General features: G+C 42.7%; 36 protein-coding genes and 5 pseudogenes. 21 read left to right on the top strand and 20 right to left on the bottom strand.

The annotated features are described in order from the left end of the window. From ACE3MQ_RS26825 to ACE3MQ_RS26815, 3 genes and pseudogenes are all read left to right on the top strand, one after another. Window positions 1–222 (top strand): annotated as a pseudogene (locus ACE3MQ_RS26825) (MFS transporter); the annotation flags it as partial. A 32-nt stretch (window positions 223–254) separates the two neighbouring features. Next, on the top strand, window positions 255–905 hold the full coding sequence (locus ACE3MQ_RS26820; protein WP_379398593.1) for an NAD(P)-dependent oxidoreductase: 651 nt from the start codon (window positions 255–257) through the stop codon (window positions 903–905). A 202-nt stretch (window positions 906–1,107) separates the two neighbouring features. Then, window positions 1,108–2,571, top strand: coding sequence for an IS1182 family transposase (locus ACE3MQ_RS26815; RefSeq protein WP_379398591.1), 1,464 nt, complete (start codon window positions 1,108–1,110; stop codon window positions 2,569–2,571). A 136-nt stretch (window positions 2,572–2,707) separates the two neighbouring features. Here ACE3MQ_RS26815 and ACE3MQ_RS26810 read toward each other — a convergent pair whose 3' ends face one another. Continuing rightward, window positions 2,708–3,022 (bottom strand): aspartyl protease family protein, encoded by a 315-nt coding sequence (locus tag ACE3MQ_RS26810; protein WP_379398589.1) that lies wholly within the window; start codon window positions 3,020–3,022, stop codon window positions 2,708–2,710. 232 nt (window positions 3,023–3,254) lie between these two features. Continuing rightward, entirely contained in the window at window positions 3,255–4,511 is a 1,257-nt protein-coding gene (locus tag ACE3MQ_RS26805; protein ID WP_379398587.1) for a methyl-accepting chemotaxis protein, read from the bottom strand. Between the two features lie 755 nt (window positions 4,512–5,266). On the opposite strand from ACE3MQ_RS26805, the gene ACE3MQ_RS26800 reads away from it, so the two are divergent. The 3 genes from ACE3MQ_RS26800 (at window position 5,267) to ACE3MQ_RS26790 (ending at window position 7,707) form a co-directional block, all read left to right on the top strand. Then, complete coding sequence (locus ACE3MQ_RS26800) at window positions 5,267–5,602, top strand: ArsR/SmtB family transcription factor (protein WP_379398585.1); 336 nt, start codon at window positions 5,267–5,269, stop codon at window positions 5,600–5,602. 17 nt (window positions 5,603–5,619) lie between these two features. Further along, window positions 5,620–6,573 (top strand): cation diffusion facilitator family transporter, encoded by a 954-nt coding sequence (locus ACE3MQ_RS26795; protein WP_379398583.1) that lies wholly within the window; start codon window positions 5,620–5,622, stop codon window positions 6,571–6,573. 255 nt (window positions 6,574–6,828) lie between these two features. After that, window positions 6,829–7,707: a DMT family transporter gene (locus tag ACE3MQ_RS26790; RefSeq protein ID WP_379398581.1), complete on the top strand. Its 879-nt coding sequence runs from the start codon at window positions 6,829–6,831 to the stop codon at window positions 7,705–7,707. A 99-nt stretch (window positions 7,708–7,806) separates the two neighbouring features. Here ACE3MQ_RS26790 and ACE3MQ_RS26785 read toward each other — a convergent pair whose 3' ends face one another. Continuing rightward, window positions 7,807–8,487 carry a type 1 periplasmic-binding domain-containing protein gene (locus tag ACE3MQ_RS26785; protein WP_379398579.1) on the bottom strand — a complete coding sequence of 227 codons (681 nt, stop codon included), beginning with the start codon at window positions 8,485–8,487 and terminating at the stop codon, window positions 7,807–7,809. A gap of 187 nt (window positions 8,488–8,674) precedes the next feature. Then, window positions 8,675–10,153, bottom strand: a complete 1,479-nt coding sequence (locus ACE3MQ_RS26780; protein ID WP_379398602.1) for a DHA2 family efflux MFS transporter permease subunit — start codon at window positions 10,151–10,153, stop codon at window positions 8,675–8,677. A gap of 141 nt (window positions 10,154–10,294) precedes the next feature. Here ACE3MQ_RS26780 and ACE3MQ_RS26775 point away from each other — a divergent pair, with 141 nt between their 5' ends. Continuing rightward, window positions 10,295–10,855, top strand: coding sequence for a TetR/AcrR family transcriptional regulator (locus tag ACE3MQ_RS26775; RefSeq protein WP_379398577.1), 561 nt, complete (start codon window positions 10,295–10,297; stop codon window positions 10,853–10,855). A gap of 276 nt (window positions 10,856–11,131) precedes the next feature. Here the strand turns inward: ACE3MQ_RS26775 and ACE3MQ_RS26770 are convergent. The 3 genes and pseudogenes from ACE3MQ_RS26770 to ACE3MQ_RS26760 form a co-directional block, all read right to left on the bottom strand. Next, window positions 11,132–11,224, bottom strand: a pseudogene (locus tag ACE3MQ_RS26770) (3-hydroxyacyl-CoA dehydrogenase NAD-binding domain-containing protein); the annotation flags it as partial. Further along, entirely contained in the window at window positions 11,221–11,793 is a 573-nt protein-coding gene (locus tag ACE3MQ_RS26765) for an NAD(P)H-dependent oxidoreductase (RefSeq protein ID WP_379398575.1), read from the bottom strand. The pseudogene ACE3MQ_RS26770 and the gene ACE3MQ_RS26765, both read right to left, overlap by 4 nt. An 88-nt stretch (window positions 11,794–11,881) precedes the next feature. Next, window positions 11,882–12,208, bottom strand: a complete 327-nt coding sequence (locus ACE3MQ_RS26760; RefSeq protein WP_379398573.1) for an ArsR/SmtB family transcription factor — start codon at window positions 12,206–12,208, stop codon at window positions 11,882–11,884. Between the two features lie 1,375 nt (window positions 12,209–13,583). On the opposite strand from ACE3MQ_RS26760, the pseudogene ltrA reads away from it, so the two are divergent. Further along, window positions 13,584–14,380, top strand: a pseudogene (gene ltrA / locus ACE3MQ_RS26755) (group II intron reverse transcriptase/maturase); the annotation flags it as partial. A 75-nt stretch (window positions 14,381–14,455) separates the two neighbouring features. Continuing rightward, a complete protein-coding gene (locus tag ACE3MQ_RS26750; RefSeq protein WP_379398600.1) occupies window positions 14,456–14,839 on the top strand; it encodes a group II intron maturase-specific domain-containing protein in 384 nt (127 codons plus the stop codon). Between the two features lie 341 nt (window positions 14,840–15,180). On the opposite strand, the gene ACE3MQ_RS26745 is transcribed toward ACE3MQ_RS26750, so the two are convergent. From ACE3MQ_RS26745 to ACE3MQ_RS26700, 10 genes and pseudogenes are all read right to left on the bottom strand, one after another. Continuing rightward, a complete protein-coding gene (locus ACE3MQ_RS26745) occupies window positions 15,181–15,600 on the bottom strand; it encodes a sensor histidine kinase (protein WP_379398571.1) in 420 nt (139 codons plus the stop codon). Window positions 15,601–15,610: 10 nt separating this feature from the next. Further along, the gene (locus ACE3MQ_RS26740; RefSeq protein ID WP_379398569.1) at window positions 15,611–16,138 is read right to left on the bottom strand and encodes a histidine kinase dimerization/phospho-acceptor domain-containing protein; all 528 of its coding nucleotides are present in this window, start codon (window positions 16,136–16,138) and stop codon (window positions 15,611–15,613) included. 301 nt (window positions 16,139–16,439) lie between these two features. Continuing rightward, window positions 16,440–17,135: a response regulator transcription factor gene (locus tag ACE3MQ_RS26735; RefSeq protein ID WP_379398598.1), complete on the bottom strand. Its 696-nt coding sequence runs from the start codon at window positions 17,133–17,135 to the stop codon at window positions 16,440–16,442. 70 nt (window positions 17,136–17,205) lie between these two features. Further along, window positions 17,206–17,835 (bottom strand): S-layer homology domain-containing protein, encoded by a 630-nt coding sequence (locus tag ACE3MQ_RS26730; RefSeq protein WP_379398567.1) that lies wholly within the window; start codon window positions 17,833–17,835, stop codon window positions 17,206–17,208. Window positions 17,836–17,882: 47 nt separating this feature from the next. Further along, complete coding sequence (locus ACE3MQ_RS26725; protein ID WP_379398565.1) at window positions 17,883–18,650, bottom strand: serine hydrolase domain-containing protein; 768 nt, start codon at window positions 18,648–18,650, stop codon at window positions 17,883–17,885. Continuing rightward, the gene (locus ACE3MQ_RS26720; RefSeq protein WP_379398563.1) at window positions 18,644–19,084 is read right to left on the bottom strand and encodes a serine hydrolase domain-containing protein; all 441 of its coding nucleotides are present in this window, start codon (window positions 19,082–19,084) and stop codon (window positions 18,644–18,646) included. The genes ACE3MQ_RS26725 and ACE3MQ_RS26720 overlap by 7 nt, the downstream gene beginning before the upstream one ends. A 1,521-nt stretch (window positions 19,085–20,605) precedes the next feature. Beyond that, complete coding sequence (locus ACE3MQ_RS26715; protein WP_379398561.1) at window positions 20,606–21,181, bottom strand: TetR/AcrR family transcriptional regulator; 576 nt, start codon at window positions 21,179–21,181, stop codon at window positions 20,606–20,608. Window positions 21,182–21,420: 239 nt separating this feature from the next. Next, complete coding sequence (locus ACE3MQ_RS26710; protein ID WP_379398559.1) at window positions 21,421–22,290, bottom strand: NAD(P)-dependent oxidoreductase; 870 nt, start codon at window positions 22,288–22,290, stop codon at window positions 21,421–21,423. Window positions 22,291–22,634: 344 nt separating this feature from the next. Then, window positions 22,635–22,871: pseudogene (locus ACE3MQ_RS26705) on the bottom strand (DUF4111 domain-containing protein); the annotation flags it as partial. Window positions 22,872–22,954: 83 nt separating this feature from the next. Continuing rightward, on the bottom strand, window positions 22,955–23,344 hold the full coding sequence (locus ACE3MQ_RS26700; protein WP_379398557.1) for a GrpB family protein: 390 nt from the start codon (window positions 23,342–23,344) through the stop codon (window positions 22,955–22,957). Between the two features lie 47 nt (window positions 23,345–23,391). Between ACE3MQ_RS26700 and ACE3MQ_RS26695 the strand changes: the two genes are divergently transcribed. Continuing rightward, on the top strand, window positions 23,392–24,426 hold the full coding sequence (locus tag ACE3MQ_RS26695; protein WP_379398555.1) for an NAD-dependent epimerase/dehydratase family protein: 1,035 nt from the start codon (window positions 23,392–23,394) through the stop codon (window positions 24,424–24,426). Window positions 24,427–24,437: 11 nt separating this feature from the next. Here ACE3MQ_RS26695 and ACE3MQ_RS26690 read toward each other — a convergent pair whose 3' ends face one another. Further along, entirely contained in the window at window positions 24,438–24,599 is a 162-nt protein-coding gene (locus ACE3MQ_RS26690) for a hypothetical protein (protein ID WP_379398553.1), read from the bottom strand. Between the two features lie 214 nt (window positions 24,600–24,813). On the opposite strand from ACE3MQ_RS26690, the gene ACE3MQ_RS26685 reads away from it, so the two are divergent. Beyond that, window positions 24,814–25,257, top strand: a complete 444-nt coding sequence (locus tag ACE3MQ_RS26685; RefSeq protein ID WP_209976183.1) for a GNAT family N-acetyltransferase — start codon at window positions 24,814–24,816, stop codon at window positions 25,255–25,257. Window positions 25,258–25,579: 322 nt separating this feature from the next. Here the strand turns inward: ACE3MQ_RS26685 and ACE3MQ_RS26680 are convergent, their stop codons facing one another. Then, window positions 25,580–26,551 (bottom strand): LacI family DNA-binding transcriptional regulator, encoded by a 972-nt coding sequence (locus ACE3MQ_RS26680; RefSeq protein ID WP_379398550.1) that lies wholly within the window; start codon window positions 26,549–26,551, stop codon window positions 25,580–25,582. Window positions 26,552–26,705: 154 nt separating this feature from the next. Here ACE3MQ_RS26680 and ACE3MQ_RS26675 point away from each other — a divergent pair, with 154 nt between their 5' ends. The 10 genes from ACE3MQ_RS26675 to ACE3MQ_RS26630 all read left to right on the top strand — a co-directional run bounded on the left by ACE3MQ_RS26675 (window position 26,706) and on the right by ACE3MQ_RS26630 (window position 42,085). After that, window positions 26,706–27,896: an MFS transporter gene (locus tag ACE3MQ_RS26675; protein ID WP_379398548.1), complete on the top strand. Its 1,191-nt coding sequence runs from the start codon at window positions 26,706–26,708 to the stop codon at window positions 27,894–27,896. Window positions 27,897–27,918: 22 nt separating this feature from the next. After that, window positions 27,919–28,710, top strand: coding sequence for a Cof-type HAD-IIB family hydrolase (locus tag ACE3MQ_RS26670; RefSeq protein WP_379398546.1), 792 nt, complete (start codon window positions 27,919–27,921; stop codon window positions 28,708–28,710). A 48-nt stretch (window positions 28,711–28,758) separates the two neighbouring features. Continuing rightward, window positions 28,759–29,289 carry a GNAT family N-acetyltransferase gene (locus tag ACE3MQ_RS26665; RefSeq protein WP_379398595.1) on the top strand — a complete coding sequence of 177 codons (531 nt, stop codon included), beginning with the start codon at window positions 28,759–28,761 and terminating at the stop codon, window positions 29,287–29,289. A gap of 135 nt (window positions 29,290–29,424) precedes the next feature. Next, complete coding sequence (ant(9), locus tag ACE3MQ_RS26660; RefSeq protein ID WP_379398544.1) at window positions 29,425–30,210, top strand: aminoglycoside nucleotidyltransferase ANT(9); 786 nt, start codon at window positions 29,425–29,427, stop codon at window positions 30,208–30,210. Between the two features lie 72 nt (window positions 30,211–30,282). Next, window positions 30,283–31,062: a class I SAM-dependent methyltransferase gene (locus ACE3MQ_RS26655; protein WP_379398542.1), complete on the top strand. Its 780-nt coding sequence runs from the start codon at window positions 30,283–30,285 to the stop codon at window positions 31,060–31,062. Between the two features lie 171 nt (window positions 31,063–31,233). Further along, window positions 31,234–31,752 carry a GrpB family protein gene (locus tag ACE3MQ_RS26650; protein WP_379398540.1) on the top strand — a complete coding sequence of 173 codons (519 nt, stop codon included), beginning with the start codon at window positions 31,234–31,236 and terminating at the stop codon, window positions 31,750–31,752. A 1,027-nt stretch (window positions 31,753–32,779) separates the two neighbouring features. Beyond that, the gene (locus ACE3MQ_RS26645; protein ID WP_379398538.1) at window positions 32,780–39,094 is read left to right on the top strand and encodes a DUF7601 domain-containing protein; all 6,315 of its coding nucleotides are present in this window, start codon (window positions 32,780–32,782) and stop codon (window positions 39,092–39,094) included. 22 nt (window positions 39,095–39,116) lie between these two features. Beyond that, complete coding sequence (srtB, locus tag ACE3MQ_RS26640; RefSeq protein ID WP_379398536.1) at window positions 39,117–39,884, top strand: class B sortase; 768 nt, start codon at window positions 39,117–39,119, stop codon at window positions 39,882–39,884. A 255-nt stretch (window positions 39,885–40,139) separates the two neighbouring features. Continuing rightward, the gene (locus ACE3MQ_RS26635; RefSeq protein WP_379398534.1) at window positions 40,140–41,309 is read left to right on the top strand and encodes a DUF4317 domain-containing protein; all 1,170 of its coding nucleotides are present in this window, start codon (window positions 40,140–40,142) and stop codon (window positions 41,307–41,309) included. Window positions 41,310–41,377: 68 nt separating this feature from the next. Continuing rightward, the gene (locus tag ACE3MQ_RS26630) at window positions 41,378–42,085 is read left to right on the top strand and encodes a DNA alkylation repair protein (protein ID WP_379398532.1); all 708 of its coding nucleotides are present in this window, start codon (window positions 41,378–41,380) and stop codon (window positions 42,083–42,085) included. Window positions 42,086–42,172: 87 nt separating this feature from the next. Here the strand turns inward: ACE3MQ_RS26630 and ACE3MQ_RS26625 are convergent. Then, a pseudogene (locus ACE3MQ_RS26625) lies at window positions 42,173–42,292 on the bottom strand (purine-nucleoside phosphorylase); the annotation flags it as partial. Between the last annotated feature and the right edge of the window lie 107 nt (window positions 42,293–42,399).

Below are 42,399 nucleotides of genomic sequence, written 5' to 3'. Positions count from 1 at the left end.
GTGACCGTACCTACCCTGATTTCCTTAGTAGGTCAACTTGGCGGAAAAAATCATGGCGCAGCAGTCTCTTTATATACCTTTATCCTGTTTATTGGAACAAGTCTTGGCCCGATCATAGCCGTATCGTTATTAAATACAGGAAGTTATTTGATTGCTTTTGTGTCATTAACGATAATCCTTGGAATGGGGTTGGCTATTTCATTTTTTATAACAAAACGGTAGACGGTATAACAATTTTGAGGAGATGAATGTCGATGATTCGTTTATTACTTTTAGGAGCGACTGGACGCACAGGAAATTCGATTCTCATACAATTATCAGAGAACGAGCAAGTTCAGGTGACAGCAGCCATACGAGATGTAAGCGATTCTTCGAGGCTTCCAAAGATTAAACGACCTATCCACACTATGATTGTAGATATAGACAATATCTTGAGCCTTCGTAAGGCTACGTCTCAGGCTGATATTATTGTGAATGCGATTAGACTCCGGGAGAATATTTCTCGGTCGGCATTGATCACACTTGACAAGCGAATTCGAGAAGGCGTGGGAGATATGGAGGGGCGTTTAATAATCACGGTAGGTGGTGCCGGATCTTTACATACGCTTCATGGCCAGCGATTTTGGCAAGATCCTACTTTTCCTAAACGCACATTGCCTAGAGGCATAGCACACGCTGAGCTACGTGATTATCTAGAAAAATTACCTCCAGCTTCATGGGCTTACTTAATTCCACCACCAGCATACAATCCTACAGAACCTCGTACTGGTTATTATAATCGGTGGACACCTTCGAATGATGAAAGTGAGTTTTTGAATAGAAGTATCAGTTATGAGGATTTTGCGATAGCTGTTTGTAAAGCAGTAAGCGAACGATGGACAGGCGTACACCTTATTGCAAATTAGTTGCGGACCCCGATGGGAACATTCATGAAATATTTTGTTAAGAAAAAGAGGACTTTGTCAAATTAAAAGGTAAAGTCCTTTCTCATTAACAAGCCCGCATACAACACGTCAGACTGTCTAACAATTATTAAAAATTCTCCGTTTTTGGGCATGTAAATGGATGACCTTTGTCGAATCTCTGTATCTAAGGAGATGAGCGCACATGCCTTTTATCGAAGGTGAAGATAGAGATCAAATTCATTTATTGCCAAATACATTGGACGACTTTGTAGAAGAAGAAAATCCTGTCCGAGTCATCGATGCTTACGTCGACAGCTTGACCCTAGAAGAATTGGGGTTTCAGGTGCATTCGGGCTCGAAAGCGGGGCAAAAACCTTACCGCCGGGAAGATCTTCTCAAGCTCTATCTTTACTGTTATATGAACGGCATCCGTTCCTCTCGCAAGATGGAAACCGAAACGAAAAGAAATATTGAACTGATGTGGCTAATTGGTAAACTCCAGCCGGACCACGGCACTTTATCTGCTTTCATGAAGAGTAACCAAACAGCCATAAAAAAGCTGTTTAAAGAATTCACACTCATGTTAAAAGGTTTCGGGTTAATCGATGGTCAGCTTGTCGCGATTGACGGCACAAAATTAAAGGCGAACTGCTCTAAAAAGAAACATTTTAATGCCAACATTATCAGTAAGAAGCTAGAGCATATCGATGAAAAAATCGATGCCTATTTGCATGATTTTTTAAGGGAGGACAATCGCCAAAAAAAGCAGGAAATCACGGAAAAGTTAGAGGTCTATCAAAAGAGAATGCATGAGTTGCAGGTAATGAAACAAGAACTCAATGAAACAGGTGAAAACCAGCTTTGTGTTACCGATCCGGATGCCAAATCAATGAAAAACAACGGCAAGCATGAAGTTTGTTTCAATGTTCAAACTGCGGTGGACAGCAAGTATAAATTGATCGTGGACTGCGATACGGTCAATGATGTCAACGATCAAGGTCAGTTGTCCAATATGGCAAAGAAAACAAAGCAGGTTTTCCGTGATCAAAAAATCACAATTCTGGCCGATACGGGCTATTATAACTACCTTGAAATCATCGACGTTGTCGACGAAAGTACCGAGCTCTTAATTAAGCCGCAAAAGGGAAAGCAAAACAAAATAGCAAGCGGATTTGATAAAGAAAACTTTGAATATGATGCCTTAAACGATAGATATATTTGTCCGTTGGGTTATGAATTGCCTTTCAAATGGAATGGAAAACAAGATGGGAAAGATTATAAGCGTTACACTTGCGAAGCCTTCGATATCTGTGGACAAAAAAAGTGCTGCACGTCTGCCAAAGGCGGAAGGTCGATAACCAGGCTTAAAGACGAAGAAGTGATCGAACAGATTGCCGAAAATACGCGTAGTGAAAGTAATATTTATAAGCAAAGAGCGGCAATTGTTGAGCACCCTTTCGGAACGATAAAACGTCATTTGGGCTATACATACTTTTTAACACGAGGGTTGGAATCAGTAGGCACAGAGACCAATCTGATTTGTCTTGCCTATAATTTCAAGAGAATGATCAAAATAAAGGGCGTGAAGGAGCTCATACGTCTCTTCAGAGACCGAGCTTGTTCGAAATCTAATATGCACGACGTTTATTTGAGCAAAATTGCATAAACCCACATTTTAAAGCGTGCTCAGCAATCAATTGTTAGACAGTCTGACGTGAAGTGTTGTGCGTTGATTTATAAGGGTTTTGGGTGATTCGATAGGGAAGTTGGAGACGAAGTGGGGACGTGAGCTGTTCACGTCCCTATTTTAATTGTGATTTAGGCTTGCACATTTCCATCCGATGAAGGTCGATGGCCATGTTGCCATTCTTAAGGATGTCTAAACTAATGAGGCCATTTATATAATTAATATCATCAAGAAAAATACCAAAATCAATAGGGATGCCTTCCATGATAAAATCGCCTATTTGGATCTGATCAAGATGTTTCTCAAAAGTGTATTCGTCTCCACCGATCCTAAAGCTCCGAACGAGTTTATCGCCATTTTCAAATTTAATGCCTATTTCGGATACGATATCAGAGGATAAAAGGGAATGAGCAGCGCCAGTATCAACCACTAAATTGTTAGTTGTTAGCCGCCTGGATGGCAGAATACAAATAGTCGAGTTCGCCAAGCATTGATTGTAACAAATCAGAGGTTATCTAGGTTCCTTTGGGTATTTGGTGTCATTGAGCCGGTAGTTCCAATCGTACCACATTTCAATATTGGCGTCGGCATATATAATCTGGTGAACTGCAAACGCAAAATAACCCCTTTCGATAAATACAGTTTATGTATCTTTCAATTTGTTACGATTGTTGTCCATTAAATCTCTGTGTAAGCTTTTTTAAATTATCAGCTTGTGCACATAAGTCTTTTGACACTACCATGTTGATTGCTTGCATAGAGGCACTTTGCTCATCTACTGATTGTAAAACGACCTCTGTATAATTCGATAAGCTATCCATTCCGTTGGCTATGGTCGATACTAATTTTGTCACCTCATTGGCGCTGCCTGAAAGTTCCTCAGCCGTTACGGAAATCTCCTCTAGCTGGTTAGTCATCTTGCTAACATGCTGAGAGATTGTGCCAAATGACTTTGTAGCCTCATCAATGACGTAGACACCCTGTTGAACGTTTTTCAAATCCCCTGCGACAGAACTAACTACTTGTTTTGTACCTCTTTCAACGCCAACTACTAGCTCAACAATTTGAGTAGCCGAATGCTTAGATTGCTCTGCCAATTTTCGTACTTCCTCCGCTACTACTGCAAAGCCTTTACCATGCTCGCCAGCACGTGCTGCTTCAATTTCTGCATTTAATGCTAGCAAATTCGTTTGATCTGTAATAGCCGTAATGATTTCTGTCATAGATTTGATATCTATCATTTTGCTAGATAATTGTTGCATTAATTCGCTCGTTTTTTTAGTAGAAGTTGAAATAAATTGCATTTGATTTTTAGCTTCATGTAAAATTTCAGCACCGTTACCTGCAATTTCATTTGCTTCTTTTGCATGATCGAAAACATCTTGCGTTGCCACGGTAATACGTTCAATGCCATCAGCAGTTTCCTGCATAGAAATAGCACTTTCATTTGCAGACTGTGCTGCTCGTTTAAGACCTTCCGTTGTTTTCTCCATTTGTGAGTCAACCTCGTCAACTACAACCGTAATTTCATTTGTACTTGCTGATAACTCCTCTATGCTCGCAGATAAGTCTGTAGAACTACTCGCAATTTTTTGTGTTATCGTATGTAATTGCTCCTTCATCTCTATAAACGCTTGAGCTAACTCTGAAATTTCATCGTTTGAATTCAATTCAATAGGTGCAGTATGAAAATTCCCCTTAGTTATTGCTTTAGCAGATGCCGCTAATTGGTTAATCGGCTTAATAACTTTATATTTTACATAGAAGATATAGGACATTGATACAGTAATTCCTACTATCGTTAAAAAAGTAGATAGCCATTTTAAGGATGTTACATTTGCTAGGTCTATGATTAAAATAGCAATCATGTGAACATTTAAAATAGTAAAGCCAATGATATTTCTTTTCCGTAAACTCATACTAAATTCCCTCCAACTATAATCTTACTCCCATTTAATTGAGATGGTTTGTTTAGTCGCAATAACATTAACTGAAATGGATTCCTTTTCATGTTTTAAGTAAAAAGCCACCTTGTTGTAAGCAATACCCCATACTTAAACCAGATTGGCTAGCACCAATCACAGTAACATCTAGCATTTCTTATCTCACTTCCTATATTAAATATAATAATGATTTAAACTTAAACCTCTTTCGTATCTAATTTATAAAATAGAGTATCTACTTTCACTAAAGGATACCATTCTGGTAATTCTGATCATTTCGACAAAAGATTTAGTAGCAGCACAACGCTGCCGAATTCAATGCTTTGATTTATATATTTTGGTACAAAATCGTATATAGCCATTCCTTCACGCATTTTTTCGTAGCTCCTCTAAAGAAATACTTCCTTTTTTAAAGATAACACATGTATAATTAAACATGTGTTCATGTGTTGTTGATTATTATATCAATCTGTTCCCTCACGTCAAGTAGTTTTAATCAATAATTATGAAAGCATTTTTTATTTTAAGGGTTATATCTTCCAGTAATAACCTTTACTCAAAAAATACATGTTACGTGCAATCATTAAACATCCAAGAAAGCTAGTTAGAAATTGTCTGACTACTGAAAAAAATATTGTACTCTGATTGACATGTAAAGGAGAGTATAATATATTACATATTAACATGTGATCATATGTAATATTAAGGTTTGTTATTAAGGAGTGAAATAGATGAGTGAAGAGCAGAAACATGAAGAGACGTTTAATGAAGCAGCACAACCTTTAGATGAAGAGACGTTGTTTGTCGTTTCTCAAACGTTCAAAGCGCTGAGCGATCCAACTAGAATCCGGATTTTGAGTTTATTATGTACAGAGGAGCGTTCCGTTAATGATATTGCAGAGACGTTAAATTTAAGTCAATCCAGTGTCTCCCACCAACTGCGATTCCTGAAAAATTTAAGATTGGTTAAATTCAGAAGAGAAGGGAAGACCTTGTTTTATTCAGAAGATGACGAGCACGTCATGAATTTACTGAAGCAGGCAATTGAGCACGCTGCGCATCATTAATTTAGGGGGAACTTAAAATGGGACACGATCATGGGCATGACCATACACATGGTGCAAATAAAAAGACGTTGATGATAAGTTTTATTATTATTACAGCTTACATGATTATTGAAGCATTTGGAGGATTCATTACTAACAGCCTTGCGTTATTATCTGATGCAGGACATATGTTAAGTGACTCCATATCACTTGGAATTGCATTAGTGGCGTTTACACTTGGGGAAAAAGCCGCTAACTATAGTAAAACATATGGATATAAACGTTTTGAAATATTAGCAGCAGTTCTTAACGGGGCGACACTTATATTAATTGCGCTTTACATTTTTTATGAAGCATTTGAGCGTTTTCAAAATCCACCTGAAGTTGCCTCAACTGGAATGTTAATCATCGCTTCAATTGGCTTACTAGTTAATATTTTGGTAGCGTGGATTATGATGCGCAGCGGGGATGTAGAAGAGAACTTGAACATGCGCGGAGCGTACTTGCATGTGATTAGCGATATGCTTGGTTCCATTGGCGCCATTATTGCTGCACTGCTCATGATGTTCTTCGGCTGGGGTTGGGCAGATCCACTCGCAAGTGTCATTGTTGCCGCCCTCGTACTACGAAGCGGTTACTATGTTATGAAATCCGGGCTTCATGTTCTAATGGAAGGGGCACCACAAAATGTAGATGTGGACGCTGTGATTAAAAAAATCAAAAATACAAAAGGTATTCAAAGCGTTCACGATTTGCATGTTTGGTCGATTACAAGCGGGTTAAATGTACTTTCCTGCCATGCAGTAGTAAATGATCAAATGTCCATCGCTGAAAGTGAAAGATTGCTCCGTCAAATCGAACATGACCTAGAACACCTAAATATTCACCATATGTCGATTCAATTAGAAACGCCTGAGCATCAGCATGACAATACGATTTTGTGTAAAATGAAAGCTGAATCATCTGGGCACCACCATCACCATCATCACTGATGGGAATTGCAAATCAATCAACGAAAAAACGAAACCTTTAATTCCAAGTAGATCAGCCTATTCTTCTTTTACTTTGTGCAGGAGGGATAACGATGGTTAACTTTATTGCCCCGCCAGCAGTACCTCTACAGTAGAATTTGCTGTTAAAGGTACTTACTGAGTTTTTCTGGCCCTTTTCCGCAGGTTCTACTGTATGTACGCGGCATCTGATGTTTATTGCCGCCCCATCATGTTAGTAGAAAGCGGGAATAACAAATGAAAGAAAAATTATATTTTGTCTTGTCGATGATCATCTTCGGTGCAGTTGGAGTGTTTGCCAAGTATATTGATTTGACTTCAAGTGAAATAGCTTTATTCATGAGTCTGATCGGCAGCTTATTTTTGCTCATCATCTGTATCTATACCAAGCATAAATTCTCGTGGCAAAACTTGAAAAAGAATGCCGTTGCACTGTTCATCGCAAGCATTGCTTTGAGCGGCAATTGGATCTTTCTTTTTCAGGCGTACAAAGAAACAACAATTGCAAATGCAGCCTTAAGCTATTATTTTGCACCCGTTTTGGTCATTCTGTTGTCCCCTGTTGTATTGAAAGAAAAATTTTCAATAAAAAAAGCGGTATGTGTTGGTATAGCGATTGCCGGTTTGTATTTCATTATGAAAAGCAGCGGGATAGAAGCAACTGAACATAACTTGCTCGGTATCTTCTATGGACTGATAGCTGCGGGTTTTTATGCAATACTAACCCTCGTTAATAAATTTATTAGAAATATGAATGGGCTGGAAAACACGTTTATACAGCTTGTATTATCGTTTGTAATGCTATTACCATATGTTCTTATGAAAGATGGCTTCAAGTTATTTAAGTTAACTGGAGATTCTGTATTATTAATGTTGCTCTTGGGGATACTTCATGGCGGTATAGGCTTCTATCTTTTCTTTACCGGAATGGGAGGACTTAGAGGCCAGAGCATTGCTGTATTAAGTTATATCGACCCATTAACTTCATTATTTATTTCAGCTCTTGTTATAGGAGAAAAGATGACTTTACTCCAAATAATAGGTGCTGCCTTATTGTTGGGCTCAACATTAATAAGTGAAGTAAACAGAAGCGGGAAAAGACCTATTCAGAAATAAATAGTTTACAGAGAGAATACTCCAGACTCCATGTAAAGGCTCAACAAGCCGGCGCCTGTTCTTTAACGGTGTCAGCTTGTTGTTTTTTATTCATTGCGCTCATTCAGGACAACGCACCGCTTCTGTTTGAGCTCTGAAGTTAAGTTGATGTCGAATCTGAATTCGGGCATATTTATCGCTTAATAATAGCGAAACGGCTTGCTCGCCAATTGCAGTTTGATGATAATCCACACTTGGGAAACCTAATATTTCACTTAATGGCGTATTCTCCTCACCAATAATCTCGAAATCTTCCGGATAATTGTAGCCGTGCGACTGACCTTCATATGCTTCGGTGATGGTTTCTTGATACGCCTGAATACGTAATCGCGTGCTAGGACTCGATTGAAAATCTCTTCCCGATGTGAAATGTATACGTTTATAATCTTTATTCTTCAAATAAGTGAAGACTTCGATATAAGCTACAAATCGATCTGGGAACACAGACGGGACAAACTCGATGGGGCAAGCCTCGCAGCATACGATTTTTCCCCACTCGGACAGAGCTAAGATCTGCTCAGGATGAAGTGTATGCGAAGTGAGCAGAATTCCATCGATCATTTTCTTTTTTAATAACGTAAGATGGTTACTTTCTATATCGTTTTCATAATACGAAGGCAGCAAGAGAACTTGATAATGCAACTCATGCGCTTTCTTCAGAATGCCGTTAATGAGTTCATTATTTTGGCAGGAATTGTAATTACGACGATCGGTTCTGTGATGCCGTAATTGCTCGCTCACTAACGCAACTTGCCGACTGGATGGTCATAGCAGTTTAAAAGCTTATACTGACTTTTATTTTTTGTACTGTCTACTTGACGGGGTGCAGTTCATTTTTGGGTGTAACGGTCGTCTTCTTTTTAAGTTGCTAAATCAGGCTGTGCTTGGTTGGGGTCTCAAGGAAGTGCGTTAGTTCCGATCGTAAATTTTATTTATTGATTTGCATCTGCAATCCAGCCATCTTTCTTTGTTTGGAACGTTTAATGAAAAGAGAAACAACTATAGCGATTACGGCGAAAATAAGTCCAAATGTGAATGCAGCTTCAAAGCCTGCTAAAGCAGCTGCGCCGATCTCCGCCTGATCATTCGGGTTAGTTGAGTTTGCCAAGTAATCGGATTGCCCGGCAGACATTCTGCTAATGAATAATGCCGTACCGAGCGAACCTGCCACTTGCTGAAGCGTAGTGAATATTGCCGTGCCGTGCGGGTACAAATCTTTGGACAATTGGTTAAGCCCATGTGTTTGGGTAGGCATCATAACAAGCGCAATCGCAACCATCAATAAGCAATGGATGGCAATAATTTGTCCCGTTGTAACGGAAGCATCAATGCCCGAAAACAACCACATCGCCACTGCAATTAAAAGAACACCCGGAATAACGACAACGCGCGGACCAAATTTGTCGAATAGTTTACCCGATACCGGAGCCATCAATCCATTCAATATACTCCCCGGCAGCATAATTAATCCGGATTTAAAAGCGGTAACTAATAATACACCTTGCAAGAACATCGGCAATAAGACCATTGTGGAGAACATTGTCATCATGATGATGACTACCAGAACGACCATTAATGAAAATACGGGGTATTTAAAGGTTCGCAAATCAAGGATTGGATTTTTTATTTTCAATTGTCTGATGATAAACCAGACTAATGAAACTGCACCAACAATCAACGTCCAATACACTTCCGGATCGGACCAGCCAAGATCGCCGGATTTGCTGAAACCGTAGACGATACCTCCAAAACCTAGTGTAGATAGAATGATTGAAAAAATGTCAATCTTTGGTTTCCTGATTTCCATCACATTCGTCAAGTACTTAGCTCCGACGATGATCGAGATGGCCGCAAAAGGAATGACCGCATAGAATAACCATCGCCAGTTCAGCGAATCAATAATAACGCCTGAGAGCGTAGGTCCAAGGGCTGGCGCGAACATCATAACCAACCCTATTAACCCCATTGCCCCGCCGCGTTTTTCTGGCGGGAATATGAGGAGGATCGTATTCATCGTTATCGGGAGCAGTAATCCTGTACCTAATGCTTGAACAATACGGCCCGCAAGCAAGAAGCCAAATGATGGAGCAACTGCCGCAAGAAGCGTACCTGCTAAAAACGTAATCATAGCTGTTAAAAATAGCTGTTTAGTCGTAAACCATTGTTGTATAACAGCCGTAATCGGCACAAGAACGCCAACGACAAGCATGTACGCGGTACTTAACCATTGAATGGTTGATGGAGTGACACTAAATGCTCGCATTAACTCCGGCAATGCGTTGCCAAGCAACGTTTCGTTTAGGATCCCAACAAATGCGCCGATAAGTAACGAAATGATAATTGGCGCTCGTTTAACGTTGGATATTTCAATTTTCTTGTTCTTTGCAGCCGTTCCAGCCACATTCATGGACATTCCCTCTCTCCTAATTTGTCTACATTTGTTGAAAATTTATGTTTACGTTATATAATATATACATGTAGATTATTTATAGTAAGAATCATTTTAGGAAAAGAGTAAAGATACACTACAAGTCGAGGTGAGGTGTAGATGAAAATTGCTGGATCAAGGAATGATTTAAGGGTAAGGCGAACGCACAAGCTTTTGTGGAATGCGTTTGAAGAATTGATGTCGGAACAGCCTTTTAGCTCTATTACTGTAAACCAGATTTGTGAAAAGGCAATGGTTCACCGGACTACCTTTTATAAGCATTTTGAAGACAAATTTGACCTGTTGATTTCAGGCTTATCACAAACAAAAGATGAATCCATGCAATTTACTGTAAAAGAAAGGATTCAAACACCGTTTCAAATCACGACCAAAATCCCCAACATTGCGTTACGCGCTAAAATCATGCAAACGCAAATAAACGATGAAGTATTCACCAGCTATATAAAAAGCCACCAGAAAGAAGCACTTAAGCGAGACATGCTTGAACTGAATCAAAATGGGGAGAAGTTTTCGGTTCCGCTAGAGATCATCGCAGAGGTTTACTCGGAAGTCATTGCCTCGCTCAGTACATGGTGGCTTCAAGGCGGCCGTCAAGTTCCTGAAAAGCGGATGGATAATTATCTTCATAAGCTTCTTAATAAAGAGTTATTTTGGCACTAAAAGTTTTGGTATGAACCCTTTATCTGATCATGAAAACCAATAATGAGTTAGGGATTTGTTCTTTCCCTACCCCACTATGCCAACAGTTCCAATTATGGATAGGAGGCTTTTAGCGGACAGTCCCTTAACCTATTTTACATTTAAAATATATTGAAAAGCAGAAGTAACTCTTCTGCTCTGGCTGTCGAGAAATCGACAGCCTTTTAAATTAAAAGACAATCGCTATCGAATGAAATAGGCTTAAAAAGCAGTATTAACCTCCTTCTCAGTTATACCATTTATGTCATATGCCGAAACATGAAATCCTTTGAAAGCAATTTGGAAAGCAATTTGACTTCCCAAAACGCCAATGCCAGCAACCATAATCATAGTTTGGTAGGTAATGAATTCAAAAAAATCAACCGGTTTTCATTCTTACCTGTAGATACATATCCACAATGTATCCATTGAATGTTTTTCATTCCTACTGCTTTCAATGTAGCTTTAATAAAAGTTTTTTTAATGCCATTTCCTGCAATGAATTGAATATACCATTTAGGAGCTTGGCCAGTTGTGATGACTTTTACTGACTGGATATTCGTTAGCAGCCCTTTCATTGTTCCATTCTTATTTTCAATATAAGCAAAATCTTTAAGAAGTACTTTATCTAGGAATCCCTTTAATATAGCTGGGACATTATACCACCAGACAGGAAATATAAAAATCACCTCACTACTAGACTTTAACATTGACTGATACTTACCTACTAGTTCATTACCATACTTACCCTTCGAGTATAACTTCAATTCACTCGCATGATAAATTGGATCAAAATGATCCTCGTACAAATCAATAATTTGAAATTGTTGCTTTCTTTCCTTGAATGTTTCTACTACTTTAGATAAAATTGCATGATTATAACTTCCATTCCATGGGTGAGCATATACTATCGTTTTCATACTTTATTCCCCTTTAATTTCTTATTAACAAAACTCTCAATCGTGCATTAGTGCACATATTTGCATTAATAGAGCAAAAAAATCAAAGTTAGCAACTATTTAAGAGTTTTTCTAATTGTTCAGTCGTTAATTTAAACATATCAAATATCATTTGACTATTTACGTCGTAGTAAATGTTTCTGCCTATTTTTGTTTTTGAAACAATTTCAAACCTATACATTAAATCTAAATGCCTTGAAATAACCGATCTATCCTGTGGGAGATTTTCAGCAATTTCCGTTATATTTTTCGCCCCATAAACAGCCAAATATCTAATTATTTCAATTCTAACAGGATCAAATAGTGTTTTATAAAAGTCAAAATCAATAGCATTATTAATTTCATTTGAACATTTAAGCTCTTCATCTCTACTCATATTTACCTCACCTCTTGTACATATAATACATGCATGAGAATGCACGCGTCAAGTCTTATAACCTGGCTTTGTGCGTTCCAAAGAACATCCGTCCCTATGTAAAAAGTCTGGACGGTAACTTGTTATTTGGCGAAAGTTCACACGATTTATTTGATAGTAGGATCAATGCTTCCGTCTACTTGCGACTATTTGATCAGTATATAGATATTGTAGGATCGCGATAGAATTTGACTTTAGTTTCATAAGCTCTGCACAATAAAACATGATATCCATCTGTGAGAGAGCGATAGAGCCGTCCTTAATTTTCTGCTAAAAATAAGCTTGGAACCCGCCACCTAAGGCTAGAAGCTGAGCCGCTTCCTGCTGTAGTTGAGGAGCGGAATTTACGCTGTTTTGAAGTGTGAGATCGCCCAGTTACTGGCGATTTCGAATCCTGGGTGGTACTTGTGCATGTCGTCGACGTAATAGCGCAGATAACGGCGGAAACCCTCCCGACAAAAAGCGCTGAATTCGTGATAAGCGGTTATTGGCAGAACTATCAAAAGCTCGGTCTTGTCGGTTTAGAGATGGATCCCCAGGACGCCGCCAAAACTGGGAACCCTCCCTCACACATTTTTTTCATTAGGGTGTTCTAGCCAGCAGTATTGGAGTCCAAGGGGCCTATAGTGCGTACGTGGCAGCACGATCATCAGGCGGGTTAAAGTCCCGCTGAGCCTCGGACTGGGGGGCTCATATCCAAACCCGGGGGTAATGCCTCGGGGGCTGGTAAATTTTTTACCGGAGGGCAGGGCGTCTGCCGCGAGGCAGAGTCTGAAGGGCTTGAGGAGAAGTACCAGGCCGTAGTGAACCGGGGCTACCCGAACTCGCGAACCGGTCGGCCAAAGATGGGGCAAGGTCGAGTCTGCACTATGGAGACGAAGGCGTTCTAGTCCACCCATCGCACCAAGGTGTGTGCGGGCGGCATGGTACGGAAGATGACGATGTGACCCACGGAGATCTCGTCGTGTCTGAAACGAATGCACTTTGCAGGACGAGTGGTTAAACCAAAGTCGAAGCGGTCGCGCCGCGCCCGCCGCTTCAGAGAATGCGCGGCAGTTTCAGTAACGGATGCTATAAGGAAACCCCGAAATGCATACCGGACGCATGGCGAGAAGTCGGAGAACTGCGTACTACTTACGAACGGACGAACAACAGAAACGTCCGGATTAGTCACCTTGGTGTGACTGGCTTCTGTTCACCCAAAAGGTGAACTAGAAGGGGAAGGCGGCTCGCTTTATGGAGACCGGAACTGGCATGGGTTTCGCGAGTAAGCGGCAAGAGAGGAATATTCCCTAAGTGAAAGACCCAAAACTTGCAGGCGGAGGATACGAAGCGCATGAAAGCAGAAGGCACAGGACGAAAGTTTCATTCATTAATCGACAAGGTGTATCACCGAACAAACCTGGAAATGGCATGGGAAAGGGTGAGAGCAAACGGAGGCAGTGGTGGAACTGACAAGGTCACCATCCCGGCCTTCCAAGCCGTAGCCGAAGTGGATTTAGAGAAGCTGCACGAAGAATTGAAACAAGGGACATACCGACCGAAGCCGGTCAGACGAATTCACATTCCCAAGAAAGGGAAGCCAAACGAGAAGCGTCCGCTCGGCATCCCGGCGATAAGGGACAGAGTCTGTCAGCAAGCGCTTAAAAACAGGTTGGAACCTATCTTCGAGCCCCTGTTTAGTGAATGCAGTTTCGGATACCGTCCGGGTAGGTCAACACACCAAGCCATGCGGAAGATTTACCGCGAGATCATGGACGGATGCGAATGGATTGTGGACGCAGACCTGCGGGATTTCTTCGGAACGGTGCACCATGAACCGCTAATCGATATGATTGCGGAGCAAGTTAGCGACGGACGAATCCTCAAACTGGTCAGACAAATGCTCGAAGCTGGGTATATGGAAGACGGAAAGAATACGCGACACCGAACGGCACACCGCAAGGTAGCGTAGTAAGTCCGCTGTTCAGTAATATTTACCTGAATCGTTTCGACCATGAAATGACGGACAGAGGGTACCGACTGACGCGCTTCGCGGACGATTGGGTGGTGCTCTGCAAGACGCAAGCGGAAGCTGCGCGGGCGCTCCGGGATGCAAGAATCATTCTGGAGTCGCTCGGGCTGACTCTTCACCCAGATAAAACAAAGATCACCCACATCAAGTGGGGATTCGAGTTTCTGGGCTACAAGCTCAAACAGGGGAAAGGTTTGTCGCTGCCACGGGAAAAGGTGAAGAAGCAATCGAAGATGAATATCTATGCCTATCCCAAAGACAAGTCTATCCAATCGTTCATGGACACCATTCGTACCCGAACGCACAGGCGCATTCCGCTGACGGTCTTTGAACTCATCGATTCCATCAATCCCGTTATACGAGGATGGGGCAACTATTTCCGTAAAGCCCACGTTAGAAAGCTGTTCAACCGACTTCAACGCTGGATTATTCGACGTATTTGGAGTCACCGCTTCAAACGCTGGCGCAATACCGGATGGAAGAAGCTGCCGGAATCCATCCTTTACTCCAAGTACAAGCTGGTCAACCTCTTGTCGTTAATTCCAGATTTGAACCTGTGGACTGCACCCAGAGGGTGACATAAAGGAAAGCGGATTGCGGGAAAGCTGCACGATCCGTTTGATCGAGCGGACGGAGGAAGGCGAAAGCCGACCTCCTTCGACTCTACATCGAGGAACCATAGGACAACGCGGGAGGGAAGGAGCCCTGCTTTGTTCATGTTTCTTAAGGAGGTACGAGTCAGTGAATGTCAAACGCTAACAGCACCGAAGGAAAACATCAAACAACTCCAAGAGAAACTAGTTCATGCGGCTAAGGAAACTAAGAAGCAGATTCCATGAGTTGTACGACAAGGTATACTGGTTCATTTTTCATAGGTCACCCTTATTTTACGGTCACGGGGGTGGACAAGCTGACTGCCTCAAACCGCGAGGCTGCATCCGCAAAACCAATCGGAAGATCTAGCCGGCTGTGGTGTAGGAGGTGATTCACTTAATGTGGGTACGTCAACGCCAGCCCCGTCATCTCCAATCCACAAAATGGCTTTTCCCTCTTTGTGTTCACACGACACATAAAGTGCAGTTCCAGCCGGATTATATCGCAGTGTGTTGCTAATCAAGTTAGTGATGACACGGCTCATATGGACTTCGTCCATTTTAACAAGAAGTGGTTCTTCCGGAATATGTACTTCAAGCTCGAACCCCCTTTCTTCAATTTCGGGATAAAATTCCACCACAAGCTGCTGAAACCACTTCGTTATGTTCACTTTTTCTTTATTCAATTCCGTATGTTTGTCATCTAGCTTCGCTAGTTCAAATAAGTCTTTAATCAAATTAGCCATATAGGATGATTTATCGTAAATGTATTGAATATATTTGCGCGTCTTTAGTTTCTAGTGTCTGATTATCCAACAAAAGCTGAGAATATCCGTAAATTGAGGTGATCGGCGTCTTCAAGTCATGCGACAGATGAAGTAACATGTTACTTTTTTTGTTCTCGGCTGCTTCCTTCTCGGCAGATGTTCGCTGTAAACGTTCTGCCTTTCCGTTAAAAGCATCTTGTATTTCTACAAATTCCTGTTCAGCAGAATATTTAACCCGCTTCGTGTAATTGAAGCGTTCCATCTCTTTGATGCCTTCAAGGATTTGTCTGAGTGGCTTTTTGACTTGTTCGACAGAATATCGAGCATAAAAGTAAAGTAATATGAACAAAAAAACAGCAAACAATCCTGCAAAGATAGATGTGGCAGTAGATATTTTAGACAGTCGTTCAGGGATTTTCCAGAGTAATACATAGGACTCACCGTGCGGCCCTTCTGCATGATATGCATGATAGGAAATCGAATCATCGTTTCTTTCTACATCCATTTTGGCATACATTTGGCCATCTTGGTAATGGACGATATTGTCTTCTTTGTTTCCTTTGACAAAAACGATTCTCCCAATTCATTAACAATTTCGAACCAACCACCGTACTTATCTAGCAATTGCCCACTGATGTTATCAAAAGGGTATTGGTAAATATCCTCGCCATTGGTTTTAGCGACATCAAGATCATTTATATACCACTTCATTAACAGGTCTGTGCTAAAGAGCGATACGGCTACCGCCGCTATCATCAGAGCGCTGATCACCACATAATTTCGAAAACAGCCTTTTCAATGGACGTCTACCGGAAGAGCTATTTGCTTTTTTCAAATCGGTAACCCAACCCCCTAATTGTAATGAGATAAACAGGTTTTCTTCGGTTATCTTCAATTTTTTCCCTGATTTTACTTATGTACACCATAATTAAATTTTCATCCCCGATGTATTCCTCGCCCCATACCTGCTCGTAAATATGTGCTTTCGTAAACACCCTGCCTGCCTGTCCCATCAGCAGTTCCAGAATCCTGTATTCGTACGATGTCATTTCTTTTTCTATTCCGGACTTGTACAGTTGGCAGCTCTTCAAATCCAGCTTCACATCCCCAATTTCAATACATTCCTGCTCCTGCTTATCTGGCTTCGCAAAGACATCAATTCGTCTGAACAGTGCTTGAACTCGACTAACAACTTCAAGCGGGTTAAAGGGCTTGCCTACGTAATCATCTGCTCCAAGCTGCAAACCATAAATTTTGTCCATATCGTCAGACTTTGCAGAAATGAAGAGGAACGGAATCTGTGAGCTATGTCGCGTCCTTTTGAGCAATTCCAATCCATCCATCTGAGGCATCATAATATCGGCAATAACCAGATCGATGGACTCCTCTTGTAATATTTCCAGTGCTTCGATTCCGTTCCCGGCTGCAACCGTAGCATAGCCATTGCTGGTTAAATAGATGGTCAGCAGTTCCTGAATTTCGGCTTCATCATCTATAATGAGTATTGTTTTAATTTGTCCCACCCCTGATTGTGCAAGAAACAACTCCCACTCTACTTGCAGCTTAGTGGGAGTTGTTTCTACATTAGAATAGATTATCTGCGAACCGTGACAGCAATGCAGCCGCTTCTTGTTTTAGCATTGGCTGTTTCGAATTATAGTCGAATGTCCCGTCTTTGCCTTCGACAACTTCGAGCCCATATAATTGTTTCGCGATCACGAAGCGAACACCTTCTAGAGCCCAAGAATCGGTGTGACCGCTAATCGCAGCTTTTCCCGGTTTGGCGCCTGTGTGATTGAATGCCATACGCCATATAATAGTTGCTGCTTCCTGACGCGTCAACAGTTGCTGTGGATTAAACTTTCCATTCGCAGGAAGTGCAATGACTCCAAGCTGATAAGCTGCTTGTATTTCTTTAGCATAAGCACTACCAGAAATATCAGTGAAAGCAGGTTCATTCTTAGATGGTGCTATCCCAGACCACCGGATAAACCATCCGATAAACTGTTCTCGTGTAATCGCTTGTTCAGGCTCAAAGCGGTTGTCGCCGCTGCCCTCATCGATGACCCCCAATTGGCGCATGTGATAGATCGATGAAGCATACGAATGGTCTACACTAACATCCTGATAATGCTGCGGCTTCACCAATTTTTCGGACCAGCTATCTGCTTTTAAATTGTAATAAAACGCCTGAACATCACCGTTACTGTTCAATTTGAAAGCAGCTTTTGCGCCTTGCTCATCTTGAAAAAGCAGCGGTTCTATTTCATAAAGTACATGTTCTCCAAGCGATCTTTCACGATAAGCTTGCCGTCCTCTGAACGAATATGAGAGGTCCACATCCGATTCCGTAAGTCACTGTATGTGCCTTCGAAATCTGCCAAGGAGTGTTTCGATCGCTCAAGAGGAGCTTGTGATCCCCCTTTGCTCGGGTAATAATGATTCATGAACGCTTCCAACAATGGCGTACGAAACTCAAAATCTTTATTTGTGGTAACGAAAACGCCGACTTTTTCATTTGGAATCAGCCACATATTGCTATGATACCCTGCCATGTCCCCAGATTTCTCAATCATATATTGTCCGTTGTAATGTTGCTGACTGGCATATTCGAAGCCATAGGCCATGTTCGGTAGCTTTTCATGTATAGCAAGCTGAGGCTTATGCATTTCCGCCGCTGTTTCTTTTTTTAGGATCGTTGCATTTCCCAGCTTACCGTCAACAAGATGGGCCATCATGAAATTTGCCATGTCGGAGCCCGTAGATAACATTCCGCCGCCCGGATACTCTGTAGGAACCGTTGCGTACGTGGGAATAGCTTCGCCTATCTGATTGTAAGGCACAGCCAATTCTTTTGTTATTTCCGGAGTTAAACGTAAATAACTGTTTTCCATACCTAAAGGTTTAAAGATATGATCCTGTACATATGTACCAAATGGCTTTCCAGTCACTTGCTCAATGGCATAACCTTGAAATGTAAATCCTAGATTGTCATATCTGTAAAACTCGCCAGGCTTACGGATCACCATAGGTGTGTTATCCGATTCGGGATTCGAACGTCCCCCAAGTAAGCTGACAAATCTTTGTTTAAATCGATTTTCCCTTGCTCCGCTAATTGCATCACTGCTGTAGCGGTTATCACTTTGGAAATGGAGGCGACGCGGAACAGCGTACGATTTGGATCGACCGGCAGCTTCTTCTCCACATCCGCATAACCGTAGCCCTTATTCAATAGCACTTTGTCGCCTTTGACGACTACAAATGCAGCTCCAGCCATACTTTCTTTAATTTCAGGACGGTTAAAAAATTGATCGGCAAATTGCTCTACTTCTTTGGGATCTTGCGGACCTCCCCCCAGGGGTGCCGCCGATACTTTCGATAGTGAACCAATACCGCCTAGTAAGCCAGTTGCTACAGTGAAGGTCAGTGCAATGGCCGTCGCGCGCTTTGTAAACATGTTCATTCTTTGCTCACTCCTCTGTTTCAATTCTCAATATCATCAGAATACATGAGCAATCTTAATCCAGTTTCTATACAATCTTAATGTAATGTGAAATATGCAAAGCGCCAGGGTCTCACAACAGACAGAAGGGGTGTCACAGGTCAGTGGACCTTTTGGGTCACCCCTACGATATAAACCGATTCTTACTTTATGGTCATGACTTGCCCGCTTGTCATTGCAACTAATTCATCGGGTGCTAATTCAAATAATGCTTTGGGATATCCTGCTGCAGCCCATAAGGTTTTAATTGTAAAAGGTCAGGCAGGCTTTAATACCATTCAAAATTGGATTCATTTGGATAACGGATATTCCCCATTATTTTCTTAATACAAGCTGAATGACATGGCTTAATCCAATGTGCGTCTTTCTTGCCACACACTCTTGTTCGGCAGGAACAACCCAATTATATTCGATTTTTATTCCAAACTATCTTGATACGCTTTAATCCAGACTACGTCAAGGGTTTATATATCAACCGGTAAGTAGATAAGGAATAGGGCAGAGTCAACAAAATCGCAGTCGCGGTAAAATCCAAAACCAATTGGAGTACTTCTCGAAGGTTTTAAGGACTTCACCTTCCGTATGCGTCTTCCAGCACTGCAGATTCAGTTCCAGGGCAATGATGTAAGCAGGTTTCTTTTTTCTTTGCTGGTTGTATCGATAGGAGTATTGGATAAATTAGAAATGCTTAAAAAAAGACGCTTATTCCAATAAATCGTTTGCGCATCTTTAGAATTATAGGAGTTTACATCGAGCACAATAAATTCCTCGTTAGGGATGGAGCTTTCAAAAGTTGATAAGGAGATCGCCCTGTCTATCGATGGAATGTATACGTTTCATTAATAATGTATGAACTGCTGCTGGCTATCGATTTCAAATGCTGTTGAAGCTGTAAAATTGTTTATGTCTTACCATAGTCATCAAGAGATTCCGGAATAAGAGCAAGCTGTTGCAAATTCACATCATCCGTGAAGTAATACTGTAGAAGTTTTATTCTTTGTATTTCTTTTTTCAAGGTTCTCCTTAAAAAAAGATTGAATTTCACTAGCATTGCATAAACTTCGTTGAAGCATGTCAAAGCCAAGCTGCAGAAGCGTAATTGAAAATACAGGGCTTAGGCTCAATCAAAAAGGAATACGATTATAAATTTATATAGACTTATATACCTTTTACATTCATTATTTTATTTTTCCCCCGCAAGATTCTTTTGAAGCCCTGGCCAAGCAATATCAAGTGGGCCGGTCAACGATTCGTGAAGCCCAAAGCGCATTGAAAGCAATGGGGTGGCTGGAATATTCGTCATGTTGGAGGTACCTTCGCACGCAGACCGGAATACGATCCTACCGAGCAGGATCTTGCTCGGATGTCTCAATACCCTCAGCTTATGGAAGAGCATCTCATGAAGATGGAGATGGTGTTGAATGCTTAGATGTTGAGAAGATACTGCGAAGTATATTAAAAATTCAACGGGTCGAGGCCTTCTTACAGTTTCGACAACGAATCCAATATGGTTTCTATTCGGGTATCACTTAATTCATAATAGGTAGAATACAATAAAATACCTTCGATCAAAATATACAGAGCTTCCGATGTACTCTCCATATCCTTACCGTATAACTCAGTGAGAAACTGATGGATCGCGTTTTTCCATGTAGCGTATGCTTTCCTGACAGTACTCTTGATTTTATCATCATAGGGGGTCATAGTGTAGATTTGTATAAATGTATTATAGTAGTTATTATTTTGGTCAAAGGAAAAAATATCCCGGAATAACCATCCGATGCAACTGCGAGGATGAGACAAACGTGAACACTCTTTTTTATGCTCCTGCAGCCATGTCTGAATGAATTGAATGTGAATTTCTGTAAACTCATCGATATACGCCAATAGCAGCTTTTGCTTAGATCCAAAATAATAAAGAACCTTCGCATGGGAAACATTTGCTTTTGCTGCGATATCACGCATCGTGATTTTATTAAGCGGTTTGTCCTTGATGCACTGCTCAAAGGCCAGTAATATTTCTTTCCGCATATTATCCTTATTAACTACAAGTGGCACGCCCAACACCTTCCTTCCATTAGTATATTATATAACGAGTGTTCGATAATGCAAAAAAATAAGCAAAGCCATAGCTTTGCTTTCCCTATACCTTAGATACTCCGTCCATGCTGATCACTTCCAACATGGACGGATATTTCCATATAAGCTCATGAGTCCATTTACCCCGGTATCAGTGCAGGACTACAATCATATGTTAATTTCCGACTATCTTCATACGGGGGATAATGTTAGGGACTTTACATGATTTGAGATATAATGCTGGTGAAATTCTTGTTTCCATACCCCTTCGCAATTGTGTCTTCCATTATTTTTAGAATGGTTTCACTAAATTCGGTTTTGATGCCGCTGTCCCTCAGCGCTTGAACAATAGAAGCCAGCGCATTGGTCTCGATTCCTAATGTTGCTTCGTTTGCATCAATGAACTCGCCAGTGTAATGAAGCAGATCTGCAGATATTTGACGTAACGGAGAATCAAACGCCCAAGGCGAAATTGTTTTTGCCTGATTGACGTAGGCCTCAACCGGAATATCATTTTTTATACATAAAGCAACCCCTTCAAGCATAGAGAGCATCATTCCATAATGGGTATTTATTATTGCCAGGTCCATTACAGTCGCTCCGACAGCATTCTCGCCTAAATACTCGCTTTTTGCCGCCAATGCACTTAGCACATCTTTTGTTTTTGCAAAAGCTTCGGTTCTACCGGAATAAAAAATATACCCTGTTTCCTTTCCAACTTCCGCTGGGTAACATTCTATCGCAGAGTCTAAATATAAAGCCCCTTCTATAGTCAGCATTTTGTCAAGTTCGCATATCTCTTTCGGCGTGGAAGTAGTGGTATTGACAATGATTTTTCCTGATAGGCTCCCGGACGGTAAAGAATTAAGAATAGATTCAACAATTTTATGATTGGGCAGATTCAACAAGATAAAATCCGAATCCAATGCATCAGAGAGCTGTGATGCAAACTTTGCCCCGCGCTCTACAAAAGGTCTGGTAGCTGCTTCGTTCGTATCAACGACCGTAACCGTATGATTCTCAACGAGAAATGCATTTACAAGTGCGCTTCCCATGATTCCGCAGCCCACAACGGTAATTTTAGCCATAAAAAAACACTCCTTTTTTTATATTAACCAATTGGTTAATATAAAAATACCATTACTTTATGGTAACAGACGATGATATTAATCATGGCAAATACTTTTTCAAAAATTAAAGGTTAATCATTGCCTCAAATCTTTTAGAACCGGAAATAGGGTCGTTTAACAACGCTGCTCCTCTGATACCAAATAAAGAAAGAAGCCTGATATTTACCATAGTAATTAAAATCAAGCTTCTCTATTCGGTTCGACTGACATTAACATTTTACTTGTTTTGCCCGATTTTTTAACTACCGCACCATCTATTCTCTCTTCTTATTCCATATGAGTTTAAGTCCTTCAAAGCATGTTCAGACACTAAGATAATACTCTATAGAGTTTTTCATATGATTAACGAGTGCTATTACCTCGCTGTCCAGTCCTTCCCACTTATCAACATACTCTCCGCGATAGGCTTTTCTTGCTAAATAGAGTAAAGTCGCATGCTCTTTAGGCATCTGAGGTATAAGCCATTCTGCAGCTATGTCTTTTGATGAGATTTCACCAGCAGCCACTGTCAGCCAAATTCGTGCAAGGGTTAGAAGTAGCTATTATAAAGAAAGTGCGGGACAATTTACGTCTGAAGCTGCTTTAATTGTGCGTTCTGCGCAAGTATTTTTTGTTTATTCGATTAAAGTACCGAACTTATCAACCATTTTATTGAAAGCAACGTATAGGTACCTGAATTCGTTATCAGATTTATGCGTGCGGTAAAAAATCCAAAACCAATTGGAGTACTTCTCGAAGGCTCATACTGAAATGCATGAATCTGATGAGTGCGATCATCTCCGCCTTTACGGAAATATCTTCTTCCCTTTATTCCGAATTCACCCATGACTTCATAGCCAAGGTTTTCAAATTGGGCCGAGAAAGTATCCAATCCTCCGATATCCTTGACTACAAGCAAAATATCAGTAATCGGTTTTGCTTTTAAACCCGGAACAGAGGTACTCCCGATATGGAAACTGTTCACCAGATCATCTTGAAGAATTTGCGCAAAAAATTTGTGGATGTAAACCATATGCTATAATAAGCGTGATAAAACAACGGAAAGTTGAGGTGCACAGCATGAAAATTCTCATCATAGGAGGAACTAATTTTATCGGGCCATACGTGATTCGCCATCTTCATGCCATGGGCTATCATGATATAACCTTGTTCCATCGAGGCCAGGCCGAAATTGACATGCCTGCAACTGTAAAGCACATATACGGGGACAAGATGAATTTAGTACAACACAGGGCTGCATTTCAATCCTTGTCGCCCGACGTTGTCGTGGATATGATTGCTTACACAGAAAAGGATACCGAGCTCGTATTGCGTACCTTCCGCGGCATTACGAATCGGCTAGTGATGATCAGCAGTCAGGATGTTTATCGTGCCTATGGTGTAGTGAGGCAGGCTGACAAAGGATCATTAGAACCAATGCCTATTTCAGAGACTTCTGCTCTTAGAAATAATCGTCATCCATACCAAGATCCGGCCAAGGATCCCGATGATTGGTGCAATCTTTACGACAAAATACCTCTAGAAGAAATGGTCATGAACGATCCTTACATAAAAGCAACCATCGTGCGCCTGCCCGCAGTATACGGATCGAACGATCCGCAGCATAGGCTGTTTCATTATTTTAAGTTGAAACCATTACGTGACGGTCGATCAATTATATTGCTGGATGAAGGTTATGCAAATTGGCTCTGGACGCATGGATATGTGGAGGATGTCGCTTATGGCATTGCATTAGCGATAACGAATGAGCGCGCAATCGGGCGCCTCTACAACATAACAGAACCACAGACCAGAACAATGCTGGATTTCATACATGCGATTGGTAAGCAGTTGGATTGGAATGGCGAGATTATCCAAGTTCCGTCCGGCCACCTTCCTGATGAACTAGGTATCCCCTTGCGAACAGAACAAAACATCATCGTAGAATCCAATCGAATCCGGGAAGAACTAGGCTATCGAGAAGCTTTCTCCTTTGAGGAAGGATTGAAAAAAACGATTGCTTGGGAACTGGCTCATCTACCAGTGGAGATTGGTCTTGATTATGACAAGGAAGATGCGATGCTTAAAGAATTGCGCGAAGCTGGCGTGATCTGACAGATAATCATTCATGAGAAGACGGAGAGATCCTTAAAGAAACACAAGTCCAGCCAACGGAGTTCCAAAAAGTGAGGGCTGACCGGGAAGCCGTTCCGCGTCTGTACAACCAGACCGTGATCGTTGTACCCCGTCTCTTTCTCCGCTGCCTTCTTCCGGTCTTCTTCCAACACAAGGTGATGCCTCTTGAGGGCTTCCACCGTCTGTTGCGGCAAAACAACCGTCCGTAAAAGAGAGGAACAGCTATTGAATGGCACCCAACTAAATATATTCCGAAAAGAGTGGTAAGCATGAAGTCATATATCAATTGGAGATATACGATCACCATCTACAAAAAAAGTGATGAAAGGAGCGTGATAAATTAGAAAGAAAAAGGAGTAGAGCGAAATGATACAAAACAGAAAAGCAACCGTTAATGACTATGATATGATTATAAATCTTTGGGAAAGATCGGTAATGGCCACTCATCATTTTTTGAGTTTCAAGGATAAAGAGGAAATCAAAAAAGAATTACCTATGTATTTTCCTCATCTTGATGTACGTCTCTGGTATACCGAAGACTCTATCATTGGTTTTACCGCCATCAATGAAAATCACTTGGAAGCACTGTTTCTCGATCCCGATAAAATTGGTAAAGGGTATGGGAAACAAATTATGCAAATATGCATCAATGGTTTTGGGATCACGTCCGTTGATGTGAATAAACAAAATGAGAATGCGACAAGGTTTTACTTAAAAAGCGGTTTCGGAATAATCGGTGAAGATTTGACGGATGGAGCAGGCCGCCCTTACCCCATTTTACATTTGAAATACAATGAACAGCAGAAGTAATTTTTCTGTCCAGGCTGTCGAGAAATCGACAGCCTTTTAAATAACTATTGAATATCTTTTTTGACAGCACACAGAAGTTTAATGATTTTGCAATACATAACGTTACATAACTAATTAGGTGATTCAACAATTCTGTTAGAGGAACATCGATGGAATGACGGTGGAACAAAGAAGCATTACTCCAATCTAAGAAATGCTTTTTTGTTAGTTGAACCATTACGCTCCTTTGTAACATTCATAAAGTTCGAACACCCACAAAGAAGTCATCCTCTAAAGGGTATGGCTTCTTTGTGGTGTAGGTAGGAGTAAAATTCGCGCTCATTCAGGACAACACACTCGCTTCTGTTCGAGCTCTGAAATTGAGTTTATGCCGAATTTGAATTCGGGCATATTCATCGCTTAGTAATAGCGAGACAGCTTGCTCACCAATTGCAGTTTGATGATAATCCACACTTGGGAAACCTAATATTTCACTTAATGGCGTATTCTCCTCACCAATAATCTCGAAATCTTGCGGATAATTGTAGCCGTGCGTCTGGGCGGAAGCTATAATTCCTGCAGCGACTTCATCGCCATTCGTAAAAATCGCATCCGGGACGATCGAATCTCGAAACATGAGGTCGCCAACTCTTTTCCCATCTTGATAGTCGAAGCACTGGTCGAAGAACTGACCTTCATAAGCTTCGGCAATGGTTTCTTGATAAGCCTGAATACGTAATCGTGTGCTAAGACTCGATTGAAAGTCTCTTCCCGATGTGAAATGTATACGTTTATAACCTTTGTTCTTCAAATAAGTGAAGACTTCGGTATAAGCTGCAAATCGATCTGGGAACACAGATGGGACAAGCTCGATGGGGCAAGCCTCGCAGCATACGATTTTTCCCCACTCGGACAAAGCTAAGATCTGCTCAGGATGAAGTGTATGCGAAGTGAGCAGAATTCCATCGATCATTTTCTTTTTTAATAACGTAAGATAGTTACTTTCTATGTCGTTTTCATAATACGAAGGCAGCAAGAGAACTTGATAATGCAACTCATGCGCTTTCTTCAGAATGCCGTTAATGAGTTCATCATAACAAGAGTTATTGTTATACGGCACAATGACACCTATGGTATTTGTCTTCCCTTTGCTTAGCTTCACCGCGTTGCCATTCACCGAATAATTCAATTCCTTGATAACCGCCATGACCTTCTCTTGCTTGTCCTTGGCGACATAAGGATACTCATTGAGAACGCGGGATACGGTTGCAATCGAGACACCAGCCATTCTAGCGACATCTTTGATATTCGCCATAAGGATCCCCCTCTTTCTACACATTTGGAATCATTGTAACATGCCGATTTCTTTTTTAGAAATATGGTTTTGAGTGCTTGACTTGAAACGCATTTCATTCTTTACAATGGAAATATCAGCAGGATGATCCCTGTTTCTAAAAGGAGGTTAAGGCATGAGAACCTTTGCGTTCGCTTCGTATTCATTGTATTTTCTGGCAGGACTTGTCATTACAACGATCGGTTCTGTGATGCCGCAATTGCTTGCTCACTATGAGCAATCCTATACGGTTGGCGGGCAGATGGTATTCGTGAGTGCAGTCGGCTTTATTGCGGGCGTTCCAATTTCGGCATGGCTCATGAAAGTGTTGAAGAAGGAAAAATACGTACTCGCGCTCTCTGCGGTCGTCATTGCGATTGCGCAGTTCAGTGTATGGTCGCTTCCTCCATTCGGCTGGGTTGTGGCCTTAAATTTCTTGAATAGTGTCGGTGCAGCAGCAATTGAATGCGTTGTTGCGACATTGATGATGGAAGTATTCGTGGGTCGTAGAGCTGTGGTGATGAGTTATCTTGAGGTCTCATTCGGGATCGGTGCGCTCTGTATGCCGCTCATCGCTAGTGTATTGATTGCGAATCAGGTTTGGCGGTATTCCTTCTTCGTGACGGCATGTCTTGGAATCGTTATGGCAGTCATATGGTGCTTCATCTCTGTTGCCAAGGAGGGAATGAAAGTCGCGGAATCTTTGGATGCCGGCACTGCACCGCCGCCGGTGTTCAAGACTAGGCGGATGAAGAGATACATTCTCTTCGCATTCGTCTTCTTGATTTTCATTTACAGCGGGATTGAGGGGAGTCTGAATCATTTCATGTCCTCCATCTTCCTGAATCATTTGGAGGTTACCCCCTACTACGCCTCGTTGAGTATTGGCTTGTTCTGGACGGCGATGGTGATTGGCAGGGCTGCTACAGGTTGGATTATTCGAAAAGTAAATTATGCGAGTTATTTGCGCTGGAGTATGTTCGGTACGCTCGTGGTGATCGTCATGTTTGCGTTATCGAGGGATGCAGTCGTCGGCTTTATCCTGGTCATCATGATGGGCTTAACGATGTCTGGTGGGTATTCCATCACGATGGTGTATGCGAATCATACATTTCCTGGCATGACGCGTCTCGTAACCAGCTTGATTACAGCTTTTGGCGGGTTCGGAGCCGCGGTATTCCCTGCACTAATTGGATATTCGATGGATCATTCAGGCGCGGTGTCCGCGCTGTGGTATATGGCTGGCTTCGCGGCTCTCTATTTGATCGTACTGCTGCTAGGAATCGGCAGATTCTACCGTAGTCAAATGAAGGTGACCTTAAATTAATGATTAAGAGGAGGGCTTGAACATGGATGTACGACTTATTGCCGTAGACATGGATGGTACGTTTCTTAATGACCGCAAGGATTATAATCGAGATCGCTTTCTGGAACAATATGCGCAGATAAAAAGAAAAGGCATTAGGTTTGTTGTGGCTAGCGGAAATCAATATTACCAGCTGAGGTCGTTTTTTCCAGGAATTGAGCATGAAATTGCTTTTGTTGCGGAGAATGGCGCTTATATTATAGACGGGAAAGAGGAAATATTCACAGGCCGAATGTCTGATGAGACGATTGCGAAGACGCTGGAGCTTCTAAAACACTATCCTTCCGCGAACATTGCACTATGCGGCAAACAAAGTGCTTACATGCGGTATGATGAATCAGACGACTATTACAACTATTCGAAACAATACTACCATCGATTAAAGAGAGTCGAGAATCTAGCGTCTATTGAGGATCAATTGTTTAAATTTGCCCTTCGTTTTCCAATTGAAGATCTGGATCAAGCACTTGTGAACTTGAAGCTTGAGTTAGGGGAGGAAGTTACGGCCGTATCGTGCGGTCATGGGGATGTGGATATTATTGTGACGGGCATTCACAAGGCGCATGGAATTCAGCTTCTTCAGCAAAGATGGCAGATTGCAGACGATAAGACGGCGGCCTTTGGAGATAGTGGCAATGATGTCGAAATGCTACGGCATGTACATTTTAGCTATGCGATGGAAAATGCGAGTGAACTCGTGAAAAGGACGGCGAAATATCAGATCGGTTCGAATAATACCGAAGCAGTGCTGGATACGATAGACCTGCTATTATAAATAAGCAACAGCAGCTATTAAAATTTATTGGAGGTAAAAGATAAAATGTTGACTACAGAGCTACAAACAGAACGATTATATTTGAGAAAAATGAAGCTGTCGGATTCGCCTAGTTTGTTTAAAATTTGGTCTGATCCCGATGTTACCAAGTTTATGAATGTTGATTGTTTTACGGATGAAAATCAGGCAAAAGAGATGATTAAGCTTCTTGATGAACTTTCTCAAGATAACAAGGCTATTCGCCACTCCATCATTGAGATGGAATCAAATGAAATTATAGGTTCTTGTGGTTACAATGCCATTGATTTTGAAAATGAAAAAGCAGAAATCGGATATGACATTTCTAAAGCATTTTGGGGAAGAGGATACGCTCCAGAAGCGATCAGTTCTTTGTTAAACTACGCATTCTCATCATTAAAGCTGAATCGAATCGAAGCAAAAGTAGAACCCGGAAATGTGAATTCAATAAAAGTCCTACAAAAGTTAAACTTTACGTTTGAAGGAACACTAAGACAGTATGAAAGAGTGAACGGAAAGTTTATAAATATAAATATGTATTCAAAACTAAAAACAGATTGATTTTGACGGTCAGCACTGACCTACGATTCGATGATGTTCATAAAATAAAGATGCTGGTGTTGTGGGCTCATGACGTGGCTCGAGAATTTAATTTAAAAAATACGTTACATATTAGACAAGAGGAGCTTGAGGTTAATGAGTGACTTGAATAACGAAAAAATACCGAAGGAAGCGATCCAAGCATTTAAAGTGGCAGAGGAGTTGCTTGGTAGTGCAATAGTCGGAGGATATCTATTTGGCTCTGCAGTAACTAGTGGCTTACGCATTAATAGTGATGTAGATGTCCTAGTGGTTGTAAATCAAAGTTTGACTGAAGTCATTCGCAGAAAACTAACAGACAGACTCATGCATATATCCGGAAAGATAGGAAATTCAGATTCTGTGCGACCACTTGAAGTCACGGTAATAAACCATGGAGATGTTGTCCCCTGGCGATACCCACCAAAAAATGAATATATCTATGGGGAGTGGCTCCGGGATGAGTTTGAGAATGGACAAATTCAGGAACCAACGTATGACCCTGATTTGGCTATTGTTTTAGCACAAGTGAGAATGAATAGCGTTTCTCTTTTTGGTCCTGATGCTTCTGATATATTTGAACCCGTGCCGATGACAGATATTCGAAGGGCGATTATGGAATCTTTGCCAGGATTAATCGAGGGCATCAAGGGCGACGAACGAAACGTAATTTTAACCCTTGCACGTATGTGGCTGACCGTGGCTGTTGGCGAAATCTCATCAAAAGATATAGCAGCGGAATGGGCTATACCTCAGTTGCCTAAAGAGCATGCGACTTTACTCAACTTAGCAAGAAAAGCCTATCGCGGAGAGTATGTTGATAAGTGGGAAGGAATGGACAACGACGTAGTAGCACTCGTTAATTATATGAAAAACTCTATAGAGTCTTATCTTAGTATCTGAGGACGCTTTGAAAGATTTAAAACATGTGAAATGAGAAGAGATTGTGAAGAAATGATAGGAGGAGTTTTACATATGCCAATCAACTTTCATGATGAACAAAACAGACAGACTTATGCAACAAGAAACGCGGATGAATCCTGGAAAGCTTTAATAGAAAATACGGTAGACGTAACAAATAAGCGGATTGCAGATATTGGTTGTGGAGGTGGCATTTATACAAAGGCTCTGATTGAGATGGGGGCCTCTCATGTCATGGGTGTGGATTTCTCGGATGAGATGTTAAAAGGAGCGGCCAATAACTGTAAGGGCATTCCCAATGTCACGTTTCTGCGAGGTGACGCTTACGAATCAAACCTCCACGCAAATGACTTTGATATTGTATTAGAAAGAGCACTCATACACCATTTGAATGACTTAAATGCTTGTTTCACTGAAGCTTATCGCATCCTTAAAAAGGACGGTACTTTCCTTATTCAGGATAGAACCCCAAAAGATTGTTTACTGTCCGGGGATAAAAATCACATTAGAGGTTATTTTTTTGAAAAGTTTCCTCAATTAATTGATAAGGAAATTTCCCGCAGGTTTGGTTCAGAACAAGTAGAGCAAGCGTTGGAATCAAGTGGATTTCGGCTAGCTAAAACGGTTGCACTCTGTGAAACAAGACGTGTTTATCATGACTTTGAAGAATTAAATAAAGACTTATCGTTAAGAACTGGACGTGCCATTCTCCATGAATTGACAGATGTAGAACTTCGAGAATTGATATCATTCATAGGAGATAAGCTCGATGATCATCAAGTACCAATCATTGAGAAGGATTCGTGGACGGTTTGGTTTGCTATAAAAGAATAATTTCTACGCCAATTGCAATTTACTTCAATAATCATCGGCTGGCTTTCGATCTCCCTGGTTTAAAAAAGACGGAATCAGATGGTCTTTAAATAATAATGATTCAATGATGGTGTAATGCCCAAAAACGGTCGTAATGAAGTCGAAGCCTTAAATAAGCGAGGAGGAAAAGAAATGAAGATCACAATAGTAGAATACGATTCCAATTGGACAACCGAGTATTTAAAAGAAGAACAAGCCATTAAAGAAATTCTTCAAGATGATCTGGTGAACAGTTTCCATATCGGGAGTACCTCAGTTCCGGGTTTAAAAGCAAAACCGATTATTGATATTTTGCTTGTAGTCAACGATATCGGAGGATTGGATAATTTCTCAGCCCAATTTGAAAATCTTGGCTATGAAGTCATGGGTGAATTCGGAATAAAAGGAAGAAGATACTTCCGTAAAGGCGGAGATGATCGCACTCATCAGATTCATGCATTTCAGTATGATCATATTCAAGAAATCGAAAGGCACCTGTCGTTCAGAGATTATCTTCGTCAAAATCCGAAAATATGCAAGGAGTACGGAGATTTAAAAAGCGAATTAGCCGACAAATATCCAACCGACATTGAAAGCTACGGCGACGGTAAAGACGATTTTGTTAAAAAAGTCGAAAAAGAAGCGCTCAAATGGCATTGGAAAATTCGCTGAAATGACAACATACTTAAAGCCGCTGTAAGGCTTAAAAGTCGGCCTAAATGGGTCGACTTTTTGGTATGCCGTGAATAGCTTCGGTATACTGGCCCTTTCATAGATTCTACTGTATGCAATGGCAGACTATCTCATTGGTCTCACCATCATATTAGTAGAAAGCGGGAATACACTGTGAGGTATATAGCAACCAAACAGAACCATATTAAAAGATAACCCTTATAGATCAAGGTATAGACCATCGCGACGAATGAAAACAAAGTAACCTATGTTCCCGCACACGGTGCATGTGGAGTGCGTGGTAGGAATGCAACGAATAGATACGTAGAAAATCCATTGTTTTCAACACTTTGCGGGTTTTATGACATTCACAAAGGATGACGCAGATTTCAAAAATAAGGTGCTGAAGGACAAAATTGAGGTTTCAGTTGTCCTGGATCTTGGTTTGACTCGAGTGTGTAGACATGTATATTTTCATGTAATAAGGAAGAGGACGTCTTAAAGTGTATTTAGACGTTCTCTTCTTTGCATTAAGCCAACACTATTAAGGGACATTCTCAATACAGGACTCTCTAACTGGGCGTTCTTTTTTTCATATAGATACTTTTTAAAGGCGTTGATCTTGTACCAGGCAATATTGAACTATCGGCAGTCAAAGTCTCCCTGGTAAATGCCCTTCGATTCTTGATAAGTTTCACGCTTATTCTTGTCGAATGGTTGTCTAGATATTGTTGAGAATGTGGTAATAAAATGATGAAATACGCTGTGTAAACTTGGCGTATTCTGTCATTTCACAGTATTTGACTGGCGAAGATGGTCGAAGGAGAGGGGGGAGAAAGTTACTAAGCATGGATCAACGGCCTGCACGCCCGCGGTATTTACCCAGTCATCTGGAATTCCGCAAGATTTCGATGATGTTGAAGGGCCGCTGGGTTAAGCCAATAGCAATGTCTATTCGCTTGTGCCCTATTGGCAGATGATCTTGCTGCTGACAAAGAAATTTCGGGAAATGGAGGAGAATCTTGCAATGAAACGAAAACGCAGTGTAAGCAAATCTTTGCTGTCTCTCTGCCTGGCAATTATGCTTGTCTTGCAGACGGTGACGTTCTCTGGTGCTGCATATGCGGATAGTGCGCCAGGCGGTTCCGGGACAGCAGCAGAGAGCGAATTTGGCCTGCCGGACGCGGCCGAACCGTCGGTGACTGAAGCGGTGTACGATGCGCAGGCCGCCGTCCCGATGGCCTTAACGGCTGGTCCAGTGGACAAAACGGCGGTGTTCATGAGTGTGAACGAGCCTTTTCCGCTGGAGGTGGTGCAAGATAACCAAGCTGTTGTTCCCGGCGGCACCATCCAGGGCAGACAGCCATTCACGCTCAAGTCGGAAGGTCTCAAAGTGCCAGTGAATGGTGATGACGCTGATCCGACTAATGCGGATCCCGACCTATACATTCAGAAGGGCGACTGGATCGAACTAAAAAGGGATGACTACTTCGAGGAAGTGGCGTTGCCAACAGCTACCAAAACCTTGATGGCAACAACTGAATTTGGCGCGAAACAGCTTGGCACTGCCTATTTCACCCCGAATAGCATCAAGATTGTGTTTAATGGTGACGATTGGTTTTTCAATGGTGTTGGACGAGCAGTTACCTTCGGCTTTGAAACCACCGCTAATTCGGATGTAACGGGCTTAGGTTATGACGAGTCAAAGCCTATCTGGATTTTCGGGGGAGCTTACCAGCTAAAAAACCCGGACGTCACAGCGGCATACAGCATCAATTTGACAGGAAACAACTGGCCAAAGAATGGAAGCTGGACTTGGTGGTATCTGACTGTGCCAGCCTATCAAGATGGTTATTTGACCTTCCAGTCTACTCCATCCTCTTTTGATGTGCTTGATGCAACAATCAAGCTGCCGCTAGATGAGATGACGTTTTATTCGAAGCCTTCTGATTACCGTATGGTCTATGTACCGGGATCCTTCAAGGTAAACGGCGATACGGTAGAGCCAACCATTGATGCAGAGGGCGGTCTGAGTTACACCTTCCCGCTAGGGACAGGAGTGGATCCAAAGGTCGAGTATCAAGCATGGTTTCATAAGGATTTGTATTATAAAGAGTATCGGGGTGTGGCATTAGATCCCGGTCGTAATGGAGGACAGAATTTTAACCCAAGTGTACAACTGAGGGATGCGGGTGCTAATGTAAAAGCTAGTGCAGTACGGGAAACGTGGATTGCACCCGACTGGATTCAAGCTAGCGCCTCTTATGACCATCCGAATAAAACCATTACATGGAAAGTCATTGTTAACCAATATAACAAAAAAGGGTTAAAGGACTTTACTATCACAAATGTATTACCTGATGGGCTGGAATTTGAATCAGCTACATGGCAGACATGGGTGGATGGCGTTGCATCTGATGTGGAAACGATTATACCAGTTGACAACAGTAAGTATTCTTTTGGCGATATTGACGGTAAAGTGGAACTAATCATTAAGAGTAAAGTTCAAAGCGGTTCCACCTTCAGAATCGACCCACGCGCCAACTGGAATTTGGATACACCAGATGGCATACAGAACAATGATGTAGTGACCGGTACAAGGCCTAACGCAGTGACTGATGAGGCAACTGTCACCATTGGGGCTCACACTTTTACAAAATCAGCCTCTATTGCGATGGCGGATTATAACCTAGGCGGCATCACCTGGACCGTCAATCTAACGCCACAGTATGCCCTGCCAAATGCGGCGGTATACGATGTGCTGGTGCATGGCGGAGATTTGAACGTCTTGGACAACGCTGTGGATGAAACCGGCGAGGTGAGCGCGGAAACAATTGCGAAAATCAAAGCAAATGTTAATGATGCACAGCTTTGGAAGAAGTATCATGCGGGAACCTTGAAGGGTGTGACCAATGCGAACGGCTTGACCTTGAAGCCTATTCCTTTGACAGTGAACGGTGAAGTGGTGGCGGATTTGATCAAGGTGACCGGATACAACACCGACAAAGCTACATCCTTCAGTTTCCGTGCACTTGAAACCAACCTGGATGTCCTCTTCAGGCAGGATATTAACGCAGGGAAAACACGCTGGAATCGGGCTTTGCTCTTTGACGGCGAAACCATAAAACAAGCGCAAAACAGTACCAACCTTCACCTCCGTATGCTGAACAAGGATATGCTTACGGCATCCTATCCTATTAAGAAGGATGGGACGGCTGACACATGGTATACCCCGAACGACGTTCAGCGCTATATCGGTTGGGATGGTTCTTCAAGCGGCGACGAATACACCTTGGCCGGTTATGACCGTACAACAAAGACCGTAACCTTCCGCCTAGGCGTCAATATGCCGGGCTACAACACGGTCGAAATGGCGAAGGACGGCGGAAATCGGGTTATCACCAATGTGAAGCTCGTGGATACCTTGCCGGAGGGCTGGGAATTCGTTCCTTTTGCAGATGGGAAGAACTATGAGCTTTATAAGGGCTATTCGGACAATGGCAGCGGCACCGGCTATGGGGTTCGAAACAACGCTATGTCAATCATCGAGCCGAACGACCCTGCTCATGTGGTAAGTTTCTCCCATAGCGGCAACGTAGGCACCTTCACCTTCTCTGAGCTGGAAGGCCCTTATGTCATTCTGGTGAAGGCAAGACCTTCCAATGCGGCTCTGGAGAAATATTTAGAGGAATATACTACAAACGGTACAGACAGGCAGGTGCTGTATAACAAAGCCGACCTGCATATGACATGGGGCGGGGTGGAAAAGGTCCTCACCGAACAACGCAAAGTGATTGTACCTATTCAGACCCTGGGCAAGTCGGTAACTAAGCCAGTTCCAGGGGTGCTTGAATGGACAGTGAACTATACCCCGCCATTCAACATGAAGCAGGGCGTTTATTTGCAGGATACCCTGGGTGCAGGTATGAATCTGCGCTACGATGTAGACGGGAAGCTTGTGCTGACAGCGCCTAGTATGGCAGTTTATCCTGCTAAACTGACTGCCAGCGGTGCTCTGGAAAGAGAGGGCACAGCACTTGACCTAAGCGACCCGAATGCTGAAGTTCAGGTAGAAGCTGCACCAGGCGCGGGAGGCACCACAGTTCTAAAATTCAAAATGAACGACCCTAATAAGTTTTACCAGTTTGTGTACCAAACAGAGGTTGATCCATCTAAAGCGAAGGCCGGAGACAAAGTGGGCAACGAGGTAAAGCTGGAGGGCGATGACAAGCTTAAATCTGTCAGCGCCAGAAGCGAAAGCACGCTTGACAATTCGGACGTAGCCGGCAGTTCAAGCTCCAATGCCCTGCTTCCCCTGAAAAAGGAAGATCCCAATGGCAATCCGTTGAAGGACGTAGAGTTTACGCTGTATAAGAAAGACGACGGAACTCAAATCGTTAAAGGAACAACCGATAGCGGAGGGAAACTTAATCTGTTTTTCCGAGATCCAGGGTATTATGAGCTGAAGGAAACTTATATTGACACAAATACTTGGCTGCCAACTACAAGAATTTATCAAGTATATGTAGGAAATACGCCAGGAAAGCCCATCTGGGTAGACGGCATAAAGGTAGACACGAATAATCCGCTGGTTGTGCCTACGCCGGCGCAAGGAAAGCTGACCATCAGCAATGAGGTGAAAGGAAACGGCAGCGATTCTTCCAAGGATTTTGAATACACCGTGACCTTCACCGGCGAAGGCAAGGACGGAGAATACACCTATACCTACAAGGAGCCGGACGGTACAACCGGCACCGGCAAGATCAAGAGCGGAGACAAGATTACCCTCAAGCACGGAGAATCTGTGACGCTCCCGGCATTGCCTAAGGATCTGGTCTATACCGTAACCGAGGCCGATTATACGACCGTTGACGGTTATACGACCACACCGGAGACGAGAGAGCTGTTCGGCACAATCGAGAATAACGGCGACCACAAAGCAGATTTTGTCAACGAGCGATTCGTTAGCGATCTGACCGTCAGCAATACCGTCACGGGGGACGGTGCAGAACCGGACAAGCCGTTTCAGTACACGGTGACCTTTGACGGTACAGGAAAGGGTCAAGAATACAATTACGAGCATTCAGACGGCACGACGGGCAAGATCAAATCCGGCGATACCTTCGAGCTCAAGCATGATGAGACCTTTAAAATCAAGGATCTTCCAGAGAATTTGAAGTATACGATTATCCAGGAAGGTTACAAGAACGACGGCTACGCGACCATCCCTGTGGAATTGTCTGATGAGGGAGTCATGGCGCGCGCCGATCGCGAAGCGGACTTCACCAATGAACGGACCGTCAACAAGCTGACGATTAGCAACACGGTCATGGGCAACGGCGGCGATAAGACGAAGGAGTTCGAGTACACCGTCATCTTTGAAGAAGCAGGCAAGGATGGAAGCTACGCGTATACGAAGTCGGATGGCGAGACGAGTACACCGGGCACGTTCAAGTCTGGCGAATCCTTCACACTCAAGCATGGAGAGACGCTGGAAATTGTAGGTCTGCCTAAGGATCTGAAATACACAGTTACCCAGAAGGACTACACAGCCGACGAATACGTGACCATTCCAGAGGAAAGGTATTATACCGGAATCATGGAGGGCAAAGATGAAGATGCCCCGTTCACGAACGTGCGAGTCTTGAAGGGCGGCCTGCTAATCAGCAACACGGTTAAAGGGAAAGACGACGACAAAAAGAAGCCGTTCAAGTACACGGTAACCTTTACAGGCGAGGAAGCGAACGAATCCTACGCCTATGAGAAGTCGGACGGCAGCAAGGGCACGATCAAGAGCGGAGAGACCTTCGAGCTTACAGATGGCCAGACGTTCGTTGTGCAAGGACTTCCGACGTATCTCGAGTATACGGTGACCCAGGATGATTATACGGAAGACGGCTATGTGACGGATCCTGAAGGTTTCGTTCATGCAGGCGCCATTCCGGAGAAAGAAGTGGCCAAGGCAGACTTTGTCAATACCCGTCCGTATCTGGAAGGCGTGCTGCGTGACAACAACACAGGCCAAGAAATTCCGAATGCCAAAATCATCGTGACGAACAAGAAGACCAACGAACAACAGACGATTTGGACGAATGAGAAGGGTGAATATTCGGTCCCAGCTACAGCGGATACCGACTATACGATCACGTATACGAAGCTGTACCAGGTAGGCGGGAAGGATGTCCCTGTCGAGTTCACGCAGAAGGCCAATGTAGACAGCAGCGTGACAGACGAGACCGTTCCGGCGGACATTACGGCGGTAGGGATCGTTCTGTTCAAGCAGTTGGATGGAACAACAGTGCTATTCAACGAGTCGCTTACCAGCAATATGTATATCTATTTGAAGGACAAGAACGACAAGTATATTGAGGAGAACGGGAAGCCCAAGGCGTTTCCGATGGCTTCGAACGGCACCTTCTCAGTGGAAGATCTGAGCGAGCAGAAATACACCATGGAAGTTCGCTATAAAGCTGAGACCGGCGAGGAACTGCTCTTCAAAGTGACGCAGCTGAACGTGAAAGCAAAGGGAGAGCTGAATATTTCCGAGGAATTGGTCGACCCATACGGTACGGTTTATGATGAGACGACAGGAAATGCCGTCACTGGCAAGAAAATTGACGGAGCCAAAGTTACACTGTATTATGCGGATACGCAACGGAATAGAGATAACGGCCGCATTCCGAATACGAAAGTAACGCTTCCTCCGATTCCGGGCTTTGTGCCCAACAACAACGACAGCCCAGAGCAAGATAGCGACGCAAATGGCTTCTATGCGTACATGGTGTTTCCTGAAGCGGATTACTATCTGATCGTAACGAAGGACGGATACGAGACGCACAGGAGCGATACGATTTCTGTCGATTTTGACATTGTAAAATACGACGTGCCAATGAAGCCGATCCGTTCCGGTGGCGGCTCCGGCGGCAACTCCGGCGGCAACTCCGGTGGCAGCTCCGGCGGCAACTCCGGCAACGGCAATAGCGGAACCGACAACGGCAACAACGGAACCGGCAACGGCAACAACGGAACCGACAACGGCAACAACGGAACCGACAACGGTAACAACGGAACCGATAACGGTAACAACGGAACCGATAACGGTAACAACGGAACCGATAACGGTAACAACGGAACCGATAACGGTAACAACGGAACCGATAACGGTAACAACGGAGCCGACAACAGTAACAACGGAACCGGCCACAGTAACAACGAGCTGGATAATGTTCCAAAAACAGGAGATAATAGCATATCGCCAATCTTCTATATGGCTTTGGCTCTAATGTCCTTGATTGGAGTAGGGTTCTGTCTGCTTAGCAGCAGGAAGAAAAAACACATTTAGTAACAGGAAAGGCGGTAAGAAAATGAGCAATATTAAAAAAATTCTTATCGCCTTTTTCACTATTCTGCTGGTTTTTTCTCTCGTCAATCTTGCGAGAATTCTCCTTCGAGATTATGAGGAACATCGGCAAATGAAAGAACTGATAGAAATCCGGGAACAAGGCGAGGGTGCTGCAACATCCTCACCTTTTATCATGAAGGCGAATGGGCCAGTTATGCTCCCTGAATTTCAAGAGCTTTACAAGAGAAACCCGGACATCGTCGGTTGGCTGAAAATTGACGGCACCCGAATTGATTACCCGATTATGCAGAACCAACAGGATGCGGAATACTATCTCAATCATGATTTTGATAAAAAGAAAAATAAAAACGGACTCCCTTTTTTAGATGAACACAGTCGGATAGACGGCTCAGACATTTTGCTGATTCATGGACATCACATGAAAAACGGCGTGATGTTTGCAGATCTTATGAAGTACAAGAAAGAAAGCTATTATAAGGATCATGCTACGATCCGGTTCAGTTCGCTTTATGAGAAGGAAGAATATGAAATTGTTGCCGTTATTCTCTCAAAGGTTTATCTTAAAACGGACGACGTTTTTAAATACTACCAGATTGAGAATGTAGGAACATCCGCCGAGTTTGACTCCTATATTCAGAACATCAAAAAACTAGCTCTTTACGATACGGGCGTAACAGCCCGGTATGGCGACAAGCTTATTGTACTGTCTACGTGTGAATACTCTACCGAAGAAGGCCGGTTAGCAGTGGTCGCCCGAAAGCGTAATTGACGATGTTGAAATACGAAGTCAAGCTGATTCATATCACGTTCTCCCTTGGAGGGCGTGATTTTTTTTGAGTAGGTCGGCTATATGACCTGATTGCTTTGCAAGAAACAGTTAAGACAACGCCTGTATTGAGGCCTTTCTACAAATCCCTTTTTTAATAGAAGAGCAAAGTATCTTAATAGCCCTTCTAGCGAAGGGTTTTTATATCGTTTATACTGATAAGATCAATTTACTTCTTAGGGAGTTGTCTAACGAGCCATGATAAAGAAAGAAATCGCGCATATACGCAAGCAATTTAAGCTGGATCACGATATGCTGAACATTTACGACATTCTCAACGTGTATATTATGAAGGAAAGCAACGAAATCTATCATTGGGAGCGGCAGCCGTTTGCCCTGTTGGACAGAGAGAAGCAGGAGCTGTATATGAGCAATTTCAAGAAGCTGCTGACGGGTGAATTGGATCAGAAGCTGTTCGAGTTGAAGTTTCAGCAGGAAGAAGTGGAAGAGCCGACGCGGGTGCTGCTTCACCAGGCTTTGGTGACTGGTGATCCGGAGGAATGGCAGGATCTGATGCTGCTGTTGGTGGATAAAATGCTGGCGGATGTCAAATATGAACGGGATACGGTAATCACGTTCGTTCGTGGACAATACTACCAGCCGTCCAAGGACAGGAATAAAGAAACCGAGGAGAGCGAGAAGGACGAAGTGTTCGCGCATCCGTTCATTCTGTGCAGTGTGAATTCCACGGAGCAACAGAGGAAAACTCTTTTGTTTGATTATGTAGAGAGAGAATTTAAGTACAATGTCAATGTAGATCCGATCATCAAGCTGAGTTCGCCGGAGCAAGGGTTCTTTTATCCCAGTGTGACGGACGGTTATTCCGATGTAAACCGCATTCTGTATTGTACGGGAAAAGCGAATGAGCCGAATCCGCATTTCATCGAACAGGTCTTGAATGCGGAAAGATCCGTAACAGCACGGGAGGAGAGAGCCATCTTCGAAGACATCGTGAAGGAAGTGGCGGGCGAACAACTGGACGCGACCACCCTTGCACATGTGTATGAGGAAATCCATCGGGTGATTGAAACCCATGAGGAGGAGGAAGAACCTCCGAAGCTGGATTATAAAGATGTGGAGCAAGTGCTAACGGTAAGTGGTGTTGAGAACGTGACGACTGAAAAAGTGGAACGGGCGTTTGAAACGATCGTCGACGATAAGAACTATGAATTGAAAGCGAATAGTATTATGCCGAAGTTTACGTCAAAATCGATTAAGATCGATACTAAGGTCGCCACAATTTCGGTTAGTCCGCAGGATTTAAAGTATGTGAGACAGGTGAATTATCAAGGGAGACGATGTATCCTGATTGAGGTTGACGAAGATGCTGTTATCGAAGGATTTACGCTCAGTACAGAGACGATATAGTATCGATTGACCCTGATGGTTTTCTTGAAAATAATTGTTTCTAGCGACAGTCAAAGGAAGTGTAAACATTGAATGTAGAAATGGTTATGCAGGAACTTGAAGCTCTAGGCAAAGAGCGAACCAAGAAGATTTATTTATCCAATGGCGCACACGAACCGCTTTTTGGCGTGGCTACAGGGGCAATGAAGCCCATCGCCAAGAAAATTAAAAAAAATCAACCTTTGGCCGAACAGCTTTACGCCACTGGAAACTACGATGCCATGTATTTTGCCGGTATAATCGCAGATCCTGAAGCAATGACTGAAGCGGATTTTGATCGTTGGATGGATATGGCTTATTTTTATATGCTGTCCGATTATGTAGTTGCAGTAACCTTGTCAGAAACAGATATTGCACAAGAAGTTGCCGATAAATGGATCGCAAGCGGAGAGGAGCTGAGAATGTCAGCGGGCTGGAGTTGTTATTGCTGGCTGTTGGGGAATCGTCCGGACGGTGAATTTTCCGAAGGGAAAATAGCCAATATGCTCCAAATGGTGGAACGAACCATTCACGATTCTCCCGAACGAACGAAATACGCTATGAATAATTTTATGTACACGGTGGGAGTATCCTATGTGCCGCTTCATGACCAGGCTCTCAAGACCGCAGAGACAGTAGGCCCGGTAGAAGTGAATCGGGACAAGACAAAAAGCAAGTTTCTGAACGCTGCAGAAAATATTCAAAAGGCAGTAGCTAAAAGCCAACTTGGTTTCAAACGTAAATATGTACGGTGTTAATACGATTTTAAAGAGGGCCGTCTCCAAGTCATGCGTCGATGACTATGGGGATGGCTCTTTGTGGCGAAGTGCCAAATGGATTAGAAGCTATTCATTAATAAGAATCTCTAACGCTTCAATAATCATGTCATTTATACTTGTTTGACGTTCTTCCGATGTTGTTTCTTCACCGGTAATCACATGGTCACTCACTGTCATAATGCTTAAGACGTCGATATTGTCCACCAGAGTGAAGGAAAGGATTTACCTTGATTTTCTGAAAGATTGTCATTGAATACGTAATGCCGCCCATTTGAACTGTGACCCGTAAGATG

Source organism: Paenibacillus lentus (assembly GCF_042714055.1).
GTDB classification, from domain to species: Bacteria; Bacillota; Bacilli; order Paenibacillales; family Paenibacillaceae; genus Fontibacillus; species Fontibacillus lentus_A.
This window is presented reverse-complemented; position numbering and strand designations above follow the sequence as displayed.

Coding starts and splice junctions, on each gene's coding strand:
- ACE3MQ_RS26655 (WP_379398542.1), top strand. CDS start 30,283: ATGCCAATCAACTTTCATGATGAACAAAACAGACAGACTTATGCAACA.
- ACE3MQ_RS26800 (WP_379398585.1), top strand. CDS start 5,267: ATGAGTGAAGAGCAGAAACATGAAGAGACGTTTAATGAAGCAGCACAA.
- ACE3MQ_RS26720 (WP_379398563.1), bottom strand. CDS start 19,084: ATGAACATGTTTACAAAGCGCGCGACGGCCATTGCACTGACCTTCACT.
- ACE3MQ_RS26740 (WP_379398569.1), bottom strand. CDS start 16,138: ATGTATGCCAAAATGGATGTAGAAAGAAACGATGATTCGATTTCCTAT.
- ACE3MQ_RS26780 (WP_379398602.1), bottom strand. CDS start 10,153: ATGAATGTGGCTGGAACGGCTGCAAAGAACAAGAAAATTGAAATATCC.
- ACE3MQ_RS26745 (WP_379398571.1), bottom strand. CDS start 15,600: ATGGCTAATTTGATTAAAGACTTATTTGAACTAGCGAAGCTAGATGAC.
- ACE3MQ_RS26725 (WP_379398565.1), bottom strand. CDS start 18,650: ATGGTGATCCGTAAGCCTGGCGAGTTTTACAGATATGACAATCTAGGA.
- ACE3MQ_RS26700 (WP_379398557.1), bottom strand. CDS start 23,344: ATGGTTTACATCCACAAATTTTTTGCGCAAATTCTTCAAGATGATCTG.
- ACE3MQ_RS26675 (WP_379398548.1), top strand. CDS start 26,706: ATGAGAACCTTTGCGTTCGCTTCGTATTCATTGTATTTTCTGGCAGGA.
- ACE3MQ_RS26760 (WP_379398573.1), bottom strand. CDS start 12,208: ATGAGTAGAGATGAAGAGCTTAAATGTTCAAATGAAATTAATAATGCT.
- ACE3MQ_RS26795 (WP_379398583.1), top strand. CDS start 5,620: ATGGGACACGATCATGGGCATGACCATACACATGGTGCAAATAAAAAG.
- ACE3MQ_RS26775 (WP_379398577.1), top strand. CDS start 10,295: ATGAAAATTGCTGGATCAAGGAATGATTTAAGGGTAAGGCGAACGCAC.
- ACE3MQ_RS26650 (WP_379398540.1), top strand. CDS start 31,234: ATGAAGATCACAATAGTAGAATACGATTCCAATTGGACAACCGAGTAT.
- ACE3MQ_RS26695 (WP_379398555.1), top strand. CDS start 23,392: ATGAAAATTCTCATCATAGGAGGAACTAATTTTATCGGGCCATACGTG.
- srtB (WP_379398536.1), top strand. CDS start 39,117: ATGAGCAATATTAAAAAAATTCTTATCGCCTTTTTCACTATTCTGCTG.
- ACE3MQ_RS26670 (WP_379398546.1), top strand. CDS start 27,919: ATGGATGTACGACTTATTGCCGTAGACATGGATGGTACGTTTCTTAAT.
- ACE3MQ_RS26685 (WP_209976183.1), top strand. CDS start 24,814: ATGATACAAAACAGAAAAGCAACCGTTAATGACTATGATATGATTATA.
- ACE3MQ_RS26790 (WP_379398581.1), top strand. CDS start 6,829: ATGAAAGAAAAATTATATTTTGTCTTGTCGATGATCATCTTCGGTGCA.
- ACE3MQ_RS26815 (WP_379398591.1), top strand. CDS start 1,108: ATGCCTTTTATCGAAGGTGAAGATAGAGATCAAATTCATTTATTGCCA.
- ACE3MQ_RS26765 (WP_379398575.1), bottom strand. CDS start 11,793: ATGAAAACGATAGTATATGCTCACCCATGGAATGGAAGTTATAATCAT.
- ACE3MQ_RS26805 (WP_379398587.1), bottom strand. CDS start 4,511: ATGAGTTTACGGAAAAGAAATATCATTGGCTTTACTATTTTAAATGTT.
- ACE3MQ_RS26820 (WP_379398593.1), top strand. CDS start 255: ATGATTCGTTTATTACTTTTAGGAGCGACTGGACGCACAGGAAATTCG.
- ACE3MQ_RS26680 (WP_379398550.1), bottom strand. CDS start 26,551: ATGGCGAATATCAAAGATGTCGCTAGAATGGCTGGTGTCTCGATTGCA.
- ACE3MQ_RS26635 (WP_379398534.1), top strand. CDS start 40,140: ATGATAAAGAAAGAAATCGCGCATATACGCAAGCAATTTAAGCTGGAT.
- ACE3MQ_RS26710 (WP_379398559.1), bottom strand. CDS start 22,290: ATGGCTAAAATTACCGTTGTGGGCTGCGGAATCATGGGAAGCGCACTT.
- ACE3MQ_RS26645 (WP_379398538.1), top strand. CDS start 32,780: ATGAAACGAAAACGCAGTGTAAGCAAATCTTTGCTGTCTCTCTGCCTG.